This is a genomic window from Pseudoxanthomonas sp. GW2, from assembly GCF_000283075.1.
In the GTDB taxonomy this organism is placed as follows: Bacteria; Pseudomonadota; Gammaproteobacteria; order Xanthomonadales; family Xanthomonadaceae; genus Pseudoxanthomonas.
This window is the reverse complement of sequence record NZ_ALIP01000099.1, coordinates 1-46,683: the sequence shown is the minus strand read 5'-3', so window position 1 is coordinate 46,683 and position 46,683 is coordinate 1. Positions and strand designations below refer to the sequence as shown.

General features: G+C 72.6%; 45 protein-coding genes. 21 read left to right on the top strand and 24 right to left on the bottom strand.

Annotated elements, in window-relative coordinates:
• Nucleotides 1-154 precede the first annotated feature (154 nt).
• The 3 genes from creD to creB all read right to left on the bottom strand — a co-directional run bounded on the left by creD (nucleotide 155) and on the right by creB (nucleotide 3,734).
• A complete protein-coding gene (gene creD / locus B351_RS0107735) occupies nucleotides 155-1,513 on the bottom strand; it encodes a cell envelope integrity protein CreD (RefSeq protein ID WP_019398477.1) in 1,359 nt (452 codons plus the stop codon).
• Nucleotides 1,514-1,607: 94 nt separating this feature from the next.
• Nucleotides 1,608-3,047: a two-component system sensor histidine kinase CreC gene (creC, locus tag B351_RS0107730; protein ID WP_019398476.1), complete on the bottom strand. Its 1,440-nt coding sequence runs from the start codon at nucleotides 3,045-3,047 to the stop codon at nucleotides 1,608-1,610.
• Complete coding sequence (gene creB, locus B351_RS0107725) at nucleotides 3,048-3,734, bottom strand: two-component system response regulator CreB (protein ID WP_019398475.1); 687 nt, start codon at nucleotides 3,732-3,734, stop codon at nucleotides 3,048-3,050. It lies immediately after the preceding gene.
• 45 nt (nucleotides 3,735-3,779) lie between these two features.
• On the opposite strand from creB, the gene B351_RS0107720 reads away from it, so the two are divergent.
• Nucleotides 3,780-4,640 carry a 23S rRNA (adenine(2030)-N(6))-methyltransferase RlmJ gene (locus B351_RS0107720; protein WP_019398474.1) on the top strand — a complete coding sequence of 287 codons (861 nt, stop codon included), beginning with the start codon at nucleotides 3,780-3,782 and terminating at the stop codon, nucleotides 4,638-4,640.
• A 6-nt stretch (nucleotides 4,641-4,646) separates the two neighbouring features.
• On the opposite strand, the gene B351_RS0107715 is transcribed toward B351_RS0107720, so the two are convergent.
• Nucleotides 4,647-5,567: a cation diffusion facilitator family transporter gene (locus B351_RS0107715; RefSeq protein ID WP_019398473.1), complete on the bottom strand. Its 921-nt coding sequence runs from the start codon at nucleotides 5,565-5,567 to the stop codon at nucleotides 4,647-4,649.
• 84 nt (nucleotides 5,568-5,651) lie between these two features.
• On the opposite strand from B351_RS0107715, the gene B351_RS0107710 reads away from it, so the two are divergent.
• The 4 genes from B351_RS0107710 (at nucleotide 5,652) to B351_RS17975 (ending at nucleotide 10,414) form a co-directional block, all read left to right on the top strand.
• Entirely contained in the window at nucleotides 5,652-6,197 is a 546-nt protein-coding gene (locus tag B351_RS0107710) for a GNAT family N-acetyltransferase (RefSeq protein ID WP_026010494.1), read from the top strand.
• A 71-nt stretch (nucleotides 6,198-6,268) separates the two neighbouring features.
• A complete protein-coding gene (gene mfd, locus B351_RS0107705) occupies nucleotides 6,269-9,769 on the top strand; it encodes a transcription-repair coupling factor (protein WP_026010493.1) in 3,501 nt (1,166 codons plus the stop codon).
• Nucleotides 9,770-9,800: 31 nt separating this feature from the next.
• A complete protein-coding gene (locus B351_RS17980) occupies nucleotides 9,801-10,163 on the top strand; it encodes an HD-GYP domain-containing protein (protein WP_232207907.1) in 363 nt (120 codons plus the stop codon).
• The gene (locus B351_RS17975; RefSeq protein ID WP_232207906.1) at nucleotides 10,085-10,414 is read left to right on the top strand and encodes an HD-GYP domain-containing protein; all 330 of its coding nucleotides are present in this window, start codon (nucleotides 10,085-10,087) and stop codon (nucleotides 10,412-10,414) included. Before B351_RS17980 ends, B351_RS17975 begins: the two co-directional genes overlap by 79 nt.
• 10 nt (nucleotides 10,415-10,424) lie before the next feature.
• On the opposite strand, the gene B351_RS0107695 is transcribed toward B351_RS17975, so the two are convergent.
• Both B351_RS0107695 and B351_RS0107690 read right to left on the bottom strand, forming a co-directional pair.
• Complete coding sequence (locus B351_RS0107695; RefSeq protein ID WP_019398470.1) at nucleotides 10,425-11,993, bottom strand: phospholipase D family protein; 1,569 nt, start codon at nucleotides 11,991-11,993, stop codon at nucleotides 10,425-10,427.
• Nucleotides 11,994-12,075: 82 nt separating this feature from the next.
• Nucleotides 12,076-13,014 (bottom strand): LysR substrate-binding domain-containing protein, encoded by a 939-nt coding sequence (locus tag B351_RS0107690; protein ID WP_026010492.1) that lies wholly within the window; start codon nucleotides 13,012-13,014, stop codon nucleotides 12,076-12,078.
• Between the two features lie 130 nt (nucleotides 13,015-13,144).
• On the opposite strand from B351_RS0107690, the gene B351_RS0107685 reads away from it, so the two are divergent.
• The 6 genes from B351_RS0107685 to B351_RS0107660 all read left to right on the top strand — a co-directional run bounded on the left by B351_RS0107685 (nucleotide 13,145) and on the right by B351_RS0107660 (nucleotide 16,799).
• Nucleotides 13,145-14,356, top strand: a complete 1,212-nt coding sequence (locus B351_RS0107685) for an MFS transporter (RefSeq protein ID WP_232207905.1) — start codon at nucleotides 13,145-13,147, stop codon at nucleotides 14,354-14,356.
• A complete protein-coding gene (locus tag B351_RS18120) occupies nucleotides 14,353-14,484 on the top strand; it encodes a hypothetical protein (protein WP_019398467.1) in 132 nt (43 codons plus the stop codon). The genes B351_RS0107685 and B351_RS18120 overlap by 4 nt, the downstream gene beginning before the upstream one ends.
• 26 nt (nucleotides 14,485-14,510) lie before the next feature.
• Nucleotides 14,511-15,020, top strand: coding sequence for a GNAT family N-acetyltransferase (locus B351_RS16430; RefSeq protein ID WP_019398466.1), 510 nt, complete (start codon nucleotides 14,511-14,513; stop codon nucleotides 15,018-15,020).
• Nucleotides 15,017-15,769 carry an SDR family NAD(P)-dependent oxidoreductase gene (locus B351_RS0107670; protein WP_019398465.1) on the top strand — a complete coding sequence of 251 codons (753 nt, stop codon included), beginning with the start codon at nucleotides 15,017-15,019 and terminating at the stop codon, nucleotides 15,767-15,769. The genes B351_RS16430 and B351_RS0107670 overlap by 4 nt, the downstream gene beginning before the upstream one ends.
• Nucleotides 15,770-15,867: 98 nt before the next feature.
• Nucleotides 15,868-16,248: a tautomerase family protein gene (locus B351_RS0107665; RefSeq protein ID WP_019398464.1), complete on the top strand. Its 381-nt coding sequence runs from the start codon at nucleotides 15,868-15,870 to the stop codon at nucleotides 16,246-16,248.
• A gap of 53 nt (nucleotides 16,249-16,301) precedes the next feature.
• Nucleotides 16,302-16,799 carry an arsinothricin resistance N-acetyltransferase ArsN1 family B gene (locus B351_RS0107660; protein WP_019398463.1) on the top strand — a complete coding sequence of 166 codons (498 nt, stop codon included), beginning with the start codon at nucleotides 16,302-16,304 and terminating at the stop codon, nucleotides 16,797-16,799.
• Here B351_RS0107660 and B351_RS0107655 read toward each other — a convergent pair.
• From B351_RS0107655 to gpmA, 6 genes are all read right to left on the bottom strand, one after another.
• Entirely contained in the window at nucleotides 16,741-17,115 is a 375-nt protein-coding gene (locus tag B351_RS0107655) for a DUF3325 domain-containing protein (protein ID WP_026010491.1), read from the bottom strand. The genes B351_RS0107660 and B351_RS0107655 overlap by 59 nt on opposite strands.
• The gene (locus tag B351_RS0107650; protein ID WP_019398462.1) at nucleotides 17,108-18,796 is read right to left on the bottom strand and encodes a PepSY domain-containing protein; all 1,689 of its coding nucleotides are present in this window, start codon (nucleotides 18,794-18,796) and stop codon (nucleotides 17,108-17,110) included. The genes B351_RS0107655 and B351_RS0107650 overlap by 8 nt, the downstream gene beginning before the upstream one ends.
• Nucleotides 18,797-18,808: 12 nt before the next feature.
• A complete protein-coding gene (locus B351_RS16425; RefSeq protein WP_019398461.1) occupies nucleotides 18,809-19,120 on the bottom strand; it encodes a hypothetical protein in 312 nt (103 codons plus the stop codon).
• Nucleotides 19,121-19,145: 25 nt separating this feature from the next.
• Nucleotides 19,146-21,251 (bottom strand): TonB-dependent siderophore receptor, encoded by a 2,106-nt coding sequence (locus B351_RS0107640; RefSeq protein ID WP_156810441.1) that lies wholly within the window; start codon nucleotides 21,249-21,251, stop codon nucleotides 19,146-19,148.
• A 361-nt stretch (nucleotides 21,252-21,612) separates the two neighbouring features.
• The gene (locus B351_RS0107635; RefSeq protein ID WP_019398459.1) at nucleotides 21,613-21,999 is read right to left on the bottom strand and encodes a hypothetical protein; all 387 of its coding nucleotides are present in this window, start codon (nucleotides 21,997-21,999) and stop codon (nucleotides 21,613-21,615) included.
• A gap of 58 nt (nucleotides 22,000-22,057) precedes the next feature.
• On the bottom strand, nucleotides 22,058-22,807 hold the full coding sequence (gene gpmA / locus B351_RS0107630; RefSeq protein ID WP_019398458.1) for a 2,3-diphosphoglycerate-dependent phosphoglycerate mutase: 750 nt from the start codon (nucleotides 22,805-22,807) through the stop codon (nucleotides 22,058-22,060).
• Nucleotides 22,808-23,019: 212 nt separating this feature from the next.
• On the opposite strand from gpmA, the gene B351_RS0107625 reads away from it, so the two are divergent.
• Both B351_RS0107625 and B351_RS0107620 read left to right on the top strand, forming a co-directional pair.
• Nucleotides 23,020-23,883, top strand: coding sequence for a pirin family protein (locus B351_RS0107625; protein ID WP_019398457.1), 864 nt, complete (start codon nucleotides 23,020-23,022; stop codon nucleotides 23,881-23,883).
• Between the two features lie 98 nt (nucleotides 23,884-23,981).
• Complete coding sequence (locus B351_RS0107620; protein WP_019398456.1) at nucleotides 23,982-25,229, top strand: polyhydroxyalkanoate depolymerase; 1,248 nt, start codon at nucleotides 23,982-23,984, stop codon at nucleotides 25,227-25,229.
• An 80-nt stretch (nucleotides 25,230-25,309) separates the two neighbouring features.
• Here B351_RS0107620 and B351_RS0107615 read toward each other — a convergent pair whose 3' ends face one another.
• The 3 genes from B351_RS0107615 to B351_RS0107605 form a co-directional block, all read right to left on the bottom strand.
• Complete coding sequence (locus B351_RS0107615) at nucleotides 25,310-26,038, bottom strand: hypothetical protein (RefSeq protein WP_026010489.1); 729 nt, start codon at nucleotides 26,036-26,038, stop codon at nucleotides 25,310-25,312.
• A gap of 365 nt (nucleotides 26,039-26,403) precedes the next feature.
• The gene (locus tag B351_RS0107610; protein WP_019398454.1) at nucleotides 26,404-27,327 is read right to left on the bottom strand and encodes a sensor domain-containing protein; all 924 of its coding nucleotides are present in this window, start codon (nucleotides 27,325-27,327) and stop codon (nucleotides 26,404-26,406) included.
• A gap of 4 nt (nucleotides 27,328-27,331) precedes the next feature.
• Nucleotides 27,332-27,688, bottom strand: coding sequence for a PadR family transcriptional regulator (locus B351_RS0107605; RefSeq protein WP_019398453.1), 357 nt, complete (start codon nucleotides 27,686-27,688; stop codon nucleotides 27,332-27,334).
• Between the two features lie 150 nt (nucleotides 27,689-27,838).
• Here B351_RS0107605 and B351_RS0107600 point away from each other — a divergent pair, with 150 nt between their 5' ends.
• Nucleotides 27,839-28,747, top strand: coding sequence for a peptidylprolyl isomerase (locus B351_RS0107600; protein ID WP_019398452.1), 909 nt, complete (start codon nucleotides 27,839-27,841; stop codon nucleotides 28,745-28,747).
• Nucleotides 28,748-28,750: 3 nt separating this feature from the next.
• Here the strand turns inward: B351_RS0107600 and B351_RS0107595 are convergent, their stop codons facing one another.
• Nucleotides 28,751-29,659: a DMT family transporter gene (locus B351_RS0107595; RefSeq protein ID WP_019398451.1), complete on the bottom strand. Its 909-nt coding sequence runs from the start codon at nucleotides 29,657-29,659 to the stop codon at nucleotides 28,751-28,753.
• Between the two features lie 205 nt (nucleotides 29,660-29,864).
• On the opposite strand from B351_RS0107595, the gene B351_RS0107590 reads away from it, so the two are divergent.
• Both B351_RS0107590 and B351_RS0107585 read left to right on the top strand, forming a co-directional pair.
• Nucleotides 29,865-30,830: a LysR substrate-binding domain-containing protein gene (locus B351_RS0107590; RefSeq protein WP_019398450.1), complete on the top strand. Its 966-nt coding sequence runs from the start codon at nucleotides 29,865-29,867 to the stop codon at nucleotides 30,828-30,830.
• Between the two features lie 45 nt (nucleotides 30,831-30,875).
• Entirely contained in the window at nucleotides 30,876-31,169 is a 294-nt protein-coding gene (locus B351_RS0107585) for a hypothetical protein (RefSeq protein ID WP_019398449.1), read from the top strand.
• Nucleotides 31,170-31,181: 12 nt separating this feature from the next.
• On the opposite strand, the gene B351_RS0107580 is transcribed toward B351_RS0107585, so the two are convergent.
• Nucleotides 31,182-31,529 carry a GFA family protein gene (locus B351_RS0107580; RefSeq protein WP_019398448.1) on the bottom strand — a complete coding sequence of 116 codons (348 nt, stop codon included), beginning with the start codon at nucleotides 31,527-31,529 and terminating at the stop codon, nucleotides 31,182-31,184.
• Nucleotides 31,530-31,640: 111 nt separating this feature from the next.
• On the opposite strand from B351_RS0107580, the gene B351_RS0107575 reads away from it, so the two are divergent.
• Nucleotides 31,641-33,434: a DUF885 domain-containing protein gene (locus B351_RS0107575; RefSeq protein ID WP_026010487.1), complete on the top strand. Its 1,794-nt coding sequence runs from the start codon at nucleotides 31,641-31,643 to the stop codon at nucleotides 33,432-33,434.
• Nucleotides 33,435-33,625: 191 nt separating this feature from the next.
• Here the strand turns inward: B351_RS0107575 and B351_RS0107570 are convergent, their stop codons facing one another.
• Nucleotides 33,626-35,251 carry a serine hydrolase gene (locus tag B351_RS0107570; protein WP_019398446.1) on the bottom strand — a complete coding sequence of 542 codons (1,626 nt, stop codon included), beginning with the start codon at nucleotides 35,249-35,251 and terminating at the stop codon, nucleotides 33,626-33,628.
• Between the two features lie 141 nt (nucleotides 35,252-35,392).
• Here B351_RS0107570 and B351_RS0107565 point away from each other — a divergent pair, with 141 nt between their 5' ends.
• The 3 genes from B351_RS0107565 to B351_RS0107555 are packed head-to-tail and all read left to right on the top strand — an operon-like array spanning nucleotide 35,393 to nucleotide 37,928.
• Nucleotides 35,393-36,229, top strand: coding sequence for a DUF72 domain-containing protein (locus tag B351_RS0107565; protein ID WP_019398445.1), 837 nt, complete (start codon nucleotides 35,393-35,395; stop codon nucleotides 36,227-36,229).
• A 57-nt stretch (nucleotides 36,230-36,286) separates the two neighbouring features.
• Nucleotides 36,287-36,940 (top strand): DUF2238 domain-containing protein, encoded by a 654-nt coding sequence (locus tag B351_RS0107560; protein WP_019398444.1) that lies wholly within the window; start codon nucleotides 36,287-36,289, stop codon nucleotides 36,938-36,940.
• 46 nt (nucleotides 36,941-36,986) lie between these two features.
• Nucleotides 36,987-37,928, top strand: coding sequence for a DMT family transporter (locus B351_RS0107555; RefSeq protein ID WP_026010486.1), 942 nt, complete (start codon nucleotides 36,987-36,989; stop codon nucleotides 37,926-37,928).
• Nucleotide 37,929: 1 nt separating this feature from the next.
• Here the strand turns inward: B351_RS0107555 and B351_RS0107550 are convergent, their stop codons facing one another.
• The 6 genes from B351_RS0107550 to B351_RS0107525 all read right to left on the bottom strand — a co-directional run bounded on the left by B351_RS0107550 (nucleotide 37,930) and on the right by B351_RS0107525 (nucleotide 45,292).
• Nucleotides 37,930-39,021, bottom strand: coding sequence for a diguanylate cyclase (locus B351_RS0107550; protein WP_026010485.1), 1,092 nt, complete (start codon nucleotides 39,019-39,021; stop codon nucleotides 37,930-37,932).
• 5 nt (nucleotides 39,022-39,026) lie between these two features.
• Nucleotides 39,027-39,755, bottom strand: coding sequence for a pseudouridine synthase (locus B351_RS0107545; RefSeq protein ID WP_019398441.1), 729 nt, complete (start codon nucleotides 39,753-39,755; stop codon nucleotides 39,027-39,029).
• Nucleotides 39,756-39,819: 64 nt separating this feature from the next.
• Nucleotides 39,820-41,427, bottom strand: coding sequence for a GGDEF domain-containing protein (locus B351_RS16420; RefSeq protein ID WP_050992157.1), 1,608 nt, complete (start codon nucleotides 41,425-41,427; stop codon nucleotides 39,820-39,822).
• Between the two features lie 179 nt (nucleotides 41,428-41,606).
• Nucleotides 41,607-43,451 carry a DEAD/DEAH box helicase gene (locus B351_RS0107535; RefSeq protein ID WP_026010484.1) on the bottom strand — a complete coding sequence of 615 codons (1,845 nt, stop codon included), beginning with the start codon at nucleotides 43,449-43,451 and terminating at the stop codon, nucleotides 41,607-41,609.
• A 174-nt stretch (nucleotides 43,452-43,625) separates the two neighbouring features.
• Nucleotides 43,626-44,810 (bottom strand): hypothetical protein, encoded by a 1,185-nt coding sequence (locus B351_RS0107530; RefSeq protein WP_019398439.1) that lies wholly within the window; start codon nucleotides 44,808-44,810, stop codon nucleotides 43,626-43,628.
• A gap of 83 nt (nucleotides 44,811-44,893) precedes the next feature.
• Nucleotides 44,894-45,292, bottom strand: a complete 399-nt coding sequence (locus tag B351_RS0107525) for an MAPEG family protein (protein WP_019398438.1) — start codon at nucleotides 45,290-45,292, stop codon at nucleotides 44,894-44,896.
• Between the two features lie 54 nt (nucleotides 45,293-45,346).
• On the opposite strand from B351_RS0107525, the gene B351_RS16415 reads away from it, so the two are divergent.
• Complete coding sequence (locus B351_RS16415; protein ID WP_019398437.1) at nucleotides 45,347-46,678, top strand: FUSC family protein; 1,332 nt, start codon at nucleotides 45,347-45,349, stop codon at nucleotides 46,676-46,678.
• Nucleotides 46,679-46,683: the final 5 nt, after the last annotated feature.

Here is a 46,683-nt window from a genome sequence, read left to right as displayed (position 1 = left end):
CGCGCGCCGCCTGGGCGCGGCGGTCGAGTCGCTGCGCCGCGCCCCGGATTCGCCGCGGGCGCTGGAGCACTTCGACCACGTCGCCCGCGACCTGCTGCGCTGAACGCAGCCGGCCCCGGATGGCCAGGCCACCCGGGGCCGCGCCGGCGCCCCGTCAGCCCAGGCTCGCCGAACGCTCGTACCAGTCGATGCGGCGGGTGACCAGCATCACCAGGGCGAGCACGCCGAACAGCAGCAGCGAGCCCATCAGCAGCGCGTGGTCCTCGGCCGCCAGCAGGCTGTAGAGCATCCCGTACAGCCCGGACAGCAGCCCGGCGAACACGCCGGCGCGCCACCAGCTGCGCAGCACCCCGGACACGTAGGCGAACTGCAGGCCGATGCAGGCCGCGGCGGAGGCCAGGTAGGCCAGACCGAACGCGACGTGCTCGGACAGGGCCAGCAACAGCAGGAAGAACACCGCCAGGGCCAGGCCCACCATCAGGTACTGCAGCGGGTGGATGCGCAGCCCCCGCACCAGCTCCAGCAGGGCGAAGCCGACGAAGGTCAGGACCACGAACAGCACCCCGTACTTGGTGGCGCGGTCCACCCGGGTGTGGGCGTCGACCGGATCGACCAGGGCCACCTCCAGGCTGTCCCAGTCCGCCGGCGCGCCGGGGCGCGACGCGGCCTGGCCAGTCGCCGGATCGGCCACCGCGGCCAGCACCTGGGCGCGCGCCGCGCTGGCCAGCGAGGACACGCTCCAGCTGGCGCTGAATCCCTCCGCGCCGACCTCGCGCTGGCTGGGCAGGAAGCGCCCGCCGAACGAGGGATGCGGCCAGGCCGACCGCAGCCGGACTTCGTTGCTGTCGGCGACCGGCACGATCGCCAGCGAGCGGGTCCCGGCCAGATCCATCCGCAGCCGCGCGCGCGAGGCCTCCAGTCGGCTCGCATCGGCGGCCGGCGGCACCAGGCGCGCATGCACGCCGTCCAGGCGGCCGCCCAGGTCGGCGGTGCCGGCGCTCAGCCGCGCCGCGGCGCCATCGACCTCCAGTACCGGGGTGCCGACCAGCCCGCGCACGTCGCCCAGGCCGAATGCCAGGTACGGGGTGCCGTAGCGGCGCCCGTCCACGCGCGGCAGGGCCAGCGGCTCGAACGTCGCCTCCAGCTCGGCCTGCCAGCGGAACACGCGCACGTCGTACAGGCCGACCCGGCGCGCCTCCGGCAGCAGCACGCCGCCGGCGTGCAGCGTGGCCGGCGCCTGCACCAGGTAGCCGGACACGGTTTCCTCGCGCAGTTCCAGGCGGCCATCGGCGCCGGCCGCGTTCACCCGCCGGGTCGCGGTCCAGGGCACCACCCTGAGGGGTCCGGCCAGCCGCTGCGGCCCGGCCATGCCCTCGGCCACCCGCTGCACCGCCTCGGCGCGGTGTATCTGGCGGTCCTGGACCAGCCCACGGATCATCGCCAGCGGCACCAGCAGCAACAGCACCAGGGCGCCGACGGTGAGGAACCGCAACAACAGCTTGAATGAAGTCATCAGAATGCTCCGCGGTGGACTGCGGCGCATCCTCGACGGCGTGCGTGGCGGGGCAATGGGGCGTGTTTGAAGCCAGGGTGAAGTCGGCTTGCGGCTAGCCGCGCGGCAGCGCCAGGCCGGCCTCGGCGCCGCCGCCGGCGCGGTTGGCCAGCCAGGCCCTGCCGCCGTGCAGGCGCGCGACCTCGCGCACGAACGGCAGGCCCAGGCCGGAACTGCGCGGCTGGCCGTCGGGCCGCGGCAGCGAGTAGAAGCGCTCGAACACCCGCTCCAGGGCGTAATCCGGCACGCCCGGCCCGCTGTCCAGCACGCGCAGCACCGCCTGACCGCCCTCCTCCGCCAGCACCAGCACCAACGTGCTGCCACGCGGAGCAAAGGCCAGGGCGTTGTCCAGCAGGTTGCCCAGCGCCTGGCGCAGCAGGAAGGGATCGCCGGCGACGCGCGGCGGCTGCGCTGGCAGTTCCAGGCACAGGTCCACGCCCGCCGCGGCCAGGCGCGGCTCGCCCGCCGCCGCGACCGCGGCGGCCAGCTCCGCCAGGTCCACCGGCTCGCGCCGCTGCAGCCAGCCATGCTGCTCGACCTCGGCCAGGGCCAGCAGCTTGTCGATGGTCTCGGTCAGCCGCCCCTGCTGCTGCAGGATGTTGCGGGCAAAGCGCTGGCGCTCGGCCTCCGGCAGCGGTTCCTGCAGCAGCTCGGCAGCGCCGCGGATCGCCGCCAGCGGGCTCTTCATCTCGTGGGTCAGCGACTGCACGTACTGCTCCACGTAGGCCTTGCCCTCCAGCTTGCGGCGCATGTCCTCCAGCGCCCGCGCCAGGTCGCCGAGCTCGTCGCGGCCCGGTGGCGGTGGTGCGGCCGGCTCGCCGGCGGCCACCGCGCGCGCATAGCGGGCCAGGCGGCCGATGCGGCGCGACAGCCAGGCGGTGACCAGCACCGCGACCAGCGCCGACAGCCCGACCAGCCATGCCCCCTGGTGCAGCATGCGCCGCTGCCCGGCCTCGATGAACGGCTCCAGGCTGCGGTTCGGGCGGGCCACGGTCAGCACGCCGATCAGCCGTCCCGGATCGTCGGGGTCGTGCACCGGCGCGGCCACGTGCATCACCGTGTGGGCGTGGTCGCCGGGCGCCTCGGGGCTGGAGCGCGCGCCGTACTCGCCGCGCAGGGTGCGGTAGACGTCGTTCCAGCGCGAGTTGTCGCGGCCCAGGTCGCGCCCGCGCGAGTCGTACACGACGATGCCGCGGGCATCGGTCACGGTCACCCGCAGGTCGATGCCGCGCTTGGGCACGTCCCAGATGCGCGCGCCCGGGTCGCGCCTGGCCGCCTCGGCCAGCTGCCGGGCGAAGTCGCCCTCGGCGATGCGCCCGGCCTTGAGGTCGGCGGCGGCCATCACCGCCAGCGCGTTGGCGGTGTCGACCAGGGTGGATTCCATGGCCTGGCGCACGCCGGGCTTGACCTCGTCCACGAACACCTGCAGCACGAAGAACGCGGCCAGGCCCACGATCAGGAAGAAGCCGAGGAACAGGCGCAGGCCCAGGCGCATTCAGGCCTCGATCGCGTAGCCGAGGCCGCGGTGGGTGCGGATCGGGTCCGGCTCCACGCCGGCGGCGCGCAGCTTGGCGCGCAGGGTCTTGACATGGGTGTCCACGGTGCGGTCGCCGCTGGCGGCGGCGCTGTCCCAGGCCCGGTCCATCAGCTGGGCGCGGCTGAGGATGGCGCCGGGACGCTGCAGCAGGGCCTCCAGCAGGGCGTATTCGTAGCGGGTCAGGTCCAGCGGCCGGCCGCGGTAGTGGATGCGGTGCCCGGCGCGGTCCACGGCGAAGTCGCCGCGTTCCAGCCAGGCTGCGTCCGCGCCCGCGGCGGGGTGCCGGCGCAGGCGCGCGCGCACCCGCGCCACCATCTCCCGCGGCGAGAACGGCTTGGCCACGTAGTCGTCGCCGCCCAGTTCCAGGCCCAGCACCGGGTCGATCTCCTCGCCGCGCGCGGTGAGGAAGATCACCGGCACGCCGCTGAACGCGCGCACCTGGCGGCACACATCGAAGCCGCCGATGTCCGGCAGGCCCACGTCCAGCACCAGCACGTCGACCCCGCCGGCGCGCACCCGCTCCACCGCCTGCCCCCCGAGCAGGCAGTGCTCGGCCTGCAGGCCCTCGCTGCGCAGGGCATAGAGCAGCGTGTCGGCGATCGCCGGTTCGTCGTCGACGATGAGGATCAGCGGCGCGGATGGCATCGGCCAAGCATAGTCGCGCCCCATGGCGGCGGCTATGCTGCGCGCATGAATTACCGCCACGCCTTCCATGCCGGCAACCATGCCGACGTGCTCAAGCACGTCGTCCTGCTGGCGCACCTGGACGCCCTGCTGCGCAAGGACGGTCCGTTCTTCGTGCTCGACACGCATGCCGGCCGCGGCCGCTACCTGCTGCAGGGCGAGGCCGCCGGCCGCACCGGCGAGGCGGCCGGCGGCATCCTCGCCCTGGCCGGGCGCGGCGAAGCGCCGCCGGCGGTCGAGCGCTACCTGCGCGCGGTGGCGGCGATCAACCCGGTCGACGCCCTGCTCGCCTACCCCGGCTCGCCGCTGCTGGCCGCGCAGGCCATGCGCGAACAGGACCGCCTGGCCGCCTGCGAACTGCAGCCGGAGGAAGCAGCGGAACTGAAGGCGCTGTTCGCCCACGACGGGCGCGTGGCGGTGCACGCGCGCGACGGCTACGACGCGGTGCGCGCCCTGCTGCCGCCGCGGGTGGACGGAGTGCGCTACGCGCGCGGACTGGTGCTGGTCGACCCGCCGTACGAGGCCCAGGAAGCCGAATACCCGAAGGTGGTGGCGGCGGTACGCGAGGTCCTGCAGCGCTGGCCGCAGGCGGGCGTGGCGATCTGGTACCCGGTCAAGCAGCGGCGCTCGCTGCAGCCGTTCTTCCGCAAGCTGGCCGGGCTGCCGGCGCGCTCGGTGCTGCTGGCCGAGCTGCTGGTGCGCCCGGACGACTCGCCGCTGCGCCTCAACGGCAGCGGCATGGCGCTCATCAACCCGCCGTGGAAGCTGGACGAGGCCATCGCCCCGGCCCTGCCGTTCCTGCAGCGCCACCTTGGCGAGGCCGGCGCCTCGACCAGGCTGGAGTGGCTCCGGCGCGACGAGGGCTGAGCGCGCTCAGGCGGCCGGGCGGTCCTCGCCCTCCGGTTCGAAGAAGCTCCAGCGCACCACCGGGAACCGCGCCTTGAGCGCGCGCTCGACGGTGTCGATGTCCTCGAGCATGGCCGGGCCATCGTGGGAACGGCGCATGCGCGCATGGGTGGAGACCAGCACGTCGTGGCCCTGCTGCAGGGTGATCACGTGCAGCACCTCGGCGATCTCCGGGCGCGCCGCCAGGAACTCGGCGATCTGCGCCTGCAGGAAGGGATCGACGCTCTGCCCGATCAGCATGGCCTTGACCTCGATCGCCACCAGCACCGCGACCACGATCAGCAGCAGGCCGATGGCGATGGTGCCCAGCGCGTCCCACAGCGGGTTGCCGGTGAGCACCGCCAGGCCAACCGCCACCAGGGCCAGGACCAGGCCGGTCAGCGCCGCCAGGTCTTCGCCGAAGATCACCACGAGTTCGGCCTGGCGGCTCTCGCGGAACCAGCCCCACAGCGAGCGGCCGTCGCGCGCCTTGTCCACCTCGCGCAGGCAGGCGCGCATGGAAATGCCCTCGGCGACGATGGCGAACACCAGCACCCCGGCGGCCCACCACCACTGCTCCAGCGGCTCGGGATGCTGCAGCTTGTGCACGCCCTCGTACACCGAGAACATGCCGCCGACGCTGAACAGCATCACCGCCACCAGGAAGGACCAGAAGTAGATGGCGCGCCCGTAGCCCAGCGGGTACTCCGGGCTCACCGGACGCTTCGACTGGCGCAGCCCCAGCAGCAGCAGGAGCTGGTTGCCGCAGTCGGCGAAGGAGTGCACGGTCTCGGCGAGCATCGCCCCGGAGCCGGTGACGAAGGCGGCCACGCCCTTGGCCAGCGCGATCGCCAGGTTGGCGCCCAGCGCGAAGAAGATCGCGCGCGTGGAATCTCCATTGCCGGCCATGCCTGTCCTCCGTCGCGGGGCCGGCGGAGTCTAGCAAGGCCCCCCGGCTCCCCGCGTGCAGCCCGATGTGGGAATATCGGACCCATGCCACGCAACCGGCTTCCCCCCTGGCACGAGGAATTCGTGCTGCCCAACCGCAGGGCCATCCTGATCCGTCCGATCCGCCCGGAAGACGCCGCGCCGCTGCACGCCGCGTTCGGGCTGCTGGGGCCGGAGGAGATCCGGGTCCGCTTCGCCGGCGGCGAAGGCGGGCTGGACCTGGACGAGGCCGGCCGCCTGGCCCGCCCCGATCCACGCCAGGAGCTGCTGCTGGTCGGCGCCGAGCCCTACCCGCCCGGCGAGGCGATGATCGCCGGGCTCGGCCGCGCGCGCCGGGTGCCCGGCACCCGCCAGGCCGAATGCACGATCCTGCTGGCCCGCTACGTGGCCGGCCTGGGCCTGGGCCGGCACCTGCTGCAGAAGCTGGTGAAGTGGGGCCGCGGCCGCGCCGTTGACCGCCTGTTCGGCGACATTCCCGCAAGCAACGTGCCGATGCTGGAGCTGGCGGAATCGCTGGGCTTCCGCCCGGAGCCGGAGGCGCAAGTCCCGGCCGGGCTGGTGCGGGTGGTGCTGGACCTGGCGCGCCGCTGAGCGCCGCGCGCGGACGCACCCGGTCGGGTGCGCACGGGCCGCCCGCGCCCGCCCGGTACAATGGACGGCTCATGTCGTTGTCGAACCGAGCCGTGTCTCCCATTCCCCCGCTTCCCCGGCGTGGCCAGGCCCGCGCCTGGTGGAACGCGCCGGCCTCGCCCTCCGCGCTGGCCTGGCACCTGGTGCGCGCCGCCCGCGCCCATCCCGGTCCGCTGCTGTTCGTGGCCCGCGACACCCTGTCCGCGCACCAGGTCGAGGCCGACCTGCTGACCCTGCTGGGCGCCGGGGCCGACCTGCCGGTGGTGCCGTTCCCGGACTGGGAGACCCTGCCCTACGACCGTTTCAGCCCGCATCCGGACATCATCAGCCAGCGCCTGGCCGCGCTGCAGCGCCTGCCGCGGCTGGAGCGCGGGATCGTGGTGGTGCCGGTGCAGACCCTGCTGCAGCGGCTGCCGCCGCTGCGCTACATCGCCGGCAGCAGCTTCGACCTGAAGACCGGCCAGCGCCTGGACCTGGACGCGGAGAAGCGCCGGCTGGAATCGGCCGGCTACCGCAACGTGCCGCAGGTGCTGGACCCGGGCGACTTCGCCGTGCGCGGCGGCCTGCTCGACGTTTACCCGATGGGCGCCGAGGCGCCGCTGCGGATCGAGCTGCTGGACGACGAGATCGACTCGATCCGCCGCTTCGACCCGGAGAGCCAGCGCTCGCTGGAGAAGATCGAGGCGGTGCACATGCTGCCCGGGCGCGAGACGCCGATGGACGAGGCCAGCCTGGCGCGGGTGATGGACGCCCTGCGCGAGCGCTTCGACGTCGATACCCGGCGCAGCGCGCTGTACCAGGACCTCAAGGCCGGCATTGCCCCGGCTGGCATCGAGTACTACCTGCCGCTGTTCTTCGCCCCCAGCCGCGATGGTTCCGGATCGACCGCGACGCTGTTCGACTACCTGCCGGTGAGCGTGCTGCCGGTGCTGGCCGACGGCGCCAGCGCCTGCGCCGACGCGTTCTGGCAGCAGGCCGGCAACCGCTACGAGCAGCGCCGGCACGACGTCGAGCACCCGGTGCTGCCGCCGGCCGAGCTGTACCTGCCGCCGGACGCGCTGCGCGAGCAGCTCAACCGCGGCATCCGCATCGAGGTGTGCGGCCCGCAACACACCCACGCCGCCGACGCCGCCGCCCTCGGCGACCAGCCGGCGCCGGCGCTGCCGATCGCCGGGCCCGACCAGCCGCGCGCCGGCGAGGCCCTGCGCAGCTTCCTGTCCAGCTACCCGGGCCGGGTGCTGGTGGCCGCCGACTCGCCCGGCCGCCGCGAGGCCCTGCTGGAAGTGCTGCAGGCCGCCGGGCTGCAGCCGAAGACCGTGGCCGGCTTCCCCGCCTTCCTCGAGGGCGACGAGCGCTTCGCCCTGGCGGTGGCGCCGCTGGAAGACGGCTTCGCCCTGGACGAGCCACGGCTGGTGGTGCTCACCGAGCGCCAGCTGTTCCCCGAGCGCGCCACCCAGCCGCGGCGCGCGCGCCGCGCCGGGCGCGAGCCGGAGGCGATCATCCGCGACCTGGGCGAGCTGACCGAGGGCGCGCCCATCGTCCACGAGGACCACGGCGTCGGCCGTTACCGCGGCCTGGTGGCGATGGACATCGGCGGCATGCCCGGCGAGTTCCTGGACATCGAGTACGCCAAGGGCGACCGCCTGTACGTGCCGGTCACCCAGCTGCACCTGGTCAGCCGCTACTCCGGCGCCTCGCCGGAGACCGCGCCGCTGCACTCGCTGGGCGGCGAGCAGTGGACCCGGGCCAAGCGCAAGGCCCAGGAGAAGGTCCGCGACGTGGCCGCCGAGCTGCTGGAGATCCAGGCCCGGCGCAAGGCCCGCGCCGGCCTGGCGCTGGACATCGACCGCGCCATGTACGAGGGCTTCGCCGCCGGCTTCCCGTTCGAGGAGACCCCGGACCAGCACGCGGCGATCGAGGCGGTGCTGCGCGACCTGCAGTCCAGCCAGCCGATGGACCGGGTGGTCTGCGGCGACGTCGGCTTCGGCAAGACCGAGGTCGCGGTGCGCGCGGCCTTCGCCGCGGCCAGCGCCGGGCGCCAGGTGGCGGTGCTGGTGCCCACCACCCTGCTGGCCGAGCAGCACTACCGCAACTTCCGCGACCGCTTCGCCGACTGGCCGCTCAAGGTCGAGGTGCTGTCGCGCTTCAAGAGCAGCAAGGAGATCAAGGCCGAGCTGGAGAAGGTGGCCAGCGGCCAGATCGACGTGATCGTCGGCACCCACCGCCTGCTGCAGCCGGACGTGAAGTTCAAGGACCTGGGCCTGGTCATCGTCGACGAAGAGCAGCGCTTCGGCGTGCGCCAGAAGGAGGCGCTGAAGGCGCTGCGCGCCAACGTGCACCTGCTGACCCTGACCGCGACCCCTATCCCGCGCACGCTCAACATGGCCATGGCCGGCCTGCGCGACCTCAGCATCATCGCCACCCCGCCGCCCAACCGGCTGGCGGTGCAGACCTTCGTCGTGCCCTGGGACGACAACCAGCTGCGCGAGGCGTTCCAGCGCGAGCTGTCGCGCGGCGGCCAGCTGTACTTCCTGCACAACGACGTCGAAAGCATCGGCCGCATGCAGCGCCAGCTGCAGGAACTGGTGCCGGAGGCGCGCATCGGCGTGGCCCACGGGCAGATGCCCGAGCGCGAGCTGGAGCGGGTGATGCTCGACTTCCAGAAGCAGCGCTTCAACGTGCTGCTGGCGACCACGATCATCGAGTCGGGCATCGACATCCCCAACGCCAACACCATCATCATCAACCGCGCCGACCGCTTCGGCCTGGCCCAGCTGCACCAGCTGCGCGGCCGCGTCGGCCGCTCGCACCACCGCGCCTATGCCTACCTGCTGGTGCCGCCGGACCGCCGCGCCATGACCCCGGACGCGGAGAAGCGGCTGGAGGCGATCGCCTCGATGGACGAGCTGGGCGCCGGCTTCACCCTGGCCACCCACGACCTGGAGATCCGCGGCGCTGGCGAGCTGCTGGGCGAGGACCAGAGCGGGCAGATGGCCGAGGTCGGCTTCAGCCTGTACACCGAGCTGCTGGAGCGGGCCGTGCGCAGCATCCGCCAGGGCAAGCTGCCGGACCTGGACGCCGGCGAGGAAACCCGCGGCGCCGAGGTCGTGCTCAACGTGCCGGCGCTGATCCCGGAGGACTACCTGCCGGACGTGCACACCCGCCTGACCCTGTACAAGCGCATTTCCAGCGCCGGCGACGGCGAGGCCCTGCGCGAACTGCAGGTGGAGATGATCGACCGCTTCGGCCTGCTGCCGGACGCGGTCAAGAACATGTTCGCCATCGCCGAGCTGAAGCGGCAGTGCGACGCCCTGGGCATCCGCAAGCTGGAGCTGGGCGAGAACGGCGGCCGCATCGTGTTCGAGGCCAAGCCGAAGGTCGATCCGATGTCGGTGATCCGCATGATCCAGCAGCAGCCGAAGCTGTACGCGATGGACGGCCCGGACAAGCTCAAGGTGCGGCTGCCGCTGCCGGAACCCGCCGACCGCTTCAACGCCGCGCGCGGACTGCTCACCGCCCTTTCCCCCAGCTGAGCGCCCGCCACCGCTCCTCCCCCGCCCCCACATGCCCGACCCCATCCCCGCGCTGGCGCTGCCGCTTGGCCGCGCCAGCGCTTCGCTCCGTGCGCTGGCCCTGGCCCTCGAGCAGCGCGACGCCTACACCGACGGCCACTGCGACCGCGTCTGCCGCCTGGCGGCGCTGCTTGGCCAGCGCTTCGACCTGGACCGCGAGCGCCTGGCCCACCTGGCCCTGGCCGCGCGCTTCCACGACATCGGCAAGATCGGCGTGCGCGACGACGTGCTGCTCTATCCGGGCCGGCTCGACGCGGCGCGGCGCGGCGGCAACGCATGCGCCTGCATCCGGAACTGGGCGAGCGCCTGTTCCGCGCCACCGAGCACGACGACGCCGCGCAGGTGGCGCGCCTGATCCGCCACCACCACGAGGCCTACGACGGCAGCGGCTATCCGGACGGCCTGGCCGGCGACGCGATCCCGCTGGAGGCGCGGATCCTGGCCGCGGCCGACGGCTACGACGCGATGACGTCCGACCGCCCGTACCGGCCGGCCCTGCCGGCGCGCGCGGCGCTGGAAGCGCTGGCCGCCGAGCGTGGCCGGCGCATCGACCCGGAGGTCTACCGCCAGCTCGAGGCGGTGCTGCGCCGCGATCCGGACGCCTGAGGCGCCGGCCTCAGAGCTGCGATTCCAGCGGCAGCCAGCCGATCACGCGCGCGGCGGCGCGTTGCCAGGCCTTTGCCTCCGGCTCGCGTTCCCAGGTGGCCGGCGGCTGCGCCGCGTCGTCGTGCCAGCGCAGGCGGCCGTCCTCCAGGGCCAGGCGGTAGGCGGTCTGCGCCGAGGTCTTCTTCGCGTACAGCGCCTCCAGCTCGGCCGCCGCGCCGGGATGGTCGAACATCAGCCCCATCTCGGTGTTGAGCTTGATCGAGCGCGGGTCGAGGTTGAACGAGCCGATGAAGCCGTGGCTGCCGTCGACCACGTAGGCCTTGGTGTGCAGGCTGGCGCCGCTGGAGCCGAACAGGCTGGTGTCGACCGCGCCATGCGGCTTGAGCTCATACAGCGCGATCCCGGCGCGCAGCAACGGCACCCGGTAGCCGGCGTAGCCGCCGTGCACCGCCAGCACGTCGTTGGCCGCCAGCGAGTTGGTGAGGATGCTCACCTCCACCCCGCGCCCGCGCATGCCGGAAAGCCACTCCAGGCCGGCGTGGCCCGGGACGAAGTACGGCGAGATCAGCTTCAGCTCGCGGCGCGCGGTGCTCACCCGCGCGACCAGCACCGGGGTCATCCAGTCCGGCCGTTGCGGCGCGCCCTCGGCCTTCTGCGGCGGGTCGGACACCAGCATGGCGTTCTCGGTCCAGTGCACGCTGCCCCGGCCCTGCAGCAGCTCGCTCACCCGCTCGGAGGCGCGCAGGCGCTCCAGGTAGGGGCCGGCGCGATCCGAGCCCAGGCCCGCGTCCAGGCTCGCGCGCACCCTGTCCAGCGCGTCCGGCGCCGGATCGACCAGCGCCGCCAGCGGGATCGCGCTGGCGCTGTTCCAGTAGGCGTCGAACACCTCCTCGGCCTGGCGCGCGGCGCTGCCGACCATGGCCACGTCGGTGTCCATGAAGTTCACGTCGGCGGCGGCGTCGAAGTACTCGTCGCCGATGTTGCGCCCGCCCACCACCGCGATGCGGCCGTCGGCCAGCCAGATCTTGTTGTGCATGCGCCGGTTGAGGCTGACGAAGCGCAGCAGCAGCTCCACGCCGCGCGCCAGCGTGCCCTCGCGGGCCCGGGTCGGGTTGAACAGCCGGACCTCGATCAGGGGGTGGCTGTCCAGCGCCGCCAGCACCGAGTGGCTGCCATGCACGTTCATGTCGTCCAGCAGCAGGCGCACGCGCACCCCGCGGTCGGCCGCGCGCAGCACTTCGTTGTGCAGCATGTTGCCGGTGAAGTCGTCGTGCCAGATGTAGTACTGCAGGTCCAGGCTGCGCCCGGCCGAACGCGCGGTCATCGCGCGCACGGCAAAGGCGTCGAGGTTGTCGCCCAGGATCACCATGCCGGTCTGGCCCGGGCGCGCGTCGGTGAGCGGCACCACCGCGCGGTCGATCGCGGTCTGCGCGTCGGCCAGCGGCAGGGCCATGACCACCTCGCCGCGCGCGCGCTCGGCGAAGCGGCCGTAGGCGTACAGCGACAGCAGCGAGGCCATGGCGAACACGGCCAGGCCGAGCGCGAGCCACTTGAGGACCTTCTTCGCCTTCGCCTTCATCGCGCCCTCGCCGGTGTGGATCGGCGGATTGTAGGCACGGACCCGCGAGGACGCCGCATGCGGGCGCGCCGCCGTGTCCGGCCTACTCGGCCAGCAGCCGATGCAGCGGCGCGGTCGCCTCCTGGCCTGCCTCGTCCTCGATCCAGGCAGCCACCGCCGCCACTTCCGGGCGCAACTCGGCCTCGGCCTGCAGCAGCCAGTAGCCATGCCCGGAAGACGCCGGCGCCGGCAGCTGGTCCAGCACCACCAGCCGCCCCTCCTCCAGCAAGGGCCGCACCAGTTCGCGCCGGCCCAGGGCGATGCCCTGCCCGGCCAGCGCGGCCTGGATCACCAGGTCGTACTGGTTGAAGTGCAGGATCGCGCGCGGGCGTGCCTGGCCCCAGCCGATGGAGGCCAGCCAGGGCAGCCACTGGATCCAGGGATAGCCGGGCTTCTCGAACTCCAGCAGGGTCAGCCCGGCCAGCGCTTCCGGGCCCTCCAGCGCGCCCACTCGCAGCGCCGGGCTGGCGACCGGGACCACGGTCTCATGGAACAGCAGGCGTGCCCCGGGCGGCGCGCGTTCGGCGCTGGTGTAGCGGATCGCCAGGTCGACCCCGTCGTTGCGCAGGTCGACCACGCGGTTGTGCGCCGACACCCGCACGTCCACGCCGGGATGCCGGGCCTGGAACCGGCTCAGGCGCGGCAGCAGCCACAGCCCGGTGAAGCCGATGGTGGCGCTGACCGTGACCGGCCGGCTGCGGGCGCGCTCGCGCACCGCGCCCAGCGCGTCCTGCAGCTGCTGCAGGGCGGCGTCGGCGCTGCGGAACAGGCGTTCCCCCTCGGCGGTGAAGGCCAGCGAGCGATGGCCGCGGCGGAACAGCCGGGTCCCCAGCTGCTCCTCCAGCGCCTGCACCTGGCGGCTGACCGCCGACTGGGTCAGGCACAGTTCGCGCGCGGCCTCGGTGATGCTCAGCCGCCGTCCGACGGCGACGAAGCCGCGCAGCAGGTCCAGCGAAGGCAAACGGTGCAGGTCCACTCGCATTCCTCCAGCGCATGCGTGCAGTCCGAAATCTCGTTTGAGCCGGACGCTCCGACCACGGTTAATGGCGGCAACCGCAGCTTACACGGATCGCCGCCATGACTCCCCGCATCCCCGAGGATTCCATGACCGCATGCGAACCCGGGCCCGGGTGTGGATGGTGGTGGCGGCGGCCGGCGTGGTGATGGGCCTGGCCCTGGGCCTGCGCCACGTGCAGGGCCTGTTCCTGTTGCCGGTCACCGGGACCCGCGGCTGGTCGCGGGAACTGTTCGCCCTGGCCCTTGCAGTGCAGAACCTGGTCTGGGGCCTGGCCCAGCCGCTGGCGGGCATGGTCGCCGACCGCCACGGCTCCGGGCGCGTCGTCGCCAGCGGCGTGGTGCTGTACGTGCTCGGGCTGTACGGCATGACCCGCGCCACCAGCGCCGCCGGGTTCGTGCTGGCGGCGGGCGTGGTCACCGGCCTGGCCCTGGCCGGGACCGCGTTCGGCGTGGTCTATGCCGCGGTCAGCCGCCAGGTGCCCGGCGAGCGCCGGGCCTGGGCGGTGGGCATGGCCGGCGCGTTGGGCGGACTGGGCCAGTTCCTGCTGGTGCCGGCGACGCAGGGGCTGATCGAAGGCCTGGGCTGGCAGGGCGCGCTGCTGGCCGGTGCCGCGGCGTTCGCCCTGGTGCTGCCGCTGGCGCGGGTGCTGCGCGAACCGCGCCCGGCCGCCGGTGCGCAGTCCGCTCCCCCGCAGGCGCTGGGCGAAGCCCTGCGCGAGGCCTGCGGCCATCGCGGCTTCTGGCTGCTCAACCTGGGCTTCCTCGCCTGCGGCTTCCAGCTGGCCTTCATCGCCAACCACCTGCCCGCCTACCTGGCCGACCGCGGCCTGGCGCCGGAGGCGGCGGTGGCCGCGCTGGCCACGATCGCGCTGGCGAACGTGGCCGGGATCTACGCCTGCGGCGTGCTCGGCGGCCGCTACCGGCCCAAGTACCTGCTCGCCGGGATCTACCTGGCGCGCAGTGTCGCCATCGCCCTGTTCGTGCTGCTGCCGCCGGGGCCGTGGACGCTCTACCCCTTCGCCGCGGTCATGGGCCTGATGTGGCTGGGCACAGTACCACTGACCAACGGCGTGCTGTCCGGGGTGTTCGGGCTGCGCTACCTCGGCACCCTGTTCGGCCTGGTGTTCATCGGCCACCAGCTGGGCTCGTTCCTGGGCGTGTGGATGGGCGGGCGCGTGTTCGAGGCGACCGGTTCCTACGTCCTGGTGTGGCTGCTGGCCATCGCCCTGGGCGTGCTCGCCGCCGCCCTGCACTGGCCGATCGACGACCGCCCGCTGCTCCGCTCCCCCGCGCCGGCCGCCGCATGAGCCGCCTCCGCGCCGCCGTCGCGCTGCTGGCCGCCGCGGTGGCGTGCGTGCTGCTGTTCGCGGCCTGGCTGCACCCGCGCGTGGTCGCCGCCTGGCTGGGCGCCTGGACCACGGCGCTGTGCGGATGACCCCAACCCCGCTCCATGGAGTTCCGATGCGCATCCACTACGACAACGAACAGCATGCCGCCGACTTCATCCGCCTCAACGAAGCCTGGATCGGCGAGTACTTCCGGCTCGAGGAAGCCGACCGCGCGCTGGCACGCGACCCGATGCGGATCGTGCGCGAGGGCGGCTCGATCCTGACCCTCAGCAACCGCGGCGAGGTCATCGGTGCCTGCGCGCTGCTGCGCGAGGAGGACGGGGTGATGCAGCTGGCGCGCATGGCCGTGGCCGCCGGCGAACGCGGCAAGGGCTGGGGCCGGATCCTGCTGGCCACGGCGCTGCAGCGGGCGCGCCAGCTGGGCGCCAGGCGCGTGCGCCTGTTTTCGAACACGCGCCTGGGGGCCGCCATCCACCTCTACGAGGCCTTCGGCTTCCGCGCGGTGCACCGCGGCCCGCACCCCCGGTACGCCCGCTGCAACATCGTGATGGAATGCGAGCTGCCGCCGGTCGAGGCAGGCGGCACGCCATCCACGGATCCGGCCCCGGAGGTCGAGGCATGAGCCCTTCCCACACGCGTCCGGTGGCGATCGTCACCGGCGGCAGCCGCGGCATCGGCCGCTGCATCGTCGAACGGCTGCATGCCGGCGGCCATGCGGTGCTGTTCACCCATTCGTCCCCGGATGCGGAAGCGGCCGCGCTGCAGGCGGCGCTGGATCCGTCCGCGCGCAGCTGCCGGGCGCTGCGCCTGGACGTCACCGCCGCCGATGCCGCGCCCCGGCTGTTCGATGCCGCCGAGGCACTGGGACCGGTGGCCGCGCTGGTCAACAACGCCGGCGTGACCGGGCGGCTGGGCCCGATCGAGGCGCTGGACGACGCCGACCTGGAACGCATCCTCGCGGTGAACCTGGCCGCGCCGGTGCGCCTGTGCCGCGAGGCCGCGCGGCGCTGGCGCGGGCGCCAGGCACGCTCGGACATCGTCAACATCAGCTCGGTGGCCGCGCGCACCGGCTCCCCCGGCGAATACGTGGCCTATGCCGCCTCCAAGGCCGCGCTGGAAGCGCTCACCGTGGGCCTGGCGCGCGAACTGGCGCCACACCGCATCCACGTCAACGCGGTGGCACCGGGCACCATCGACACCACCATCCACGCGCGCGCCGGCGAACCCGGGCGCGCGGCGCGGGTCGCCGCGCGCATCCCGATGCAGCGTCCCGGCCAGCCCGAGGAAGTCGCCGCGGCGGTGGCCTGGCTGCTGTCCGCGCAGGCGTCCTACGTGACCGGCAGCGTGCTTGCGGTCACCGGCGGCCTGTAGCGCCGGCCCGCCGTTCCGCAACGGAAATATGGCGCCCGGCGCACGTGGGCGCCGGGCGGACATATGCTGCCCCGGCATCCCGCGCAAGGAGTACCGTCATGCCGCTGGTGACCGCCACCGTCCGCAAGCCCAAGAGCGCGGAATTCAAGACCCGCCTGCTCGATGCCGTGCACGCCGCCCTGGTCGCCTCCGGGGTACCGGAGACCGACCGTTTCCAGCGCGTGATCGAGCTGGACGCGGCGGACTTCCGCTACGACCCCAGCTATCCGGACCTGTCCTCGCCACGCGGCGAGGACTTCGTCCTGATAGAGATCCTGTGGTCGGTGGGCCGCAGCGTGAAAGTTAAGAAACGGTTGCTGGCCGACCTGATGGAACGGCTGGCCGCCCAGGGCCTGGATCCGGAGCACGTGATGGTGTGCTTCAAGGAAACCACCTGGGAGAACTGGTCCTTCGCCGGCAGCCGCCTGATCCACGCCTGACCGGCCGCGGGCCGCGGTAGCATCCGCAGGCCCACCCGCGCACCGGAGCCCGCATGCAGATCCGCAGTGCCACGCCCGAAGATGCCGCGGCCATCGCCGCGATCTACAACCCCTACGTCGCCGGCCCCTGCATCACCTTCGAGACCGAGCCGGTAGCGACCGCGGAGATGGCCGCGCGCATCTCCGAAACCCTCGATGGCGGCCTGCCATGGCTGGTCGCGGAGGAAGCCGGCACGATCCTCGGCTACGCCCATGCATCGCGCTGGAAGGGGCGTTGCGCGTACCGCTACTCGGTCGAGACGACGGTCCACCTCGACCAGGCCCGCACCGGCCGCGGCATCGGCAAGGCGCTCTACTCGCCCCTGCTTGACGGGCTGCGCAAGGCCGGGCTGCATGCCGCGATCGGCGGCATCGCCCTGCCCAACGAGGCCAGCGTCGCCCTGCACGAACGGCTCGGGTTCCAGAACGTGGCCCGCTTCCGCGAGGTCGGCTTCAAGCAGGACCGCTGGATCGACGTCGGCTACTGGCAGCTGATGCTGCAGGGGTCCTGACCGCCACGCCGATCCACGGCGCCAGCCAGCGCAACCAGCGCGGACGCCAGGCCAGGGCGAACGCCACCGCCAGCGCCGCACCGGCCAGGGCCATCACCCAGACCAGTACCGCCATGCTGGCGTGGTCGGCGGCCAGGGCCAGCAGGAGGCCGACGACGAGCGCCGTGCCGCCAAGCACCCGCAGCAGGCGCGCAGCGCCCGGCGCCAGCGCCCTGCCCCAGGCCTGGCGCGCATGCACGTCCATTGCCAGCGCCAGCCAGCCCATGCCGGCCACGCAGGCCAGCAGGGTCGCGGCATGCAGGAAGGCATCAGGCATGCACCGCCTCCCCCTGCCCCGCCTCGGCCTCGCGCAGCGCGGCTGCGGCCGCGGCAGCGCGGGCCTTTCGCCCCAGCCGGACCGCGACGGAACCGGCAATCATCGCGGCCGCCAGCAGCGACAGGTCCACGCCCGCCACCGGCCAGTACCCCTGGCCGAGGGTGCGCAGCAGGTGGTCGCCGGTGGTGATCCAGTTCAGCACCGGCGCGGCCACGGCCAGCAGCGCGATCGCCCAGGCCTGCTCGCGCCAGGCCGGATTGGGCAGTCCGCGCGCCACCGGCGCGCTGCGCCAGGCGGCATGCACCAGCGACGCCAGCCAGGTGCCCCAGAACGCCCAGCGCTCCCAGTCGCCGCGCCCGGCCAGGTCTTCCGGCAACACGCGGTTGGCCACCAGGATGCCCAGGGTCGCCAGGACCATGCCGGTCACCGCGGCCACCGCCAGTGCGTCGACGATGCGCGCCCCCTGGCTGCCGCGCGCGGCATGCTGGCGCTTGCGCTTCTCCACGAAGAACAGGAAGCCGGTGGCGATGCATGCCGCCCCGCTGAGTCCGCCCAGCACGTACAGCCAGCGCAGCAGCCAGTGGCGGAAATGCTGCAGGTGCAGGCCGGTGAGGAACTCCGCCACCCGCGCCGCCGGCGTGGCCGGCGGATCCTCGCGCAGCAGCTCTCCGGTATCGGCCTTGAAGTGGATGCCCTGCCCGACCAGGGCGATGCGGTCGGTGCCAGCGCGGTACACGCTGACGTAGCCGTTGGCATCGCCCACGTGCTGCAGCACCAGGAAACCGACATCGCCGGCCATGCCCCGCGCCTCCCAGCGTCGCTGCGCCTCGGCCACCATCGCATCCACGTTGGCCAGCCCCGCAGGCACGCCGGAACGGCCGTGCGGCAGGCCCAGTGCGGCGGCCTCGTGCTTCTCGTGCAACTCGTGCAGGTCGTGCAGCTGGGTGTGGCCAACCGGAAAGTAGTAGGTCGAAGCGAAGATCAGCAGTCCGGTGAAGGCGAAGAAGAAGTGGAACGGAAGCGCGACCACGCCGGTGAGGTTGTGCAGGTCCAGCACGCTGCGCAGGCGGGCACGGTCGGGGCGGAAGGTGAAGAGCTCGCGGAACAGCCTGCGGTGCATGACCACGCCGCTGACCAGGGCCGCCAGCATCGCCATGGCGGCCAGGCCCACGATCCAGAAACCCAGGTTCTTCCAGTCCACGGTCAGGCTGTAGTGCATCGGGTAGAAGAACCCGCTGCCGATCTTCAGCTGGTCGTCCCGCAGCGCCGAGCCGTCACGCGGATCGATCGTGCCCAGCGCGTACAGCTGCTCGTCCGGGTCCCTGGCGCCAGGCACTTCCCAGCCGGCGTAGATCGCCAACACCGGATCGCGATGCGTGGTGTAGGCGCTCCAGTAGGCGATGCGGTCGAAGCGTTCCGGCATCGGCCCATCCACCCGCGGGCGCATCGCCTCGACCAGGGCCGGGTCTGGCTGCAGGCGCTCGAACGCCGGCCGCAGCACCCGTTCGAACGAGGGCATGGGCTGCGGCTCGAAGCGCGTGGCCGGCAGCGCCCAGCGGTCGATCTCGCGGTCGAACACCGACAGGGCGCCGAAGAAGAACGCGGCCATCAGCACGAAGCCGAGGACCAGGCCGAACCAGGTATGCAGCCATGCCATGGCCTGGCGGAAGTTCTGGAACATGCGTGGTCTCCTTCAGGCCATCGTCGATTGCACGAACGAGCCCAGCGCCGCCAGCAGCGCACCGCCGCCGAGCAGCCCCAGCCAGGCCCAGGCCGGATTGCGGCGCCCGGCCACCACGCCCAGCAGCACCGCCAGCCACAGCAGCAGGCCCAGCGCGCTTGCGACGAACTCGGCGTCGTGGAATTCCATCCCGGCCTTGAACATCAACGCCATGCCAGCGGCAATGAAGCCCCAGGCGAAGACATAGCCGCCCACCACGCCGGCACCGACCCGCGCGGCAAGCTGCAGGCGTGGATGGCGGGAACGGATCGACGTGGCGGACATGGCTGCGTCTCCTGCGGGGCCGGCGTCAGAAACGCCAGTCCAGGCTCAGGGTGTAGTTGCGCGGGGCACCGTAGTAGCCGGCGCCGTAGCGCAGGGTATTGATGTACTTCTCGTCGCCGATGTTGCCGGCGTTGATGCGCACGGTCGCATTGGGCAGGAAGTCCCAGGCCGCGTACGCGTTGAGCACCGCATGGCTGTCCTGGCTCACCGTGCCGTTGAAGATGCGGCCCTGCCAGCGTCCACCGACACCCCAGGAAAAGGCTTCGTAACCGGGCACGCGGCCAGCCAGCAGCAGGTTGGCGCTGCGGCGTGGCACCCAGGGATAGGTGTCGTCGCCATCCAGCCCGTCCAGCTCGAGCGCGGTATAGCCCACCACCACGTCCAGGTGGTCGTTGATGCGGCCGGTGGCTTCCAGTTCCACGCCGCGCGATTCCACGTCCACGCCGGCATAGATGTAGGTGCCCAGGTCGTTGACGCCCACCGGCGTGGCCAGGTTCTTCTGGTCGGCCCTGAACACGGCCATGGTGGCCAGCAGGCGGTCGTCCAGCCAGCTGGCCTTGATGCCGGCTTCGTAGTTCACGCCCTTGCTGGGGTCGAGGTACCGGTCGTCCGCATCGACCTGGTCCTGCGGCTGGTACAGGTCCGAGTAGCTGACGTAACCCAGCACCTGGTCGCTGAAGTCGAAGGTGAAACCGGCATAGGGACTGGTATGGCGGGTGGTCTGGTCGAACGCCGTCCCCTCCAGGTCGCCGCTGCGCCGGTACTCGGCGAAGTTGGCGCCGAGGATGGCCTTGAAGCGGTCGGTCAGGGCAATGCGGGTGGCGCCGAACACGCGCTTGAGGCGCTGGTCCAGCACCGAGTAAAGCGTGCGCTCGCCCCAGGCCGGCTCGGGGATGGCGTCGGTGGGATAAGGGAACGCAGGCAACGCCCCCCAGGCCGGCGAGGCCGGATCGGCCGGGTACTCCCAGCCATCGGCATCGCTGCGCGACACGCTCGCGCCCAGCACCAGCTCGTGCTCGCGGCCCAGCCACTGGAAGCGGCCGTCCAGCACCAGCGAACCCAGGTGTGCGGTGGACGCGTCCGCCCCTCCCCAGGGATAGCCGTAAAGGCCCAGGCCGGTCTCCGGATCCAGCCCGTCCGCACCTTCGTAGGCATAGAACATGCGGTCGTCGCCGGTGGCGCGCCGGTAGTTGTAGGCGGCCTTCAGCTGCCAGGCGTCGCCGAGGCGGTGTGTGTACTCGACGAAGGCGGTGTGGTTGGTGGTGTTCCACCAGGTCCAGTCCTGGGTGGTGGTGGCGCTGGTCGGCCACTGCGCCTGGGTGCCGTCGTTGTTCGCAAACAGCAGCGCGCCCCACATGATCCCGTCGGACTTCGCGCGCTGGTACGACCAGCCCAGCGCCAGGGTGCCGTTCGCCCCGACCTGGCCATCGACCACGCCGTAGACGAAGTCGCGCTGGTTGCTGTTGGCGCGCAGCCAGGAATCGCCGTCCTCGTGCGCGGCCACCACGCGGCCGGCCCAGGTGGCGTCGGCGGTGAACGGCGTGGAATAGTCCAGCTCGACGCGGGTGGTGTCCCAGGTGCCGCGGCTGATGCCCACGTTGCCCTGCCGCGCGTTGGTCGGGCGCTTGCGCACGTAGTTGATGGTGCCGGCCGCGTTGCCCACCCCGGTCAGCAGGCCATTGGCGCCGCGGATCACTTCCACCTTCTCGTAGCCGGCGGCATCGAACGCGCCGGTGGCGATGCCCCAGCTGTTGGGCATGCCGACGCCGTCGATCTGGGTGTTGAGGATGTCGAAACCGCGCGAGCTGTAGCTGGTGCGGTTGGTCTCCCACTCGTCCACCTGCACGCCGGTGGCCAGGCGCAGGGCCTCGTTGACGCTATCGGCACCGAACAGGTGCATCTGCTCGGCGGTGACCACGCTGATCGACTGCGGGGTCTCCTTGATCTCCAGGTCGAGGTTGGTGGCGCCGGCACTGGCGCGGCTGGCGCGCTGCGCGACCACCAGGACCGCGTCCAGCTCGGTGGCGGCCGGCACGCCGCTCTCCCCGGCCAGTACGGACGCGGCGGGCGCGGCCAGCGCGAGGGCCATCGCCACGCACGCGGCAAGGGTGCGGCGGCGGGGGGCAGGCATCGGGACGGGAAACGACGGGGTGCAGCGAGGACTCACGTGACGGCTCCGGGAAGGACATGGAAGGCCGGTCGCCGGGCTCCGGCCCCGCCCGCCCAAGCCAACCGCGATGGCGGTTTCAGGCGTTGGGGCGGCATGGAGCAGTGGCATGGCGGTGGCGGCAGCGGTAACGCCCTGGCCGGCCGCTCATGCGTCCGGTGCCGGGCTGTGCAGCCTGCTGCCTTGGAGTGCCTCGCCTTTCCCGGCGCTGCATCGGCGGCCGCGGGTCCCTGCGGCCGTCCTGGGTGGAGCTGCTGCGCGCATTAAATGCGAATCGCTCTCATTCCGCAAGCACCACGATCCCGCACCTGCTGTACGGCGCGGATCAGGGGTCGATGGCGATGCCCAGCCGGCGGCACACCGGCCCGGCCAGGAGCGCACCCAGCACGGCGCTGGGGAAGCCGTAGAGCAGTACCGGCACATATGCCATGGACGCCCCACCCCCGGCATCGGGCCGGATGCAGCCCACGTAACCGGCCCACAGCAGCCAGGGTGCGAACAGCGCGCAGGCGCCGACCGCCCGCAGCGGATTGGCGGTGCCCAGCGCTACCAGAGCCGGCACCAGGGGCGGCAGCACGAAGACCCCGAACCCGACGGCGAACGCGTGCAGGTCCTGGCCATGGCAGCCGAAGCCGAGCACGGCCTGGAGGGCGACCACGGCCGTGATCGCGAGGATGCCGTCAAGGCGCGCGCGGGTTCGCTGGAGGCGCATGGGGTGTGCTCCGCACGAAACGCGGCACCCGGCCGGAGCCGGGTGCCTGGGTGGTGTCCTACTTCGCCTTGCCCTGGGCGGCGACGGCCGCGGCGGCGCGGGCCGCCGCTTCCGGGTCGCCCAGGTAGCGGTGCGAGACCACCTTCAGCTCGTCGTCCAGCTCGAACAGCAGCGGGATGCCGGTGGGGATGTTGAGCTCGAGGATCTCTTCCTTCGAGACGTTGTTGAGGTACTTGTACAGCGCGCGCAGCGAGTTGCCGTGCGCGGCCACCAGCACCGTCTTCCCCGACTTCAGCGAGGGCGCGATGGCGTCGTGCCAGTACGGCAGCACCCGGTCCAGGGTGGTGGCCAGCGACTCGGTCGACGGCAGCGCGTTGCGGTCCAGCCCGGCGTAGCGCGGGTCGTTGGCCGGGTGGCCGGCGTCGGACGGATCCATCGCCGGCGGCGGGATGTCGTAGGAGCGGCGCCAGATCTTGACCTGCTCCTCGCCGTGCTTGGCCGCGGTCTCGGCCTTGTCCAGGCCCTGCAGCGCGCCGTAGTGGCGCTCGTTGAGGCGCCAGCTCTTGTGCACCGGGATCCAGTCCTGGTCCAGCTCGCCCAGCGCGATGTTGAGGGTGCGGATGGCGCGCTTGAGCGTGGAGGTATAGGCCACGTCGAAGCGCAGGCCTTCCTCGCGCATCAGGCGGCCGCCGGCCGCGGCCTCGGCCCGGCCCTGCTCGGTGAGGTCGACGTCGACCCAGCCGGTGAAGCGGTTCTCGAGGTTCCACTGGCTCTGGCCGTGGCGCAGCAGGACTAGCTTGCGGGTCACTGTGTGGGGTCTCCGGTTCGGGGGCGAAAGCGAGGCCGATTGTAGCGGCAAGTTGTAGCGGCAAGTCGCCGCCGCAAGCCGCGCCGCATCCGTCCGTCCGGGCGCGTACGGCCACCCCGGCGGCGGCGCGGAAAGCACCGTCGCGGCCACGCGCGCGCAGCGGCGCGCCGGGCATGCAATGCTGCGCCCCGGTCCTTCCCCGGAGCGCCGCCATGACCACCCTCGTCGAACCCCGCGTCCACGATCTCGGCAACGGCTTCCTGGTACGCCGCGCGGTCCCCTCCCTGCAGGCGCGCAGCGTCGGTCCCTTCGTGTTCGTCGACCACATGGGCCCGGTGGTGTTCGACCGCGGCCACGGCCTGGACGTGCGCCCGCATCCGCACATCGGCCTGGCCACGGTGACCTTCCTCTGGGACGGCGCGATCCGCCACCGCGACACCCTCGGCTCGGACCAGGTGATCCGCCCGGGCGACGTCAACTGGATGACCGCCGGCCGCGGCATCGCCCATTCCGAACGCACCCCGGCCGAGGAGCGGGCGACCGGCAGCACGGCCCACGGCATGCAGACCTGGGTGGCCCTGCCGCAGGCGCACGAGGAAGCCGAGCCGGCGTTCTTCCACCACCCTGCGGCCACCCTGCCGCAGCAACGGCGCGAGGGCGCCTGGCTGCGGGTGCTGGCCGGGCGCGCCTACGGCGAGGAATCGCCGGTGCGGGTGTTCGCCGACACCCTCAGCGTGGCCATCGACCTGGAGCCGGACGCCGAAGTGGCGCTGGACACCGGCCATGCCGAGCGCGCGCTCTACATCCTCGAAGGCGAGGCCCAGCTCGACGGCCGCGACATCCCGGCCCGGCACCTGGTGCTGCCCGACCGCGGCACGCGCCCGGTGCTGCGTGCGCGCACCCCGCTGAAGGCCATGCTGCTGGGCGGCGAGCCGCTGGACGGGCGCCGCCACCTGTGGTGGAACTTCGTCTCCAGTTCCAGGGAACGCATCGAGCAGGCCAAGCAGGACTGGCTGGAAGGCCGTTTCGGCCAGATCGACGGCGACCCCGAGTTCATCCCCCTTCCCGCCCGCTGAACGCACGTCTCACGCAGGCTGCGACGCCCACGTCGACCTGCGTCCTCTTCGGTTACGATGGTGCAATGCAACAGCCAGACCCGAAGCGTGGACCCTCCATGCTCTACCAGCTGCATGAACTCAACCGCGCCATGATGGCCCCCTGGGTCCATCTGGCCGAAGCCAATGCCCGCATCTTCTCCGACCCCAACAGCTGGGTGTCGTCGCTGCCGGGGGCCGAGCGCATCGCCGCCAGCAACGAGCTGGTGCACCGCCTGGGCAAGGACTACGAGAAGCCTGCCTGGAACATCCACGAGGTGGAGGTCCAGGGCCGGCAGGTCCCGGTGCTCGAGCAGGAGGCGCTGCGCAAGCCGTTCTGCCGGCTGGTGCGCTTCAAGCGCTACAGCGACGACGCGGCCACCATCGCGGCGATGAAGGACGACCCGGTGGTGCTGGTGGTGGCGCCGCTGTCCGGCCACCACGCCACCCTGCTGCGCGACACCGTCTCCACCCTGCTGCGCGACCACAAGGTCTACGTGACCGACTGGGTCGACGCGCGCATGGTGCCGGTGGAAGCCGGCGCGTTCTGCCTGGACGACTACGTGGCCTACGTGGAGGACTTCATCCGCCACATCGGCGCGCGCGACCTGCACGTGGTCAGCGTGTGCCAGCCGACGGTGCCGGTGCTGGCCGCGGTGTCGCTGATGGCCGCGCGCGGCGAGCCGATCCCGCGCTCGCTGGTGATGATGGGCGGCCCGATCGACGCCCGCCGCAGCCCGACCGCGGTCAACAACCTGGCCACGCGCAATCCGCTGTCCTGGTTCGAGAACAACGTCATCCACACGGTGCCGCCGCCGTACCCGGGCCAGGGCCGCGACGTGTACCCGGGCTTCCTGCAGCACGCCGGCTTCATCGCCATGAACCCCAGCCGCCACTTCATGTCGCACTGGGACTTCTACTCCAACCTGGTCAAGGGCGACCTGCAGGACGCCGAGGCCCACCGCCGCTTCTACGACGAGTACAACGCGGTGCTGGACATGCCCGCCGAGTACTACCTGGACACCATCCGCATCGTGTTCCAGGAGTTCCTGCTGCCGCGCGGGGAATGGGTGATCGGCGGCGAGCGCGTGGATCCGGCGGCGATCAAGGACACCGCGATGTTCACCATCGAGGGCGAGCTGGACGACATCTCCGGCCTCGGCCAGACCGAGGCAGCACACGACCTGTGCAGCGGCATTGCCAAGTCGCACCAGAAGCACCTGATCGTCGAAGGCGCCGGCCACTACGGCATCTTCAGCGGCCGCCGCTGGCGCGAGAAGGTCTATCCGCAGGTGCGCGAGTTCATCGCCAGATACGCACGCGACTGAGCCTTGCCCCATTGGCACAACGGAAAGGCCGCCCCATGGGCGGCCTTTCTTCCTGCAGGACCGGGATGCCGGCTGCGTGCTCACTGCGCGCTGATGTCCTCGGGCGCCAACCGGCGCACCACCTTGCCGGCCTCGTCCAGGAACTCGACCGCGGCGGCGCCGTCGGCGGCCACCCTCAGCACCAGCCGGACCCTGCCTTCGGCGTCCCTCAGGGACAGCAGGGAGGAGCGCTCGTGGTCCTTGCCCAGGAACACGCGCGCGACATTGGCCGGTCCGCCGGTGAGTTCGACTTGGCGTTTCTGCCTCTCGTCCGGCGGCAAAGCGTTCAGCTCCTCCAGGTTCTCCAACATTGGCTCGGACGATCCATCGGGCTGGTCCAGCACCGTGACTCCCGCCCAGCGGATGCCATCCCGTTCGTACTGACCGAACGTGGCCACCTGGTCCTGCTCGTACTGGTCGAAGGAAAAATGCCCTCCTGCACGGGGCTTTCCATCCGGACCGCGCGAGCCACCAAAGACCAGGCCACCGTTCTCGGTGCCCTCATCGTTGTAGAACAGCATGCCGGCGACCTCGCGCGGATGGCGGTGCTCCTTGCCACGGAAGATCAGGCCCGGGAAACGCGTCCGGTTCGATACCACCAGGCGCAGCGTGCCGTCCGGCTCGCGCACGTTGATGCGCTGCACGTCGATCTCCTCGAAGCTGGCGCGCTTGCCCGGTGCGGCCGCGCCGGTCAGCAGGAAGGCGCATACGGCCACCGTCAGCGCGCCTGAATAGGCCAGCAGCCAGCGCATCGCGGTTCTCTGCTCCATGTCGTCCTCTCCACAGACGCCGCGGATCACGGCGGGGGCGACGTTACCGCACCGGGTTGCTCCCGGCAGGACCTTGGGGGCCAACCGCCGAAATTGCCGGCCAGACATGCCGGATTGGATCGCGAACGCGGCACGGGTGTGCACATCCATCGCCGGATACGCGCGCGCCCGGGCCTTGCGCCACGGCTCCGGAAAACGGAAAGGCCGCCCCATGGGTGGCCGTTCCCCTTGCCCGGCGCGGAATGTCCAGGCCTGCGGCAGCCGCCCCCCTGCCTCGCCCCTGGCGCCGAGGCGTCGAGGGCCTCGACCCGCGGCACGGTTTCGGGAAGGACCGGCCGGCGCCATTGGCCGGCCGGGAGGCGGGCTCAGACCACCGGATTGCGCACCAGCAGGTGCTTGGCCAGCCAGCCGTGGCAGCGCCCGACCAGGCGCGCCAGGTGCAGGGTCGCGAACAGCAGCAGCAAGCCGATCGCGAACGCCAGCAGCGCGCCCGCCCAGCTGTCGGCCAGGGCGAAGTACAGGCCGTCCAGGTGGAAGCCGGGGCTATCCCACCAGCCGAACAGGGAGGCCAGCGGCGTCAGCAGCAGCCCCAGGCTCACCGCCAGCAGGGTCACGATGCAGCTGAAGTACGCCGTGCCCAGCGGCAGCATCGCCAGCATGTAGGCCATCGCCGTCCAGGTGCGGCCGTCGGTGAACAGCTCGCCGATGCGGGTCAGCCAGGGCTTGTCGCGCTGGATGTACAGCGGCCGCCGCGGCATGCGCACGCCCAGCAGCACCTCGACGATGCGCCCTTCCACCAGCGACAGCAGCCGCACCGACATCAGGAACAGCAGCAGCAGCGGCACGCCGATGATCAGGATCAGCAGTCCGCCCGAGGTGGAGATGCCGGTGACGACCCAAGTGAAATAGAACACGCCGGTGGCCAGCGACAGCAGCATGTAGAACAGCGCGCCGTAGGTGTACGGGTCGGCGGCCACGCCGAAGAAGCGGCCGACCAGCGAGCGCTGCTTCGGCGGACGCGGCGGGCGCAGGGCGCGGTTCACGGTGACCTCGGTCTCGCGGTAGATCTCGGCCACTTCCTCCGGCGCGCCGTAGCTGCCGGCCACCGAGGCAATCACCTCGGCCTCGTCGCGGCCGGCCTGCTCGGCCAGCTCCGAGCGCAGGTATTCCTCCGCGTCGTACAGCGCGTCCTGGACCAGCGCCGGATCCGCGCCGCGAAGCGCCTCGCGCAGCTGCTCCAGGTATTCCGGGATGGTGGTCGGCAGCGGCCGACCCTGCTTGGCGTTCATGCGCTTACTCCTCCAGGACGGAATCGACGGAATCGCGGGTGGCGCGCCAGGCGGCGGCCCATTGCGCCAGGACCTCGCGGCCGGCGCCGGTGATGCGGTAGCAGCGCCGCGGCGGGCCGGCATCGGATGGCTCGACGTGGCTTTCCAGCAGGCCTGCGCCCTCCAGGTTGCGCAGCACCGGGTACAGCGCGCTCTGCTTGCCGCTGAGCACGCCGCCGCCCACCTGCTCCAGGCGCTTGGCGATGAGGTAGCCGTACAGGGGCTCGCTGGCCCGCGCCAGCACCGCAAGCAGGACCAGCGACACGGTGCCGGCGCTGAGCTCCTTCTGGAACTTCTTCAGCTGGGCCTCGATGTCGACCATGGATGGGCTCCTCGCCTGCCTCTGGCAGGCTCCGGAGCAAGGCTATTCTTAACTTCGGTATAGCGGATGTGCCGATAGTCACCCGGGGCCGTATTGGCCCTGGCGGCCGGGGTCGGGCCAGAATCCGCGCTCCATTCCCAGGTGCCGCCCATGACCCTGCGCCCCGTCCTGCTCGCCTGCGCCCTGTGCGCCGCCTTCGCCGTTCCTGCCCCCGCCCAGGCCCAGACCCGCGGCCTCCAGGAGATCCTCGCCGACGCGCCGGCCTCGGCCTGGCGCGACCTGGACCCGGAGCGCACCCTGTACATGGACCTCGAAGCCGGCCGGGTGGTCATCGAGCTGGCGCCTGCGTTCGCCCCGGCGCACGCGCGCAACATCGCCACCCTTGCACGCGGCCATTTCTGGGACGGCACCAGCATCTACCGGGTGCAGGACAACTTCGTCGCCCAGTTCGGTGATGTCGATGGCGAGGACCCGGAGAAGGCGAAGGATCTCGGCCGGGCCGCACGCAAGCTGCCGGCGGAATTCGAGCGCGAGGCGGCGGGACTGGATTTCCACCGCCTGCCCGATGCCGATGGCTGGGCGCCGGAAGTCGGCTTCGTCGACGGCTTCCCCGCCGGCCGCGACCCGCACGAAGGCAAGGCCTGGCTGGCCCACTGCTACGGCATGGTCGGCGCCGGCCGCAACGCCGAGCCGGACAGCAGCATCGGCGCCGAGCTGTACGCGGTGATCGGCCAGTCGCCGCGCCAGCTGGACCGCAACATCACCCTGGTCGGTCGCGTGGTGAAGGGCATCGAGCTGCTCAGCTCGCTGCCGCGCGGACCCGAACCGATGGGCTTCTACGAAGACCCGGCCCAGCGCACGCCGATCCTCTCGGTGCGGCTGGCCAGCGAGGTGCCGGCCGGCGAACGCCTGCGCCTGCAGGCCCTGCGCACCGACAGCGCCGCCTTCGCCGAGCTGGTGGAAGCGCGCCGCAACCGCCGCGACGACTTCTACAAGCGCCCGGCCGGGCACATCGACCTGTGCAACGTGATGCTGCCGGTGCGCGTGGCCGCCGACTGAGGCTCAGCGCGCACGCTGGCTGATCGCCACGCTGCCCAGGATCAGGGCGCCGGCCAGCAGCATGGCCAGGGTCACCGGCTCGCCCAGGAACACCCAGGCGAACAGCGCGCCGAACAGCGGCACCAGGTAGGTCACGGTGGACGTGCGCGCGGCGCCGATGCGGTGGATCAGGCCGTAGAAATAGATGAAGGCCAGCCCGGTGCACAGCACGCCCAGGCCGATGGCCGAGCCCCAGGCCTGCGCCGAGACCGCACCGGCCGGCCAGTGGGTGGCCGCCAGCGGCAGCAGCAGCAGCGCCGAGCAGCCCAGGGTCACCGCCGCCGAGGCCGCCGGCGGCAGCCCGGCCATGTAGCGCTTCACCAGGTTCAGGCCGACGCCGTACAGCAGCGCCGCGGTGGCGCCGGCGAACACCGCCGGGCCGATGCTCAGACCGGACACCTTGGCCGTGGCCAGCACCACCACGCCGATGAAGCCGGTCAGCAGCGCCACGGCGCGGCGTGCGCCGATCTTCTCGCCGAACACCAGGTACGCCACCAGTGCGGCGAACAGCACGACCATGGCGTTGCAGATCGCGCCGATCGCCGCCGGCGCGCGTTGCGCCGCCCAGGCGAACAGCAGGAACGGCAGCGCCGAGTTCACCACGCCGATGGCCGCCAGCTTCGGCCAGATGCGCAACGGGAACTGCGCCCGCGCCAGCCACAGGAACGGCAGCAGCACCATCGCCCCCAGCGCCAGGCGCAGCTCCACCAGGGCGTAGGGCCCGAACTCCGGCGCGGCCACCCGCATGAACAGGAACGAGCCGCCCCATACCGCGCCCAGCGCAAGCAGTTCCAGCGGGGTGCGCCAGTCGCGGGCGCCGGCCACGGGCGCGGAGGCGGCGCCGGCTTCCAGGCATTGCTTGGTGCCATCCATCGGTATCTCCTCGGGTAACCGGAGCGGCCACGTCGCGCACGCGGCGCGGCGGCCAGGGGGAAGGAATCGTGCGCCGGTGGCTGCCTTGCCGCTCGCCGTTTCCGGACATCGCATCACCGGCGCGATGGCCACAGCTTCGGCGTCGCCGGGCGCGCCGACAAGCGCGTAGTATCGGGGCGAGCCACAAATCTGGTTCGTGCCTCGCATGGTCATCCGTCCTGCCCTGCTGCCCGCGCTGGCGGTGTTCGCCGCCGCCGCGCGCCACCAGAACTTCGCCCACGCCGCCGAGGAACTGCACCTGACCGCCAGCGCGGTCAGCCACCACGTGCGCAAGCTGGAATCGCTGCTGGGCACGACCCTGTTCCAGCGCCACGCCCGCGGCGTCACCCTCACCCCCGAGGGCCGGCAGCTGGCCGACGCCGCCGCCGCGGCACTGGCCGACGTCTCGGCGGTGGCCGGCAACCTGCGGCCGGATGCAGGCACCCGGGTGCTGCGGATCAGCACCCTGCATTCGCTGGTGCACTGCTGGCTGCTGCCACGGTTGCCGCAGTTCTGCGCCGCGCACCCGGAAGTCAGGCTGGAGATCGACACCAGCCCGGCGCTGGCGCGCTTCGACGAGGGCGGCCCCGACCTGGCGGTGCGCTATGGCCCCGGGCACTGGCCCGGGCTGGTGGCGCACCACCTGATGGACGATGCGATGTTCCCGGTGGCTTCGCCGCGCCTGCCGGGCGTGGCCGGCATCACCGATCCGCGCCAGATCGCGTCGCTGCCGCTGATTTCGGACCTGACCCAGCAGGGCTGGCGCGAATGGTTCCGCGCCGCCGGCGTGCGCGGCGTGCGGCTGCCGCCGATGCACAGCTTCAGCGACAGCACGGACGCCATGCGCGCGGCCGCCGAAGGCATTGGCGCGACCCTGGCCCGCCGCCACCTGGCGCTGGGCTGGCTGGAGCGCGGCGACGTGGTGCGGCTGCCCGGACCGACGATGCAGGCGCGGTTCGCGTACTACGCGGTGTATCCGGCGCACCGCCCGCTGGCGCCGGCGGCCTCGAAGTTCGTCGACTGGATCAAGCAGCAGGCCAAGGAGGCGCCATGGGCCGACGCGCCGGGACGGCGGCCGCCCGGCGCGCGCCGGCGCAAGGGCCGGGAGGAGGCCTTCCTCACCCGGCCTTGAAACCGGCGTGGCTAGGCTGCGCGGCATCCATCGGGAGAGTCCGCCATGCCCCAGCTACGCCTCCGCATCATCGGCAACCAGGACGACCTGCGCGCGGTCGCCGACCTGCTGCAAAGCATCGAGGGCGTCGAGCACGTCGAGGAAGTGGCCGACCTGATGCCCCGCCTGGACGACGAGGATTCCAGCTCGGCCGGCCTGTCCGACGACATCGGCCCCGGCGCGCACGACCTGGAGATCGAGGCGCCCAACGATTACACCGCCCGGCGCGTGCGCCAGGCGGTGGAGGAGCTGGCGGTGCGCCTGGGCCTGGTGGTGGAGTTCGAGGCGGAAGAGGAATAGGCCGCCGCCGCGCTACACGCTGGCGCCGTCGAAGCGCACCACCTTCAGCGCGTCCAGGTCCACCTCCGGCAGGCAGCGCACGTTGATCGCCACGGTCGCGGTGCCGTCCGGGGCGGTGCCCTCGCCGAACGGCGCGATGCCGCAGGTCGGGCAGAAGTGGTGCTGGATGTGCTTGCGGTTGAACAGGTAGGTGCCCAGCCGCTCGCGCGGGGTGGCCAGCTCGAACGCGCTGGCCGGCACGAACCACAGCAGGCCGCCGCGCCGCCGGCACATCGAGCAGTTGCAGTCGACCACCTGGTCGATCTGTCCTTCGACGGTGAACGCGATGCCGCCGCAATGGCAGCTTCCCTGGTACTTCATGGTGTCCTCCCCGTGCGTGGTGGCGCGGCCCAGCCAATGGCAGGGGCATGGGCGGCGCCTTGCCCCTATCCTGCGCCATCCCTCGACACCGGTATAGCCATGCGCCCGAACCTGCGCCCCTGCCTGCTGGCCCTCGCCCTGCTCGCGCCGCTGGCGGCCTGCCAGAAGCCCGAAGCCCCGGAAGCCGCGTCCACCGCCACCGCGCCCAGCCCGGCCGACGCCGCCTTCGCCGACCTGTCCGCGCGCGCGCTCGAGGCCTGGATGCGCTTGTCGCCGGTGGCCGCCACCCAGGCCGGCGACCACCGCCATGACGCCGAGCTGGACGACCTCTCCGCCGAGGGCCGCCGCCAGGCGCTGGAGACCAGCCGCGCCCTGCTGGCCGAACTGGATGCGCTGGACGTGGCCGCGCTGTCCCGCGACAACCAGGTCGACGCCGCGATCCTGCGCAACCGCCTGGAGTACGACATCTGGAGCGCGGAAGTGCTGCAGCCCTGGGCCTGGGACCCGCAGGTCTACGGCGACCTCGCCGGCAGCGCGATCTACGGACTGATGGCGCGCGAGTTCGCGCCGCTGCCCGAACGCCTCAGGTCGGCCACCGCGCGCATGCGCCTGATCCCCGGCCTGCTGGCGCAGGCGCGCGCCAACCTCGATCCGGCGCGGGTGCCGAAGATCCACGCCGAGACCGTGGCCCGGCAGAACTCCGGCCTGCTGGGCCTGGTGGACCTGCTCGTGGTCCCGGCGCTGGACCAGCTGGACGCGGCCGACCGCCGGGCCGCCGAGGAGGCGATCGCCGGCCTGCGCGCGGCCGTGGTCGAGCACCAGGCATGGCTGGACCGGACCCTGGTCCCGAACGCGCGCGGCGACTTCCGCATCGGCGCGGAGCTGTACGACCGCAAGCTGCAGTTCGCCCTGCTGTCCTCGCTGTCGCGCGCGCAGATCCGCCAGCGCGCCGAGGCCGAGCTGGAGCGCGTGCGCGCGGAGATGTACGGCATCGCCCGCACGGTGCTGGCCGACCGCCCGGGTGTCCCCGAACTGCCGGACTCCCCGACCCCGGAACAGCAGCAGGCGGCGATCGAGGCCGCACTGGAGCTGGCCTACGCCGAGCGCCCGGCGCGCGACCGCGTGGTCCCCGACGCCGAGGCGGCACTGGCGCAGGCCACGGCGTTCGTGCGGGAGAAGGACCTGGTGACCCTGCCCGACGCGCCGGTGGAAATCATCGAGATGCCCGAATTCCAGCGCGGCGTGGCGGTGGCCTATTGCGACTCGCCCGGCCCGCTGGACCGCAACCTCAAGACCTTCTACGCGGTCTCGCCGATCCCGGAGGAATGGACCCAGGAACAGGTGGACTCGTTCCTGCGCGAATACAACTCGCGCATGATCCACCTGCTGAGCATCCACGAGGGCACGCCCGGCCACTACCTGGAGGGCTGGCACTCGGCGCGGCATCCCTCCACCCTGCGCGCGGTGCTGCGCTCCGGTCCGTTCGCCGAGGGCTGGGCAGTGTACACCGAGAAGGTGATGGCCGACGCCGGCTACCTTGGCAACGACCCGCTGTTCCGCCTGGTGCAGCTGAAGTTCTACCTGCGCACCATCGCCAACGCGATCCTCGACCAGGGCGTGCACGTGGACGGCTGGAGCCGCGAGCAGGCCATGGACCTGATGGTCCGGAAGACCTTCCAGCAGGAGCGCGAGGCCGCCGGCAAGTGGGTGCGCGCGCAGCTGACCTCGGCGCAGCTGCCGACCTACTTCGTCGGCGCGCAGGAGCACTTCGACATGCGTGCCGCGGCGGAGGCGGAGCTGGGCGAGCGTTTCGACGCGAAGACCTACCACGACCAGGTCCTGTCCCACGGTGCCCCGCCGGTGCGCTTCGTGCGGCAGCTGCTGCTGGGCGAACCGGTGAGGTGACCGGTTCGTGATTCGTGATTCGTGATTCGTGATTGGTGATCCGCGGGAGCCGCCGTCGTCCCGGCATTGGCCGGAGCGACGGGACGCATGCGCAGCCCGGATACGCGCAGCGCGTCCGGGCTGACGCGCCTGCCATGCCAGCCGAAGCCATGGCCGAATGTGCCTGGAGCCGGCACTGCCCTGGCGGGGGCTTACTCCACCGGCTTCAGCACCAGGTCCTGGAAGTCGAAGCTGAAGTCGGTCAGGTCCGAGGCCGCCTCCATCCGCGCCTCGCGCACCTTGCCGTCCGGATCCAGGTGGAAGGTGACGAAGGCATCGCCGTTGAGCGTGCGCTCGCGCCACTTCACCAGGAAGGTGTCGTGCTGCCAGTGCTGCAGCTCGCCCACCAGCAGCGGGCTGCGGGTGAAGCGCATCAGCAGGCGCCCGTTCTCCTGCTTCACCTCGACGTCGCCGTACCAGGCATCGCGGTAGGTCGCGGCGTAGCCGGACAGCGGCAGCGAGGGCTTGGAGCGCTTGTCGCGCGCGGCCACGCGCTTGGCCCAGGCCTCGTCGGCGCGGGCCTTCGACTTTTCCGCCGCCGCGGCATAGGCCGCCACCCAGTCGACCCGTTCGGCCGGCTGCAGGAAGGCGTCGAGCACGTGCAGGGTGACGGCGTTGAACGCGCCGCCGGATTCCTGGTTGGTCAGCACCACCACGCCCAGGTTGCGCCCCGGCACCAGGGTCACCCGCGAGACCATGCCGGGCCAGCCGCCGGTGTGCCACACCAGCTTCTCGCCGCGGTAGGTCGACAGCATCCAGCCCTCGCCGTAGCCGAGGAAGTCCGGCCTGGACGCGGCCAGTTCCGGCACCGCCGGCTCGGGGATGTTGATCGGCGTGTGCAGCGTCCACATCGACTTGTGCCGGCGCTCGGAGAACAGCCGCTGCTCCCGGCCCTCGGCATCGGTGTAGCGGCCGCCGGCCAGCTGCGCGTTCATCCAGCGCGCCATGTCGTGCACGCTGGAGTAGATGCCACCGGCGCCGGCGGCGTTGTGCCAGGTGAGCGGGAAGGTCGGGCGCAGGGTGGTGAAGTCGGCCTTGGCATGGCCGCTGGCGGCGCGGTCGCCGGGACGCAGGGCGTCGGCGTTGAAGCGCGTCCCGGCCATCCCCAGCGGGTCGAAGAAGCGCTGCTGCAGGAACTGCGCGTAGGACTGGCCGGAGACCCGCTCGATCAGTAGGGTGGCCGCGGCGTACAGGATGTTGTCGTAGGCATAGCGCTCGCGGAAGCTGCTTGCCAGCGGCACGTCCTTCAGGCGCGCCACCACTTCCTCGGTGCTGTAGTCGCTGCCCGGCCAGAACAGCAGGTCGCCGGCGCCCAGGCCCAGGCCGCTGCGGTGGGTCAGCAGGTCGCGCACGCGCATCTGCGCGGTGACGTAGGGATCGGCCATGCGGAACTCCGGCAGGTGCTCGACCACCCGGTCTTCCAGCGACAGCTTGCCCTCGTCGGCCAGCATCGCCAGCGAGGCGGCGGTGAAGGCCTTGGTGTTGGAGGCGATGGCGAACAGGGTGTGGGCATCCACCGGATCGGGCTGGCCCAGCTCGCGCACGCCCCAGCCGCCCTCGAACATCACCTGGCCATCCTTGACCACCGCCACGGCGATACCCGGCACCTCGAAGCGCTCGCGCGCCGCTTCCACCCAGGCGCCAAGCTGGGCCGGATCCAGCGCGGCCTGCGCCGGAGCGGTGGTGGCGGCCGGCTCCTGCGCCACGGCCGGTGCCAACGGCACCAGGCCCAGCGCGAGCAGGCAGGACAGGCACAGGGACGAAGGGCGCAGGGCCATGGGCAGCTCCGGTATGGGTGTGCGCCGATTCTAGGCGCAGCCGCCGTGCGCGCCCGAGTGTCGGAAGTCGGGGCGTGGCCGATGCAGGACCCGCGCGCTGGGTCGGCTACGATCGACATCCGCTCCCCCCCGGCCACCGCCATGTCCGACCTGTTCGATCCCGCCCCCGCCGCTTCCGGCCAGCCGCGCATCCGCGTCGGCATCGGCGGCTGGACCTATGCGCCGTGGCGCGGCGGCGTGTTCTACCCGGAGAAGCTGGTGCAGCGGCGCGAGCTGGAATACGCCAGCCGCCACGTCACCGCGATCGAGATCAACGGCACCTACTACGGCGCGCAGAAACCGGAGACCTACGCCCGCTGGCGCGACGAGACCCCGCCAGGCTTCGTGTTCACCGCCAAGGCGCCGAAGCGGATCATGGCCAGCCGCCGCCTGGCCGGCACCGGCGCGCAGGTGCAGGACTTCGCCGGCGGCATCGCCACCCTGGGCGACCGCCTCGGCGCCATCCTGTGGCAGTTCGACCGCGGCCAAAGCCCGTCGCTGGAGGCGCTGGCCGACTTCGTCGCCCTGCTGCCGCCGGAGGTGGGCGGCCTGCGCCTGCGCCACGCGCTGGAACTGCGCGACCCCGCGGCCTTCACCCCGGAGCTGCTGGCCCTGCTGCGCCGGCACAACATCGCCCTGGTCGCGGCCGCCTCCGACGAGCACCCGTCCTTCGCCGACATCACCGCCGACTTCGTCTACGCGCGGGTGATGCAGGCGCGCGCCGGGCTGGCGCAGGGCTATGCGGACGCGGAGCTGGACGCCTGGGCCGCACGGGCCCGCGCCTGGCATGCCGGCGAGGATCCGGCGGGCCTGGCGCACGTCGGTCCGCCGCTGCCGCCCGCGAAGCCGCGCGAGGTGTTCGTGTTCTTCATCGCCGCGGCCAAGGAGCGCAACCCGGCCGCGGCCATGGCCTTGCTGCAGCGCCTGTCCGCGGCCTGAGCCCGCCCGTCGCCGGCCCCTGCCCGGCCGCGGCGGTCCGTGCGAGGATGCGCGCCCATGAGCGCGCCCGCATCCGTACGCCGTCCCGTTCCCACCCGCCATGCCCTGGCCCTGCTCGCCGCCTACGCGGCGATCTGGACCGCCCTGGCCATCAATCCCAGCTACCGCGAGGACTGGGCCCTGGAGAACGTGCTGGTGGTGGCCGCGGTGGCGCTGCTGCCGGTGCTGTGGCGGCGCATGCCGCTGGCCTGGCCCAGCTGCATCGGCCTGTTCGTGTTCGGCGTGCTGCACGCCATCGGCGCGCACTACACCTATGCCGAGGTGCCGTACGACGCGTTCTTCCGCGACCACTTCGGCTTCTCGGTCGATGCCCTGTTCGGCTTCCAGCGCAATACCTACGACCGCCTGGTGCACTTCGGCTACGGCCTGCTGCTGGCCCCGGCCTGCGTCGAGCTGCTGGACCGGGTGGCGCCGCCGCGCGGGGCATGGCGCTACGTGCTGCCGGTGAGCTTCGTGATGTCCCACGCGCTGTTGTTCGAGATCTTCGAGTGGCTGGCCGCCAGCATGTTCGGCGGCGACCTGGGCCAGGCCTACCTGGGCACCCAGGGCGACGAGTGGGACGCGCAGAAGGACATGCTGCTGGCCACCCTGGGCGCGGCCTTGTCGGTCACGGCGCTGGGCCTGGCCGGCTGGCTGTCGCCGCGGCGCTGAGCCCATGGACGCGCGCCGGCGGCCCCGCCGCGGGCGATAATGCGCCATGCCGATGAACCCCCACACCCGCGCCCTGCTGCAGGTCCACTTCTGCGTCCTGCTGTGGGGCTTCACCGCCATCCTCGGCAAGCTGATCGCGCTGCCCGCGCTGCCCCTGGTGTGGTGGCGCATGCTGCTGGTGGTCGCCGCCCTGGCCCTGCTGCCGCGCGTATGGCGCGGGCTGCGCGCAATGCCGCCGCGGCTGGTGGCCGGCTACGCCGGCGTCGGCGTGCTGGTGGCCCTGCACTGGCTGACCTTCTACGGCGCGATCAAGCTGGCCAATGCCTCGGTGGCGGCCACCTGCATCGCCCTGGCGCCGGTGTTCACCGCGGTGATCGAGCCCTGGGTGGCGCGGCGCCCGTTCCGCCCGCGCGAGCTGGTGCTGGGCGTGGCGGTGCTGCCGGGCGTGGCCCTGGTGGTCGGTGGCGTGCCGGACGGCATGCGCGCCGGCGTGGCGGTGGGCGCGCTCTCGGCGCTGCTGGTGGCGGTGTTCGGCTCGCTCAACAAGCGCCTGGTCGAGCATGCCGATCCGCTGACCGTCACCGCGCTGGAACTGGGCGCCGGCACCCTGGTGCTGGGCGCGCTGGCGCCGCTGATGCCGCTGCTGGCGCCGGAGTTCGCCGGCCGGCTGCTGGCCCTGCCGGGCCTGCGCGACGGCATCCTGCTGCTGGTCCTGGCGCTGGCCTGCACCCTGCTGCCGTTCGCGCTGGCGCTGGTGGCGCTGCGCCGGCTCAGCGCCTACGCGGTGCAGCTGGTGACCAACCTCGAGCCGGTGTACGCGATCGTGCTGGCGGCGCTGCTGCTGGGCGAGCAGCGCGAGCTGAGCCTGCAGTTCTACCTGGGCGTGGCCATCGTCCTGGCCGCGGTGTTCCTGGACCCGCTGCTGTCGCGCCGGCGCCCGGCGGCGAGCGCGCCGGCGGCGGACGCCGCGCGCCAGCTGGTGGACTGATTCAGTCGGCCACTTCCACCCGCGCGCGGCCGCCGACCTTGGCGCGGTACATGGCCGCGTCGGCGCGGGCCACCGCCTGCCCCGGCTCCTCGCCGGGGCGCCACTGCGCCACGCCGATGCTGGCGGTCACCCCGCCGCCGCCCTCCACCACCGCCACCGCGCGGACCAGGCTCTCGCAATGCGCGCGCGCCTGCCCCAGGTCCAGGCCCGGCAGCAGCAGCGCGAACTCCTCGCCGCCATACCGCGCCGCCACGCCCACGCCCTGCATCCGCTCGCCCAGCGCGTGGCCGACCTGGACCAGCACGCGGTCGCCGGCGGCGTGGCCGTAGGTGTCGTTGATCGATTTGAAGTGGTCCAGGTCCAGCCCCGCCAGCGACAGCGGCGTGCCCTCGCGCCCCGCCCGCTCCACCGCCGCGCGCAGTGCCTCGCCGTAGCCTCGGCGGTTGCGCAGCCCGGTCAGCGGGTCGGTACGGGTCTGCTCGGCCAGGTCGGCGTTCTGCGCCTCCAGCAGCTGCGAGTAGTGCAGCAGCTGCTGCTCGTACCAGGCGCATTCGCGCACGTACAGGTTCAGCGCCTCGGTGGTGCGGCGCAGTTCGATCAGGAAGCCGGCCTGGCGCGCCAGCGCGCGCAGCGCCTCCGCACCCTCCTCGCCCAGTACCCGCGGGCGGCTGTCGAACACGCACAGGCTGCCCAGGGCGTGGCCTTCGGCATCCAGCAGCGGCACCCCGGCGTAGAAGCGGATGTGCAGGCCGCCGGTGACCAGCGGGTTGGCGGCAAAGCGCGGGTCGCGGGTGGCGTCCTCCACCACCAGCATGCGCTGCGGCTCGAGGATGGTGTGCGCGCAAAAGGCGGCGTCGCGCGGGGTCTCGCAGGCGTCGAAGCCGGTGCGCGCCTTGAACCACTGGCGCTCGGCGTCGATCAGCGAGACCGCCGCCATCGGCGCGCCGGTGATCGCCGAGGCCAGCGCCACCAGGTCGTCGAACGCCTGCTCGCGCGGGGTGTCGAGCAGGCGGGTGGCGCGCAGCGCCGCCAGCCGTTCGGCTTCGTTGCCCGGCCGCGGCGGACGCGGCGCTGGTGCTGTTGCCGGCTGCATGGTCTTCACCAGTTGTCGAACTGCGGGAGCAGGCCGCGCAGTTCCTCCGGGGTCAGGTTGCGCCACTGCCCGGGCTTGAGTGCGCCGAGCCTGACGTTGTCGATGCGCACCCGCCGCAGCTGGGTGACGCGGTAGCCGAACGCGGCTGACATCAGCCGGATCTGCCGGTTCAGGCCCTGGCGCAGCACGATGCGGAAGCCGAACTTGGCGATCCGGCTGGTGCGGCACGGCAGGGTCATCTGCCCGTGCACCGGCACGCCGCGGGCCATGCCGCGCAGGAACTCGTCGGTCACCGGCTTGTTCACCGCCACCAGGTACTCCTTCTCGTGCCCGTTCTCGGCGCGCAGGATCTCGTTGACGATGTCGCCGTTGCTGGTCATCAGGATCAGGCCTTCCGAATCCTTGTCCAGGCGGCCGATCGGGAAGATCCGCTGCTCGTGCCCCACGAGGTCCACGATATTGCCCTTGACCGAGCTCTCGGTGGTACAGGTGATGCCCACCGGCTTGTTCAGGGCGATGTAGACGTGGCGGCGCTTGCCCGGCCTGGCGGCGCGCAGCTTCAGCGGCTGGCCGTCCACGCGGACTTCGTCGCCCTCGCCGACCACGACGCCGACGCCGGCCGGCTGGCCGTTGACGGTCACCCGGCGCGCGGCGACCAGGCGGTCGGCCTCGCGGCGGGAACAGAAGCCGGTGGCGGCGATGTACTTGTTGAGGCGGGCGGCGTCTTCGGTCATGGCCCATTATCCGCTTCCGGCCGCCGCCGCGCTGCGTCGCGCGCTCCCCGTGGTCGGGAACGGCTCAGCCGGCCAGCTGGACCTGGTCGCGCCCGCCGCGCTTGGCCGCGTACATGGCCTGGTCGGCCCGGCGCAGCAACGCCGCGGCATCGGCATCGCCGTCGCGCAGGGTGGCCACGCCGATGCTGGCGGTCAGCGACAGCCCCTCCAGGCCCAGCTCGCGCGCGGTGGCGGCCAGGCGCACGCGCAGGGCATGCATGCGCTGCACCGCCGAGTCCGCGGCCACGCCCGGCAGCAGCATCAGGAACTCCTCGCCGCCCATGCGCGCCGCCTCGGAGGCACCGCGCACCGTGGCCCGCAGCGCCTGCGCCACCGCCACCAGCACCCGGTCGCCGGCCTCGTGGCCGTGGTCGTCGTTGATCGCCTTGAAGTGGTCGATGTCGATGAAGGCCACGCTCAGCGCCGTGCCGTCCTCGCGGGCGACGGCGAACATCTCGCCCAGCCGGCGCAGGCCGGCGCGGCGGTTGGGCAGGCCGGTCAGCGGGTCGGTCTCGGCCAGCTGCTGCATCTCGTCGCGCTGGCGGCGCAGGCGGCCCAGGCGCAGGTTGAGGGCGTAGGCGCTCACCGCCAGGAACCAGGTGACCGCCAGCTGGATCACCTCGACCCGGTACTCGATCAGCAGGCGGCTGCCGGCCAGCTCCAGCAGCGCGATCAGGGCGAACGGCAGCATCCCCGCCAGCGCCGGCAGCACCCCCGGGCGCTGCCGCCACAGCCGGTGCAGGGCCCAGCCCAGGATCAGCAGGTAGACCATGCGGAACGCCAGCTCGACCCCGACCGCCAGCGGCTCCAGCCACGCCAGCGGAGCCAGCAGCGCGGTGAGGCTGGCGGCGATCCAGGTGCCGGCGGTGGCCAGGACCATGCGCCGGCGCACGCCCGGCGGGAGGCCGGGGCCGGCCACCAGCAGCCACATGCCGCACAGCACCGCGCCCAGGCCCATGCTGGACAGGCCCACGAACCAGCGCGGCTCGTGCCCGGCCACCGGCAGCCAGGGTTCCGGGTAGCCGCTGAGGCCGCTGAGCACCGCCTGCCAGACCACCGACAGGCCGCACAGCGCCGCATAGCCGAGGAAGGTCCAGTCGCGCGCGCCGGGATAGGCCATCAGCGCCGTGGCCGCCAGCACCAGGGCCACCGCCAGGCACGCGGTGCGCACCACCAGGCGCAGGGTGTCCACGTGCTGCACCTCGCTGGGCGCGCCGATGCGGATGGTCGGGATCCAGCCGGGCTTGAGTGCCGGCTGCCAGTACACGATCACCGGGTCCTGGTTACCGGCCTGCGGCACGATCACCATGCCCACGCCCGCGCGGAAGCGGGAATCGCGGGTGCGGGCGTCGTGCATCAGCCCGCACACCCGGTGCCCGCCGTACTCCAGGCGCACCTCGCCGGCGAACACGTTGAACACGCTCCCCGCCTGCGGCACGCCGGGCCAGCCGCCCGGCGGCGGATGCACCACCGCCCGCGCCGGCGGCACCGGGGCGTCGGCGGGGCAATCGCGGGTGCGGGGCTGTTCCTGGGTGGGCTGGCCGGTCACCAGGTGGGCGGTCGGCGGCCAGCGCTGGATGCGGCCGAAGGCATTGGCGACCACCACCGCGATCGCCAGCAACGCGAGCACCATCAAGCCGACCCTGGGCCAGGTCCATGGATGGAGCCGCGCGCGGCCCGGTCTGCTCCGTTGCGGTTTCACCCGCCCATGATACGGAGCGCGGCCACGGTCACCCACGGGCCTGGATCATCCTTTGGGATTGTTGCTTTTGTGACCGCCATCAGCCTCCCCCGGGGCCGGCCCCGCGCCGGTCAGGAACGCGGGCGCGGCGGTCCCTTGCGGTGCGGTTTCGGGCCGCGCGGTGCGGGGCGCGTCCCGGTCGGGCGGAAACGCCCGCGCGCCGGCGGCGCGTTGGGCGACGGCGCATGGCTGCCATCCCAGCGGCTGATGCGCAGCTGCTGCCCGACCACCCAGGCCTTCTGCAGCACGCCCATGATCTCCGGCGGCATGCCGGCCGGCAGGTCGAGGATCGAATGGTCCTCGTGGATGTCGATGCGGCCGATGTAGCGCGCCTCCAGCCCGGCCTCGTTGGCGATCGCGCCGACGATGTTGCCCGGCTTGACCCCGTGCACGTGCCCGACCTCGACCCGGTAGGTCTCCATGCCCGGCTGCGGCGCCTCGCGCGGCGGCTTGGGCGCGCGCGGGGCGCGCGGGGCGAAGTCGTCGTCGCGGCCGCGCGGCGGACGCGGGCCACGCTCGCGCTCCTCGAACGCGCGCGGCTCGCGGGCCGGGCGCGGCTCGCGCGGGGCCGGCTCGTCGCGGGCCTCCAGCAGCAGCGGCACGTCGCCCTGCAGCAGGCGCGCCAGGGCGGCGGCGATCTCGGCCGCGCCCACGTCGTGCTCGGTCGCATAGCGGTCGACCAGCGCGCGGTATTCCTCCAGGCCGCCGGCCTGCAGCGCCCCGCCGATGCGCTCGAAGAAGCGCGCCACGCGGCGATCGTTGACCGCCTGCACGGTCGGCAGGCGCATCTCCTCGATCGGCTGCCGGGTGGCGCGCTCGATCGCGCGCAGCATGCCCTTCTCGCGCGGGGTGACGAACAGGATCGCCTCGCCGCTGCGCCCGGCGCGGCCGGTGCGGCCGATGCGGTGGACGTAGCTCTCGGTGTCGTAGGGGATGTCGTAGTTGAGGACGTGGCTGATGCGCTCCACGTCCAGGCCGCGCGCGGCCACGTCGGTGGCCACCAGCACGTCCAGGCGGCCGTCCTTGAGCTGCTGGATGGTGCGCTCGCGCTGCTGCTGCTGCATGTCGCCGTTGATCGCCGCGGCGGCCACGCCGCGCGCCTGCAGCTTGTTGGCCAGCTCCTCGGTGGCGGCCTTGGTGCGCGCGAACACGATCATCGCGTCGTAAGGCTCGGCCTCCAGGATCCGGGTCAGGGCGTCGAGCTTGTGCAGGCCGCTGACGAACCAGTAGCGCTGGCGGATGTTGGCCGAGGTGGTGGTCTTGGCCGCGATGGTCACCTCGACCGGATCGCGCAGGTAGGTCTGGGCGATGCGCCGGATCGGCGGCGGCATGGTCGCCGAGAACAGCGCCACCTGGCGCTGCGGCGGGGTCTTCTGCAGCACCGCCTCGACGTCGTCGATGAAGCCCATGCGCAGCATCTCGTCGGCCTCGTCCAGCACCAGCGCGCGCAGGGCCGACAGGTCCAGCGAGCCGCGCTCGAGATGGTCGATGATGCGCCCGGGGGTGCCGACCACCACGTGCACGCCGCGGCGCAGCGCGTGCAGCTGCGGGCCGTAGCCCTGGCCGCCGTAGATCGGCAGCACCTGGAAGCCGGGCATCTTCGCCGCGTAGCGCTGGAACGCCTCGGCGACCTGGATGGCCAGTTCGCGGGTCGGCGCCAGCACCAGCGCCTGCGGCCTGGCCTGGGCCAGGTCCAGCCGGGCCAGGATCGGCAGGGCGAAGGCCGCGGTCTTGCCGGTACCGGTCTGGGCGGTGCCCAGCACGTCGCGGCCGGACAGCAGCGCGGGGATGGTGGCGGCCTGGATCGGCGAGGGGGTTTCGTAGCCGACTTCGGTCAGGGCAGCCAGCAACGGCTGCGGCAGGCCGAGTTCGCCGAAGCTCGGCGCGGCAGGGGTTTCTTGGGCGGGGGAAGACATCCGGGACTCCGGCGGCGGCGCCTGGAGGCGCGGCGGGGACACATGAAAGTTCGCCATTGTGCGCTGCAACGCGGGGTTTGTCGCCCCACGGCGGGATTCGGACGGGCCGTCCATTCAGCCCCATCATGCGCCGGGCCGCCGTGTACCGGCCGCGAAGCCCGGTGGCGGGAAGCCTCAGCCGCCGCCGGCAACCCCGGTGGCCGCGCCGGCCGGCGCGCTGGCAGCGGCCGCCTCGCTGGCACCCTCGCCGTCCGGTTCGCCGGCGGTGGACTCGGCGTCCAGCAGCACCACTTCCACCGCGTTGAACTCGGCCAGCGGGCTCTCCGCCGGGCAGGTGTCGTCGGGGAAACCAAGCCCGCGGCGCAGCTCCAGGCCGCAGGCATTGCGCGCGTACACCTCGCGCTCGCCGCGGCAGCGCTCCTCGAACGCGCGGATCCAGCGGTCGCGCCGCTGCATGAAGTCGTCGCCGCACTTGGCCAGCAGCCGCATCCGGTCCAGGTCGTCCTGGGCGGCGTTGTTGCCGTCCAGGCCGTAGGCCGCCAGTTCGTCCTGGTTGAGCAGGCGCAGGCTGCGGTTGGGCACGGTCTTCATCACGTCGGCCAGCAGCGGCGAGGCGCCGTTGCGTTCCAGGTAGGCGCGCACGGTCCCGTACACCGCCTGCAGCTCGGTGTTGAGCTCCTGGCGGCTGGTGGCGGTGGAGCTGAGGCGGATGATGCGGTGGATGCCCACCCGCCCGGCCAGCACCCGACTGTCGCCGCCGGCCAGCACGAACACGCAGGCGCTGTGGCAGACCGAGTCCTCGCGCACCCACAGGGTCCAGTGGTGGTTGCCGATCCAGTCGCCAGCGCGGATCGCGTCCTCGACCTGGCCGCCGGTGGAGTCCAGGTCCAGCACGCGGTGGACGATGCCCAGCTCGTCGGCGGTCACCGTGACCCGCTGCACCAGGGCGGTGAACTCGGGGCTGATCTTGCCGGTATAGCGCACGCGCACGACCTGCCCTTCGCGGCAGGCCTCGACGCCCTCGCGCAGCGCTTCGCGCTCCAGCGAGGCCAGCGCCGCGCCGTCGCCCTCGCGGTAGTCCAGGCTGCAGCTGATCCAGGCCTGGCCGGACAGCTCGCGCGGCGTCCAGTCCACCTCGCCCTCGGGCTCGGCGGCCTGGCCCTGCGGCAATGCCTCCACCGACATGGCCTCTTCGGGCATCGGATCGCGGCTGACCGCGCCACCCTCTTCCGGCGAGGCCACCGGCTGGGTCTGGACCTCTTCCTCATCGGCCACGAAACGCTGGCAGGCGACCAGCACCCCAATGGCCGCGGCCAGCAGCAGGACCACGGACAGGATTCGGCGCGAGGTCTTGGACATGGAAGGACGGTCGGCTTGCATGCACCCAGTCTAGGCGGTGCCCGGCCGCGCCGGACAACCGTCGATGAACGTCGACGAACGGTTCAGCGCAACAGCGGCAGCAGCACCAGCAGCAGGCCGGCCATCGAGACGCCCCATGCCAGCGAACGCAGGTAGCGCACGCCGTACACGTACAGCGGCACGTACACCACGCGCGCCCAGAAATAGAGCTGCACCCCGAGCGCGGTCCAGGCATCGGCCTGGCCGGTGGCGACCACCGCCAGCACCGCGGCGGCGAAGAACGGGAAGGTCTCCATGAAGTTGCGGAACGCGCGGTCGGCGCGCCCGGCCCTGGGCGGGAGCGGACCCGGATCGGCATCGCGCGGCCCGGTATTCCATTCGACCCCGCGCTGGCGGGTCACCAGCATGCCGGCCAGCAGCAACTGCGCCACGCCCAGCACCACCGACCAGCCCAGATAATGGATCTCGATGCCCACGGCCACCTCCTGTGATGTAGGCCCACAGGTTAGCAACGGCGTTGGGGCTACGATATGCGCATGTCGAACGCGCGCCTGCCCCCGGTCCCGGAGCCTCCTTCCCCCGGGCCGCAAGGCCTGCTGCGCGAGATCCGCCACGTGCGCCCGCTGCCGCCTGGCCGGCTCGGTTTCTCGCTGCGCGCCGCCCTGGCCATGGGCATCCCGGTCCTCGCCGGCTGGCTGGCCGGGGATACGGCGGCCGGTATGATGGCCACCATCGGTGGCTTCGCCGCCCTGTACTGCGGCGACCGTCCCTATGCCGCCCGCGCCATCGCCCTGGCAGCGGTGGCGCTGGGCTTCGCCGTGGCGGCGATGTTCGGGCTGTGGCTGCAGCCGCATGCCTGGGCCATCCTGCCGGCACTGGCCCTGGTGGCGATGTTCGCGACCTGGCTGTGCAACGCCATGCGCATCGGCCCGGCCGGCGCCTACCTGTTCGTGCTCGCCTGTGCCGCCAGCACCGCGATCCCGGCCGCCCACCTGCCGCCCTGGCAGGCCGGCCTGCTGGTGCTGGGCGGCGGCATGGGTGCCTGGCTGCTGCACACCGTCGGCATCCTGCTGCATCCACGCAAGCCAGAGCGGCGCGCGGTGCTTGCCGCCGCCCGCGCGGTGGCCGCGGCGATCTCCGCCGACGCCAACGGGCATCCACGCGCCCGCCGGCGTGCGGCCCAGGCCCTCTACGACAGCTGGCAGATGCTGGTGGGCTTCCAGCCGATCCCGGCGCGCCCGAACGGCGAGCTGGCCCGGCTGCGCGGGATCAACCGCGAGCTGCACCAGACCTTCGCGGCCAGCCACGACCCCGACCTGCCGGCCGAACGCCGCGCACAACTCCTGCGGCACGCCGTCCAGCTGGGCGAGGAGGTCCAGCAGGAAGCGATCCGGCGTCCGCGCACGCTGCCGGCCGGCACCGTGCCGCACGGTTACCCGCGCTCCTGGACCCTGCTGCGCGAAGGCCTGGCACCCGGCTCCAACCCGCGCCGCCAGCTGCTGCGCATCGGCATCGCCTGCCTTGCCGCCGGCCTGGTCGCCGGCGCCCTGGACCTGGAGCGCGCGTACTGGGCGGTGGCCGCGGCCCTGCTGATGCTGCACCAGGGCCTGACCTGGCCGCGCACCCTGCAACGCAGCCTCGAGCGCGCCCTCGGCACCTTGGCCGGCCTCGCCCTGGCCGGCGCCATCCTCTGGCTGCATCCGACCGGGCCATGGCTGGTGCTGACGGTGATGGCGCTGCAGTTCACCATCGAGATGGTGGTGGTCCGCAACTACGCGCTGGCGGTGGTGTTCATCACCAGCGCGGCGCTGACCATCGCCAGCGGCGGCCACGTAAGCTTCCCCGATCCGCAGACACCCCATAAGTAGAACTT

Excerpts from the sequence above, each read along its gene's own strand:
- B351_RS0107715 (WP_019398473.1), bottom strand. The coding sequence starts at position 5,567 with ATGGCCGGCAATGGAGATTCCACGCGCGCGATCTTCTTCGCGCTGGGC.
- B351_RS0107565 (WP_019398445.1), top strand. The coding sequence starts at position 35,393 with ATGTCCGACCTGTTCGATCCCGCCCCCGCCGCTTCCGGCCAGCCGCGC.
- B351_RS0107585 (WP_019398449.1), top strand. The coding sequence starts at position 30,876 with ATGCCCCAGCTACGCCTCCGCATCATCGGCAACCAGGACGACCTGCGC.
- B351_RS0107635 (WP_019398459.1), bottom strand. The coding sequence starts at position 21,999 with ATGCGCCTCCAGCGAACCCGCGCGCGCCTTGACGGCATCCTCGCGATC.
- B351_RS0107665 (WP_019398464.1), top strand. The coding sequence starts at position 15,868 with ATGCCGCTGGTGACCGCCACCGTCCGCAAGCCCAAGAGCGCGGAATTC.
- B351_RS0107560 (WP_019398444.1), top strand. The coding sequence starts at position 36,287 with ATGAGCGCGCCCGCATCCGTACGCCGTCCCGTTCCCACCCGCCATGCC.
- B351_RS0107615 (WP_026010489.1), bottom strand. The coding sequence starts at position 26,038 with ATGGAGCAGAGAACCGCGATGCGCTGGCTGCTGGCCTATTCAGGCGCG.
- B351_RS0107595 (WP_019398451.1), bottom strand. The coding sequence starts at position 29,659 with ATGGATGGCACCAAGCAATGCCTGGAAGCCGGCGCCGCCTCCGCGCCC.
- B351_RS0107710 (WP_026010494.1), top strand. The coding sequence starts at position 5,652 with ATGCCACGCAACCGGCTTCCCCCCTGGCACGAGGAATTCGTGCTGCCC.
- creC (WP_019398476.1), bottom strand. The coding sequence starts at position 3,047 with ATGCGCCTGGGCCTGCGCCTGTTCCTCGGCTTCTTCCTGATCGTGGGC.
- B351_RS0107720 (WP_019398474.1), top strand. The coding sequence starts at position 3,780 with ATGAATTACCGCCACGCCTTCCATGCCGGCAACCATGCCGACGTGCTC.
- B351_RS16430 (WP_019398466.1), top strand. The coding sequence starts at position 14,511 with ATGCGCATCCACTACGACAACGAACAGCATGCCGCCGACTTCATCCGC.
- B351_RS0107685 (WP_232207905.1), top strand. The coding sequence starts at position 13,145 with ATGCGAACCCGGGCCCGGGTGTGGATGGTGGTGGCGGCGGCCGGCGTG.
- B351_RS0107570 (WP_019398446.1), bottom strand. The coding sequence starts at position 35,251 with ATGGCCCTGCGCCCTTCGTCCCTGTGCCTGTCCTGCCTGCTCGCGCTG.
- B351_RS0107670 (WP_019398465.1), top strand. The coding sequence starts at position 15,017 with ATGAGCCCTTCCCACACGCGTCCGGTGGCGATCGTCACCGGCGGCAGC.
- B351_RS17975 (WP_232207906.1), top strand. The coding sequence starts at position 10,085 with ATGCGCCTGCATCCGGAACTGGGCGAGCGCCTGTTCCGCGCCACCGAG.
- B351_RS18120 (WP_019398467.1), top strand. The coding sequence starts at position 14,353 with ATGAGCCGCCTCCGCGCCGCCGTCGCGCTGCTGGCCGCCGCGGTGGCG.
- B351_RS0107600 (WP_019398452.1), top strand. The coding sequence starts at position 27,839 with ATGACCCTGCGCCCCGTCCTGCTCGCCTGCGCCCTGTGCGCCGCCTTC.
- B351_RS0107625 (WP_019398457.1), top strand. The coding sequence starts at position 23,020 with ATGACCACCCTCGTCGAACCCCGCGTCCACGATCTCGGCAACGGCTTC.
- B351_RS0107640 (WP_156810441.1), bottom strand. The coding sequence starts at position 21,251 with ATGCCTGCCCCCCGCCGCCGCACCCTTGCCGCGTGCGTGGCGATGGCC.
- B351_RS16420 (WP_050992157.1), bottom strand. The coding sequence starts at position 41,427 with ATGGTGCTCGCGTTGCTGGCGATCGCGGTGGTGGTCGCCAATGCCTTC.
- B351_RS16415 (WP_019398437.1), top strand. The coding sequence starts at position 45,347 with ATGTCGAACGCGCGCCTGCCCCCGGTCCCGGAGCCTCCTTCCCCCGGG.
- B351_RS16425 (WP_019398461.1), bottom strand. The coding sequence starts at position 19,120 with ATGTCCGCCACGTCGATCCGTTCCCGCCATCCACGCCTGCAGCTTGCC.
- B351_RS17980 (WP_232207907.1), top strand. The coding sequence starts at position 9,801 with ATGCCCGACCCCATCCCCGCGCTGGCGCTGCCGCTTGGCCGCGCCAGC.
- B351_RS0107695 (WP_019398470.1), bottom strand. The coding sequence starts at position 11,993 with ATGAAGGCGAAGGCGAAGAAGGTCCTCAAGTGGCTCGCGCTCGGCCTG.
- B351_RS0107535 (WP_026010484.1), bottom strand. The coding sequence starts at position 43,451 with ATGTCTTCCCCCGCCCAAGAAACCCCTGCCGCGCCGAGCTTCGGCGAA.
- B351_RS0107620 (WP_019398456.1), top strand. The coding sequence starts at position 23,982 with ATGCTCTACCAGCTGCATGAACTCAACCGCGCCATGATGGCCCCCTGG.
- B351_RS0107555 (WP_026010486.1), top strand. The coding sequence starts at position 36,987 with ATGCCGATGAACCCCCACACCCGCGCCCTGCTGCAGGTCCACTTCTGC.
- mfd (WP_026010493.1), top strand. The coding sequence starts at position 6,269 with ATGTCGTTGTCGAACCGAGCCGTGTCTCCCATTCCCCCGCTTCCCCGG.
- creB (WP_019398475.1), bottom strand. The coding sequence starts at position 3,734 with ATGCCATCCGCGCCGCTGATCCTCATCGTCGACGACGAACCGGCGATC.
- B351_RS0107690 (WP_026010492.1), bottom strand. The coding sequence starts at position 13,014 with ATGCGAGTGGACCTGCACCGTTTGCCTTCGCTGGACCTGCTGCGCGGC.
- B351_RS0107545 (WP_019398441.1), bottom strand. The coding sequence starts at position 39,755 with ATGACCGAAGACGCCGCCCGCCTCAACAAGTACATCGCCGCCACCGGC.
- B351_RS0107610 (WP_019398454.1), bottom strand. The coding sequence starts at position 27,327 with ATGAACGCCAAGCAGGGTCGGCCGCTGCCGACCACCATCCCGGAATAC.
- creD (WP_019398477.1), bottom strand. The coding sequence starts at position 1,513 with ATGACTTCATTCAAGCTGTTGTTGCGGTTCCTCACCGTCGGCGCCCTG.
- B351_RS0107550 (WP_026010485.1), bottom strand. The coding sequence starts at position 39,021 with ATGCAGCCGGCAACAGCACCAGCGCCGCGTCCGCCGCGGCCGGGCAAC.
- B351_RS0107655 (WP_026010491.1), bottom strand. The coding sequence starts at position 17,115 with ATGCCTGATGCCTTCCTGCATGCCGCGACCCTGCTGGCCTGCGTGGCC.
- B351_RS0107580 (WP_019398448.1), bottom strand. The coding sequence starts at position 31,529 with ATGAAGTACCAGGGAAGCTGCCATTGCGGCGGCATCGCGTTCACCGTC.
- B351_RS0107660 (WP_019398463.1), top strand. The coding sequence starts at position 16,302 with ATGCAGATCCGCAGTGCCACGCCCGAAGATGCCGCGGCCATCGCCGCG.
- B351_RS0107605 (WP_019398453.1), bottom strand. The coding sequence starts at position 27,688 with ATGGTCGACATCGAGGCCCAGCTGAAGAAGTTCCAGAAGGAGCTCAGC.
- B351_RS0107590 (WP_019398450.1), top strand. The coding sequence starts at position 29,865 with ATGGTCATCCGTCCTGCCCTGCTGCCCGCGCTGGCGGTGTTCGCCGCC.
- B351_RS0107530 (WP_019398439.1), bottom strand. The coding sequence starts at position 44,810 with ATGTCCAAGACCTCGCGCCGAATCCTGTCCGTGGTCCTGCTGCTGGCC.
- B351_RS0107650 (WP_019398462.1), bottom strand. The coding sequence starts at position 18,796 with ATGTTCCAGAACTTCCGCCAGGCCATGGCATGGCTGCATACCTGGTTC.